At 46.2% G+C, this 57,671-nt stretch carries 42 protein-coding genes and 1 pseudogene (2 of these 43 running past the window's edge); 19 read left to right on the top strand and 24 right to left on the bottom strand.

The window, feature by feature from the left end:
• Positions 1 to 284, top strand: the 3' end of a protein-coding gene (locus tag FBF61_RS20455; RefSeq protein ID WP_138480797.1) for an N-acyl-D-amino-acid deacylase family protein. It extends 1,390 nt beyond the left edge of the window; only the last 284 of its 1,674 coding nucleotides appear in the window; its start codon lies off the left edge, out of view; it ends in the stop codon at positions 282 to 284.
• An 85-nt stretch (positions 285 to 369) separates the two neighbouring features.
• Here FBF61_RS20455 and FBF61_RS20450 read toward each other — a convergent pair whose 3' ends face one another.
• Positions 370 to 1,230, bottom strand: coding sequence for an AraC family transcriptional regulator (locus FBF61_RS20450; RefSeq protein ID WP_138480795.1), 861 nt, complete (start codon positions 1,228 to 1,230; stop codon positions 370 to 372).
• A 258-nt stretch (positions 1,231 to 1,488) separates the two neighbouring features.
• Between FBF61_RS20450 and FBF61_RS20445 the strand changes: the two genes are divergently transcribed.
• The 4 genes from FBF61_RS20445 to FBF61_RS20430 all read left to right on the top strand — a co-directional run bounded on the left by FBF61_RS20445 (position 1,489) and on the right by FBF61_RS20430 (position 3,758).
• Positions 1,489 to 1,917: an META domain-containing protein gene (locus FBF61_RS20445; RefSeq protein WP_138480793.1), complete on the top strand. Its 429-nt coding sequence runs from the start codon at positions 1,489 to 1,491 to the stop codon at positions 1,915 to 1,917.
• A 273-nt stretch (positions 1,918 to 2,190) separates the two neighbouring features.
• Complete coding sequence (locus FBF61_RS20440) at positions 2,191 to 3,003, top strand: sugar phosphate isomerase/epimerase family protein (RefSeq protein ID WP_229215147.1); 813 nt, start codon at positions 2,191 to 2,193, stop codon at positions 3,001 to 3,003.
• 81 nt (positions 3,004 to 3,084) lie between these two features.
• A complete protein-coding gene (locus FBF61_RS20435; RefSeq protein WP_138480789.1) occupies positions 3,085 to 3,378 on the top strand; it encodes a type II toxin-antitoxin system HigB family toxin in 294 nt (97 codons plus the stop codon).
• Entirely contained in the window at positions 3,375 to 3,758 is a 384-nt protein-coding gene (locus tag FBF61_RS20430) for a helix-turn-helix domain-containing protein (RefSeq protein ID WP_138480787.1), read from the top strand. The genes FBF61_RS20435 and FBF61_RS20430 overlap by 4 nt, the downstream gene beginning before the upstream one ends.
• A 6-nt stretch (positions 3,759 to 3,764) precedes the next feature.
• On the opposite strand, the gene FBF61_RS20425 is transcribed toward FBF61_RS20430, so the two are convergent.
• The 5 genes from FBF61_RS20425 to FBF61_RS20410 all read right to left on the bottom strand — a co-directional run bounded on the left by FBF61_RS20425 (position 3,765) and on the right by FBF61_RS20410 (position 7,683).
• Positions 3,765 to 4,241 (bottom strand): YdeI/OmpD-associated family protein, encoded by a 477-nt coding sequence (locus FBF61_RS20425; RefSeq protein WP_138480785.1) that lies wholly within the window; start codon positions 4,239 to 4,241, stop codon positions 3,765 to 3,767.
• A gap of 72 nt (positions 4,242 to 4,313) precedes the next feature.
• Positions 4,314 to 5,741 (bottom strand): glycoside hydrolase family 125 protein, encoded by a 1,428-nt coding sequence (locus FBF61_RS20420; protein ID WP_138480783.1) that lies wholly within the window; start codon positions 5,739 to 5,741, stop codon positions 4,314 to 4,316.
• Positions 5,742 to 5,820: 79 nt separating this feature from the next.
• Positions 5,821 to 6,132, bottom strand: a complete 312-nt coding sequence (locus FBF61_RS35120; RefSeq protein WP_229215146.1) for a hypothetical protein — start codon at positions 6,130 to 6,132, stop codon at positions 5,821 to 5,823.
• Positions 6,116 to 7,102: an acyltransferase family protein gene (locus FBF61_RS20415; protein ID WP_229215145.1), complete on the bottom strand. Its 987-nt coding sequence runs from the start codon at positions 7,100 to 7,102 to the stop codon at positions 6,116 to 6,118. Before FBF61_RS20415 ends, FBF61_RS35120 begins: the two co-directional genes overlap by 17 nt.
• Positions 7,103 to 7,128: 26 nt before the next feature.
• The gene (locus FBF61_RS20410; RefSeq protein ID WP_138480781.1) at positions 7,129 to 7,683 is read right to left on the bottom strand and encodes a GNAT family N-acetyltransferase; all 555 of its coding nucleotides are present in this window, start codon (positions 7,681 to 7,683) and stop codon (positions 7,129 to 7,131) included.
• 220 nt (positions 7,684 to 7,903) lie between these two features.
• On the opposite strand from FBF61_RS20410, the gene FBF61_RS20405 reads away from it, so the two are divergent.
• From FBF61_RS20405 to FBF61_RS20390, 4 genes are all read left to right on the top strand, one after another.
• Positions 7,904 to 9,028, top strand: coding sequence for a Gfo/Idh/MocA family protein (locus FBF61_RS20405; RefSeq protein WP_138480779.1), 1,125 nt, complete (start codon positions 7,904 to 7,906; stop codon positions 9,026 to 9,028).
• Between the two features lie 440 nt (positions 9,029 to 9,468).
• Entirely contained in the window at positions 9,469 to 13,212 is a 3,744-nt protein-coding gene (locus tag FBF61_RS20400; protein ID WP_138480778.1) for a PVC-type heme-binding CxxCH protein, read from the top strand.
• Between the two features lie 408 nt (positions 13,213 to 13,620).
• Positions 13,621 to 17,394, top strand: a complete 3,774-nt coding sequence (locus FBF61_RS20395; RefSeq protein ID WP_229215144.1) for a hydantoinase B/oxoprolinase family protein — start codon at positions 13,621 to 13,623, stop codon at positions 17,392 to 17,394.
• An 80-nt stretch (positions 17,395 to 17,474) separates the two neighbouring features.
• On the top strand, positions 17,475 to 18,629 hold the full coding sequence (locus tag FBF61_RS20390) for an NRAMP family divalent metal transporter (protein ID WP_138480776.1): 1,155 nt from the start codon (positions 17,475 to 17,477) through the stop codon (positions 18,627 to 18,629).
• Positions 18,630 to 18,673: 44 nt separating this feature from the next.
• Here the strand turns inward: FBF61_RS20390 and FBF61_RS20385 are convergent, their stop codons facing one another.
• From FBF61_RS20385 to FBF61_RS20350, 8 genes and pseudogenes are all read right to left on the bottom strand, one after another.
• The gene (locus FBF61_RS20385; protein ID WP_138480774.1) at positions 18,674 to 20,089 is read right to left on the bottom strand and encodes an APC family permease; all 1,416 of its coding nucleotides are present in this window, start codon (positions 20,087 to 20,089) and stop codon (positions 18,674 to 18,676) included.
• 141 nt (positions 20,090 to 20,230) lie between these two features.
• Positions 20,231 to 20,431 (bottom strand): annotated as a pseudogene (locus tag FBF61_RS20380) (IS200/IS605 family transposase); the annotation flags it as partial.
• Between the two features lie 29 nt (positions 20,432 to 20,460).
• On the bottom strand, positions 20,461 to 21,723 hold the full coding sequence (locus tag FBF61_RS20375; RefSeq protein ID WP_229215143.1) for an NAD(P)/FAD-dependent oxidoreductase: 1,263 nt from the start codon (positions 21,721 to 21,723) through the stop codon (positions 20,461 to 20,463).
• 103 nt (positions 21,724 to 21,826) lie between these two features.
• Positions 21,827 to 22,828, bottom strand: coding sequence for a 4-hydroxyproline epimerase (locus FBF61_RS20370; RefSeq protein WP_138480772.1), 1,002 nt, complete (start codon positions 22,826 to 22,828; stop codon positions 21,827 to 21,829).
• A gap of 140 nt (positions 22,829 to 22,968) precedes the next feature.
• Positions 22,969 to 24,441 carry an aldehyde dehydrogenase (NADP(+)) gene (locus tag FBF61_RS20365; protein WP_166444576.1) on the bottom strand — a complete coding sequence of 491 codons (1,473 nt, stop codon included), beginning with the start codon at positions 24,439 to 24,441 and terminating at the stop codon, positions 22,969 to 22,971.
• Positions 24,442 to 24,611: 170 nt separating this feature from the next.
• Positions 24,612 to 25,541: a dihydrodipicolinate synthase family protein gene (locus tag FBF61_RS20360; protein WP_138481304.1), complete on the bottom strand. Its 930-nt coding sequence runs from the start codon at positions 25,539 to 25,541 to the stop codon at positions 24,612 to 24,614.
• A gap of 120 nt (positions 25,542 to 25,661) precedes the next feature.
• Entirely contained in the window at positions 25,662 to 27,602 is a 1,941-nt protein-coding gene (locus tag FBF61_RS20355; RefSeq protein WP_138480770.1) for a DUF3857 domain-containing protein, read from the bottom strand.
• A gap of 15 nt (positions 27,603 to 27,617) precedes the next feature.
• Positions 27,618 to 29,654 (bottom strand): DUF3858 domain-containing protein, encoded by a 2,037-nt coding sequence (locus FBF61_RS20350; RefSeq protein ID WP_138480768.1) that lies wholly within the window; start codon positions 29,652 to 29,654, stop codon positions 27,618 to 27,620.
• A 217-nt stretch (positions 29,655 to 29,871) separates the two neighbouring features.
• Between FBF61_RS20350 and FBF61_RS20345 the strand changes: the two genes are divergently transcribed.
• From FBF61_RS20345 to FBF61_RS20325, 5 genes are all read left to right on the top strand, one after another.
• Complete coding sequence (locus FBF61_RS20345) at positions 29,872 to 30,963, top strand: Gfo/Idh/MocA family protein (protein WP_138480767.1); 1,092 nt, start codon at positions 29,872 to 29,874, stop codon at positions 30,961 to 30,963.
• A gap of 746 nt (positions 30,964 to 31,709) precedes the next feature.
• Positions 31,710 to 34,943 (top strand): SusC/RagA family TonB-linked outer membrane protein, encoded by a 3,234-nt coding sequence (locus FBF61_RS20340; protein ID WP_138480765.1) that lies wholly within the window; start codon positions 31,710 to 31,712, stop codon positions 34,941 to 34,943.
• Between the two features lie 37 nt (positions 34,944 to 34,980).
• Positions 34,981 to 36,555: a RagB/SusD family nutrient uptake outer membrane protein gene (locus tag FBF61_RS20335; RefSeq protein WP_138480763.1), complete on the top strand. Its 1,575-nt coding sequence runs from the start codon at positions 34,981 to 34,983 to the stop codon at positions 36,553 to 36,555.
• Between the two features lie 132 nt (positions 36,556 to 36,687).
• Complete coding sequence (locus tag FBF61_RS20330) at positions 36,688 to 38,751, top strand: sialate O-acetylesterase (RefSeq protein ID WP_138480761.1); 2,064 nt, start codon at positions 36,688 to 36,690, stop codon at positions 38,749 to 38,751.
• 23 nt (positions 38,752 to 38,774) lie between these two features.
• Positions 38,775 to 39,872: a ligand-binding sensor domain-containing protein gene (locus FBF61_RS20325; protein ID WP_138480759.1), complete on the top strand. Its 1,098-nt coding sequence runs from the start codon at positions 38,775 to 38,777 to the stop codon at positions 39,870 to 39,872.
• A gap of 63 nt (positions 39,873 to 39,935) precedes the next feature.
• Here the strand turns inward: FBF61_RS20325 and FBF61_RS20320 are convergent, their stop codons facing one another.
• From FBF61_RS20320 to FBF61_RS20280, 9 genes are all read right to left on the bottom strand, one after another.
• Positions 39,936 to 40,715: a TIGR00266 family protein gene (locus tag FBF61_RS20320; protein WP_138480757.1), complete on the bottom strand. Its 780-nt coding sequence runs from the start codon at positions 40,713 to 40,715 to the stop codon at positions 39,936 to 39,938.
• Positions 40,716 to 40,761: 46 nt separating this feature from the next.
• On the bottom strand, positions 40,762 to 41,016 hold the full coding sequence (locus FBF61_RS20315; RefSeq protein WP_138480755.1) for a hypothetical protein: 255 nt from the start codon (positions 41,014 to 41,016) through the stop codon (positions 40,762 to 40,764).
• A 107-nt stretch (positions 41,017 to 41,123) separates the two neighbouring features.
• Entirely contained in the window at positions 41,124 to 42,674 is a 1,551-nt protein-coding gene (gltX, locus tag FBF61_RS20310) for a glutamate--tRNA ligase (RefSeq protein ID WP_138480753.1), read from the bottom strand.
• A 175-nt stretch (positions 42,675 to 42,849) separates the two neighbouring features.
• The gene (locus FBF61_RS20305; RefSeq protein ID WP_138480751.1) at positions 42,850 to 43,218 is read right to left on the bottom strand and encodes a Rid family detoxifying hydrolase; all 369 of its coding nucleotides are present in this window, start codon (positions 43,216 to 43,218) and stop codon (positions 42,850 to 42,852) included.
• 99 nt (positions 43,219 to 43,317) lie between these two features.
• On the bottom strand, positions 43,318 to 43,836 hold the full coding sequence (locus FBF61_RS20300; RefSeq protein WP_138480749.1) for an acyl-CoA thioesterase: 519 nt from the start codon (positions 43,834 to 43,836) through the stop codon (positions 43,318 to 43,320).
• Positions 43,837 to 43,850: 14 nt separating this feature from the next.
• Entirely contained in the window at positions 43,851 to 44,714 is an 864-nt protein-coding gene (locus FBF61_RS20295) for an outer membrane beta-barrel protein (RefSeq protein WP_138480746.1), read from the bottom strand.
• Between the two features lie 201 nt (positions 44,715 to 44,915).
• Entirely contained in the window at positions 44,916 to 45,611 is a 696-nt protein-coding gene (locus FBF61_RS20290; RefSeq protein ID WP_138480744.1) for a GIN domain-containing protein, read from the bottom strand.
• A gap of 70 nt (positions 45,612 to 45,681) precedes the next feature.
• On the bottom strand, positions 45,682 to 48,219 hold the full coding sequence (locus tag FBF61_RS20285) for a PspC domain-containing protein (protein ID WP_138480742.1): 2,538 nt from the start codon (positions 48,217 to 48,219) through the stop codon (positions 45,682 to 45,684).
• 31 nt (positions 48,220 to 48,250) lie between these two features.
• The gene (locus FBF61_RS20280) at positions 48,251 to 48,616 is read right to left on the bottom strand and encodes a PadR family transcriptional regulator (RefSeq protein WP_138480740.1); all 366 of its coding nucleotides are present in this window, start codon (positions 48,614 to 48,616) and stop codon (positions 48,251 to 48,253) included.
• A gap of 195 nt (positions 48,617 to 48,811) precedes the next feature.
• Between FBF61_RS20280 and FBF61_RS20275 the strand changes: the two genes are divergently transcribed.
• The 4 genes from FBF61_RS20275 to murA all read left to right on the top strand — a co-directional run bounded on the left by FBF61_RS20275 (position 48,812) and on the right by murA (position 55,467).
• On the top strand, positions 48,812 to 49,324 hold the full coding sequence (locus tag FBF61_RS20275) for a dihydrofolate reductase (protein WP_138480738.1): 513 nt from the start codon (positions 48,812 to 48,814) through the stop codon (positions 49,322 to 49,324).
• A gap of 16 nt (positions 49,325 to 49,340) precedes the next feature.
• Positions 49,341 to 53,249, top strand: a complete 3,909-nt coding sequence (gene porU2, locus FBF61_RS20270; RefSeq protein WP_229215142.1) for a putative type IX secretion system sortase PorU2 — start codon at positions 49,341 to 49,343, stop codon at positions 53,247 to 53,249.
• 112 nt (positions 53,250 to 53,361) lie between these two features.
• Positions 53,362 to 54,102 (top strand): DUF4290 domain-containing protein, encoded by a 741-nt coding sequence (locus tag FBF61_RS20265; protein WP_138480736.1) that lies wholly within the window; start codon positions 53,362 to 53,364, stop codon positions 54,100 to 54,102.
• 57 nt (positions 54,103 to 54,159) lie between these two features.
• Positions 54,160 to 55,467: a UDP-N-acetylglucosamine 1-carboxyvinyltransferase gene (murA, locus tag FBF61_RS20260; protein ID WP_138480734.1), complete on the top strand. Its 1,308-nt coding sequence runs from the start codon at positions 54,160 to 54,162 to the stop codon at positions 55,465 to 55,467.
• A gap of 76 nt (positions 55,468 to 55,543) precedes the next feature.
• On the opposite strand, the gene FBF61_RS20255 is transcribed toward murA, so the two are convergent.
• A complete protein-coding gene (locus FBF61_RS20255; protein ID WP_138480732.1) occupies positions 55,544 to 56,401 on the bottom strand; it encodes a 3-keto-disaccharide hydrolase in 858 nt (285 codons plus the stop codon).
• Positions 56,402 to 56,479: 78 nt separating this feature from the next.
• Here FBF61_RS20255 and FBF61_RS20250 point away from each other — a divergent pair, with 78 nt between their 5' ends.
• Positions 56,480 to 57,671: the 5' portion of a cryptochrome/photolyase family protein gene (locus FBF61_RS20250; RefSeq protein ID WP_138480730.1), read on the top strand. Its footprint extends 137 nt past the window's final position; the window shows 1,192 of its 1,329 coding nt (coding positions 1-1,192); the start codon lies at positions 56,480 to 56,482; the stop codon falls past the right edge of the window.

Below are 57,671 nucleotides of genomic sequence, written 5' to 3'. Positions count from 1 at the left end.
ACGAAAAGGCGCTTTCGCTGGAACAGGCCATTTACAAACTGGCAAAGCTACCCGCTACCAACCTGAAACTCAAAAAACGCGGGGAATTAAAAGCCGGCAATTACGCAGACATCGTCATTTTTGATCCGGCAACCGTGACTGACCACGCTACTTTTGACAAGCCCCAGCAGTTCGCCACCGGCGTGTCCGATGTATTTGTAAATGGGGTTCAGGTTTTGAAAAATAATGAACATACTAATGCTAAGCCTGGAAGATTTGTAAAGGGGCCGGGGTATAAGGAATAAACGAGGGCAAAATTTACCTTCGAAATTAGAACAAGGGCGAAAATCGGTGATTTTTGCCCTCGTTTATTAAGATTTAACTAACCCCCTAATAATTCCCTTTGTACTCCCGAGGCGTATGCCCGATGTATTTTTTGAAATTCCTGTTGAAATTGGATAAAGAGTCAAAACCGCTGTCGTAAGCGATTTGAGCGATGGTCCATTTATCATCAAGTAGCAGCTTGCAGGCGTGGCCGATACGGATCTCGTTGACAAAATCGATGAAGGTTTTGTTGGATCTTGCTTTAAAATACCTGCAGAAAGCAGCCTCTGTCATTCCGGCCAGTGACGCCACGTCTCCTAACCTGATTTCCTGTGCAAAATGCTGGAGTACATAATTGTGGACTTTCTGCATGCGTTCCGTCTCCGAAACCTTGAAAGTATTTACATATCCGTAACTGGAAATCGGAGTACCTCCCTGCTCGTGGGCCAGTCGGTGGAGCAGGGTTAACAATTGCAAAATACTCTGAAAACCCTCCGAATGCGTAAGCGACATCAACTCGGCCCTGATGTGTTCCCGGAGCGGGCCCTTGTATTCTATTCCTCGTTTTGAATCCAGCAAAAGCTGGCGCAGCGCCAGCATTTCAGGTTTTTCGAGAAAGTCCTTACCCAAAAAATCTTCCTGAAAATAAAGTACAATACCGTGGGTCGAAAGTGAGGAATCATGTTCGAAATAGGCAGGATCGCTTCGCCATAGATGCGGAACATCCGGCCCTAGAAATACGGTATCTCCCGGTTCAAATGTTTGTATGGAATCCCCGATCAGCCGCTTTCCCGTTCCTTCCAGTACCGTAAAAAGTTGGTAATGCGGATGAAAATGCCAGTTTGGATCAAAATGAGGGTCCCTTAGTTCCTGCACGGTGACAGTGTGGACCTGGCTTTCTATATTTTTGTGAATGGGTGCTTTCATTGATATACCTGAATTTTACCCCGAAACATTACTTCCTGCAATATTAATGTTAAAATATAACTAGTGGACATCCTACTATCTTTTTGCACTAAAATTATCCTTCGGCAAACGATAACTCTCCCGCTAGCGTTGTATTTAGCAGGCTTTACAAACCGTCTGCAGCTAAGTGAAAATGGTATAGTTTTTTATGCATATAATCCACCAAATCACTATCCTGTTTTACATCCTCAAACTTCGTTATTAAAACATTTTACCACTATGAAAAGTCACTTGTTCCTGGCTATGTATACCGTTCTTCCCGCATTGCTCTCCGGCTGTGGAAAGACTACCACGATCAACAGTAACATGGAACTGACGGGAAAATGGAAACTGGAGAGCATTGTGCAGGGGAGTGATACGATCAGCAGGCCTCAGCCGGCAAAGGGAGTCATGGAGATAGGCGTTAATTTTAAAGAAAAAGGAGAACTTGAGGCGACTTCATCAACGAATTACTTGACGGGTTCCTACGAAATAGCTCAGCAAAACACGATTCAGATTGGAGGCGGCGGAACCGAAAGGGCAGAAACGAAATGGGGCAATCTTTTTGTCAACGCATTGCCAAATGTTAACTTGTATGAGCTGAAACCCAACAGATTGATCCTTTATTATGATGATAACAATCAGCTGATATTCAACCGGGCACAGTAACGTCGGGTATACCAATAGCCAATCGCCGGTCATCTAACCAGATGACCGGCGATTTGGTTTATAACGTTTTTTAACTCTTTTTCAGTAAAATGCCTGCATGCATATCAAAATATAGCCGATACTAGTCAAATGAGATTATATGCACCGTCATTTTTTGTCGTAAAATTGTATCAATATTATCCAGATATTTACTTTTTTAAGATAAAGAATTCTATCTAAAATCCGGGCAGCCAAACAGGGTTACCGATCAAAATCGACTTGATGAAGTACAGCATGAATCTTCTCCTTTGGGGAAATCAAATTGACGAGAGCCTTTTTCCTACGCTCGAACTGATAAAAGAAATAGGTTTTGATGGCGTGGAAGTCCCGATATTCAATACCAATCCCGAACACTGGTTTGGCTTCCGCAAAAAGCTCGACGAACTTGGGCTTCTATGCGAAACGGATACGATCTGTGGTCCGGACACACACCTGATCAGCAGTGATCCTGGCATGCGCCGGCATACGATCGAACATCTCAAAAAAGTACTCGACTGCTCACTCGTGCTCGGTGCGTCCAAGCTGATGGGTCCTTACCATTCAGCCCTTGGCGTTTTCAGCGGAAAACCCGCCACTTCCGACGAATGGAAATGGGGCGTAGAAGGCATCTGGGAACTGGCCGAGTATGCCGAATCACTGGATATCATGCTAGGACTTGAATACCTGAACCGGTTTGAATTATACCTTACCAGCTGTGGAGATGAGCTGATCCGTTTTGTGGACGACGTAAACCATTCGAACTGCAAGATCATGTTCGATACTTTTCACGCCAATATCGAGGAGAAAAACATTGGCGATACCATTCGCAAAGCCGGCGACCGGATTTCATTTATCCAGCTTTCTGAAAACGACCGGTCTACACCTGGCAAGGGAAATGTAGATTGGGAAGGTGTTTTTAAGGCAATCAAGGATATCCAATACGACGGCTGGATCAGCATTGAAGCTTTCAGTCCGAAACTACCGGTAGCCAATATCTGGCGAAAAATGTTCGATTCCGAGGAGCAGTTGATGCGGGACGGGCTGGCGTTTATTAAGTCAAATATCTGATAAAAATAATTTTCATAAAATCGCTTAACAAAATTAAGAATTTCTTAATTTTGTTAAGCGATTTTGCATTAACACACACTTGTGATCATCTTCAGCTACAACACTATAAAGTCTTTCGCAGATGCATATCCGGACTCTAGAAATGCTTTGAATAATTGGTATATCATATTTACAAAGGCTGATTTTGCCAATTTTAATGCAGTGCGTGAAATATTTGGGTCTGTCGACGCCGTCAGAAATGACCTTTATGTTTTCAATATCAAAGGAAATCATTACCGGCTTATTGTAAGAATTCATTTCAACGTCAGAACTGTTTATATCAAATTCATTGGAACTCATAAACAATACGACAATCTGGATCTCAACTTATTATGAAAAACAAGTCACTTAAATATAAGGTTACCAACGAAAATGAGCACGCCAGCCTGCTAGCCCGGGTGGACGAGCTGATGCGTAAGGGTGAGAAAAATGTCACAGAAGAAGAGTCTTTGGAAATCCGAGAAATGGGATTGGCTTTACAGGCCTACGAACAGGGAATTTATACTGTTCCCCTGCCCGACACTTTGTCTGATATGATCGAACTTCGTATGTATGAAATGCGGCTTAAACAAAAAGATCTCGCGGAGAACTTGGGAGTGTCTACCGTAAAATTATCTATGATCCTGAACGGCAAACAAAAGCCCGATATTCCTTTTATCAAAGCTCTTCACAAGAAATTGTTGATTCCCGCAGACTTTATACTTGAGCATATATAGTTTCCGCTACACCCCTCCTACCACTTTCAGCCGGTCTATCATTTTTGTAGCCCGGTCGATCCTTGTCTGCACTACGTTGGAGGAGGCTATATAGTGAATAATGCCGCGCTGGTGGCTGGGGGTGAGCTCGTGGAAGAGCCGGTTACCTTCTTCGTCGATGGCCAGAAGTTCAGTCAGCTCTTCTGGCATATCGCGTCCGTAAGTACTTTCGTCCTTCCTTACCTGAACCTGGATTTTATCGCCCAACCTGATTTTCGCCTTTGTCCGGAGGGCAGTAGCTACATTGATATAAAAACCACCGTCCCCTTTTGGCCTGATCGCGCATTGGAATTCCACTTTTTCATTGAGCAAGCAAACCATCCTGACGGGCTTTCTGCCCTCAACAAAAAGCTCTGCAACTTCGTCGGGAACAATAAGGTAATAGAAGCCTCCCTTGCCTGGAAACCTCTCAAGTAATGATTCAAATAGAACAGGGCCAGCCAATTTTCTTATTGGTTTTATAAAAACTGCCGTTGCCGGTAAGTTACAGACAACGGCAGTAGTAATCATTTAATTTCAATAAACCTTCGCCAGCAAGTGAGGACGCTCTTTTTCCAGTTTCAGGATGAGCTCTCCAAAAAGCGTATTGACCCAGGCAAACCATTTCCGGGTAAATTTGGACTGGTCGTCTTTGTCAAACGATTCATGCATAAAACCTGTATTGTTATGCGTGGTTTTCAGCAATTTCAGCTGTGCTTCAATTTCCTTATCATCCGTCGAAGTGATCGCCCGGGCAATAATTCCCATCGGCCAGATCTGATCCACCAAAGTATGCGGGCTTCCCAGACCTTCTCCGGCTTTTCCTTTGAAGAAATATGGATTTGAACCGCTTAAAACAAACTTTCTTGTATTGATGTAAATCGGGTCCTTGACAGACAAGGCCCCCAAGTACGGCAGACTGATCAGACCAGGAATACCGGCGTCGTCCATCAGCAGGTAATTGCCAAAACCATCCACTTCAAAAGCATATATTTTACCGAACTCAGGGTGCGGGTATACTGCATATTTTTTTAAAGCATTCTCAATCTCCGTCGCCAGCGCTTTAAAATCCGCAGCCAGCTTCGCGTCTTTTCCGGTTTTTTCGAGCAGCTCGGCTACTTCCCGGAAGGAAACCACTGCAAAGAAATTGGATGGTATAAAAAACGGATAAATCGCCGCATCATCAGAAGGCCGGAAAGTGCTCGCTATCAAACCGTTTGGTTTTACAGGATTACCATAACCGTTTCCAGGGACAGTATCGGTTGACCAGGACGTAACGCGCCCGAACCTGTAAGATCCGTGACCTTCTTTCCGCTGCTGCACTTTGCAGGTTTCTAACACCAGCTGCATGGCCTTTACCCAATCTGCATCAAACGGGCTCGTATCCCCGGTTGTTTTCCAGTAGTTATAAGCCAGCCTGATCGTGTAACAAAGCGAGTCGAGCTCCCATTTTCTTTCATGCAGCATCGGCTTCATATCCGTTGTATCCTTGCTCCACTCACTTTCTTTCGGACGGTCATAAAACGCGTTCGCATACGGGTCAATGATAATGCATTTCGTCTGGCGGTTGATCAGCCCCGCCACCATTTCTTTCAGTTGTTTGTCTTCTTTCAGCAAAGGCAGGTAAGGCCATACCTGTGCCGTACTATCACGCAGCCACATCGCATCAATATCGCCTGTAATGACGAAAGTGTCAGGTTTGCCGTCAATGGGTTTAAAATGAACGGTGGTATCAATGGTATTGGGAAAGCAGTTTTCAAAAAGCCAGGCCAGTTCAGGATCTTTGATCACTTTTTTCATTCTCACAATCGTAGCCTCAACGGCGGCACTGGTAAAGCTTCGTTTGTCCGCCGCGATACGCACTACGGGAAAGTCTGCGGCGTTTTTGGCAAAAGTCCATTTTGAAGCTGCAACTCCGGCGACGGCCAGTGCACTTGTTTTTATAAAGTCTCTGCGTTGAAACATAGTAACGGGTAAAATTGAATTCTTAAAAAATTTTAAAGAAGCAATTTAGACAAAATTTCTTCACTTTTCTTTAAGAAAGTTAAACCCTGAAGACGAGCTTGTTACGGTAGAGAATAAATAAAATCACAAACCACAAAGCCAGGTACAGCAGCGCATAAGCCAACGAAGCATTCATAGGGTTCACAAACTTCGGCACGATCTGGTACTGATAAAAGTAAGGAACCAGATCCATCGTCTCCTGACCCGCCTCGGCTGGATTATCTACTTTAACAGCATTCAAAACCCGGAATATCATCCCGGAGAAGAAGAAAACAACCATAGGATTAACCCCGAAAATCACGAAAAAGGTTGTCCAGCCGGAGTAGCCTTTCACATCAATGATGTAATACAAAATTCCCAGGCATAGCAGCGCCCAGCCCCCGGCATATAAAACAAAGGAACTCGTCGGAACTCGTCCAGAGTGCCTTGTTGACCGGAAATACAAAATGCCAAAGCCAGCCAATCAGAATACCTGAGATACCTGCGATAAGCAGATAACTTACTTTTTGACTTTTGGAAAAATCCCGTTTGAGCAAAGTCCCCGTCAGCAATCCCGCAATTCCGGTGCCTATTGCTGGTATTGTACTCAAAATTCCTTCCGGATCCCAGGTTTTAGAAGACGCCCACAAATGTCCCGGCAACAACAGATTGTCCAGCCAGGCAGCCAGGTTCGTCCCTTTATCAAGATTGGCCGCTCCTATCCCGGGGACAGGTATCAACGTCATAATCGCCCAGTACCCCATTAACAGCAAAACCGCGACTGCCGCCTGGGTTTTCCAGCTTGTCCGCAGATATAGCAGCGAAACGATAAAATAGACCACAGAAATTCTCTGCAGTACGCCAGGAATCCGAACGTTCTTAAATGCTTCAAAGCCCCCGAAAGCCAGCACCATCATGATGATAAAAATAAAAACAGCTGCTATAAACTGCCTGTTCCGGTCATAATCCGAAAACAATGCGACGACAATGATAGCTGTGATCATCAACCTCACACCTAGCAGCGGCAGACCTTCCAATCCAAAGAACTGGATCTTGTTGAAAAATCCGGAAAAAAGTCCCAGGCAAAAAATTCGCAACGTTCGTGTGACTATTTTTTGCAAAACACCCTTATCCCAGGATTTCTGAGGGGTAGCCAGTACGACCGACACTCCGACAATAAACAGAAAGGTAGGAAAAACGAGGTCGGTCGGGGTGCAGCCGTGCCATTCTGCATGTAACAAAGGTGCATATACGTTACCCCAGTCACCAGGGTTATTGACTATTGTCATCAGGATGATCGTCACTCCGCGCAGAACATCCAGTGAAACAAGGCGGGTTTTCATGAGAGGAAGGCAGTTTGGTTAATTATCTATTGTACTTCCCGGACCATGTGAAAATACCTGTGTCCCAGGAAATCTTTTTCGCCAGCGACATAGAACCCTAGTTTTTCGTAAAGCTTTTTTGCATCCGGGTTCACTTTGTCCACGATCAGCCCTACTCTTTTGAAACCGAGCTGTCTGGCTTTTTCACAAAAAGCCAGAATCAGTTTCTTGCCAATTCCATTTCCCTGATGATCGGTACGCACATTTACACAATCCATATAAAACTCCCCAGCTTCCGTTTCGTCGCCCGGTGTGAAATCCGGATCAGATTCTCTGAGCCGGTCGAGTACTGGCTGCCTGAGTTCCGCGAGCCGCGCGCCGTCATAGCCGGTAACAGAACCGAGAACAGTATTATTCTCCTCGTAAACCAGTGTATGGGCATAACTGTACTGGTTATCGTCTCTTTCGAAAAATGCCTCGAAAAAAGGGACAGCATCTTCATATTGGTCCGATTTTGCAAATATTCCAGCAATGTGCCCCATGGCCAGTACCAGTAGCGGGGCAACCGCTGACGCGTCTTGTGAAGTAGCCGGTCGTATCATAATGGACAAAGTTAAAAAAGACACGCTATCTGCAAGATTATAGCTTTATTTTGCCTGAAAATTTTACATCATTTAAAAAAAGATCAAAATAAAGTCAGTACTAATCAAAAGACGTAAAGTTTTTAGCACTATTTTGTTTTAAAATTGTATTGTCAATAATCTGTCTTTCAGCTAATTCACTCTAGCCCGTTAATCAATCATTATTAATCTTTTATCAGGTATGTCTCAAAAAATCAATGTTGCTATCGTCGGACTGGGCTTCGGAGCCGAATTTATCCCCATTTATCAGCAACATCCCAATGCCAATATGTACGCGATTTGCCAACGTACGGAGTCAAAATTGAACGAAGTGGGCGACCAGTATGGCATTGAAGTCCGCTACTCCAATTACGATGACTTGCTGGCCGATCCCAATGTGGATGCTGTCCATATCAATTCGCCGATCCCAAACCATGCCGAACAGACACTGAAAGCATTGCGCGCAGGCAAGCATGTGGCTTGTACCGTACCGATGGCAACCAGCGTGGAGGATTGTATCGAGATCGTTAAGACTACCAGAGAAACCGGCAAAAAATATATGATGATGGAAACCGTGGTTTACGCCCGTGAATTTCTGTTTGTCAAAGAAATGTATGAAAAAGGAGAGTTGGGCAAAGTTCAGTTTTTGAAAGCGAGCCACCAGCAGGAAATGGAAGGCTGGCCCGATTACTGGCCCGGACTTCCTCCCATGCACTATGCCACACACTGCGTAGGCCCTGTTGCAGGTTTGCTGAAACTGGAAGCTGAGTACGTTTCGTGCTTCGGATCGGGAACTATCGCCGAAGACCTGATCAAAATCCACAATTCTCCTTTTGCGGTTGAGTCGGCACACATCAAGTTCAAAGACAGCGACTTATCCGCATATGTATATCGTTCGCTTTTCGATGTAGCGCGCCAGTACCGCGAAAGTTTTGAAGTTTACGGAAGCAAGAAGTCCTTTGAATGGCCGTTGATCGAAGGCGAGGATCCTGTGATCCATACGGCTAAAAAACCGGAGCACGAAATTCCCGAGAGAGTTAAAACGCCGGATTACGCGCATTTGCTACCAAAAGAAATTCAGCATTTCACAGGTCATGGTGTGTACAACCTGGATGATAACGCACATCTTTCGTTTGTGCAAGGCGGCGGTCATGGAGGTTCACACCCGCATCTGGCCCATGAGTTCATCAGCGCATTGATCGAAGACCGTGATCCTTTCCCGAATGCATGGCAGTCGGCTAACTGGACCAGCGTAGGTATCCTGGCTCACGAAAGCGCCCTGCAAGGCGGCGCATTGATCCAGCTGCCGGATTTCAAAAATGTGTGACCTCCGGGTTGACTATGTTTCGGTGCGCTGCACCTTGTGTTAACACGAACCAGCATTTTTTCTATCCGTATTGTGGTGCCCCGCACCATCGGGGTTGGGTTAAGGTTCTTCATTAAGCTGGGAATTTAAAATAGCCAGTAAAATGCAAGGTGCAGAGCACCGACATATGAATAGACCAGCGGTTTCAATGGCAAAAAGAATAATGGTGCATTTTCTTACAGCAAACCAAACATTGATCCAATAGTAAATTATATAAAGGATCAGGAGATTCATCATCAGACCAAAACGTTCCGAGATGATTACATCAAGATGCTGACTGAGTATAGAATTGATTATAAAGAGAACTATTTATTCGACTTCCAGGAAATTTCCGGCTGGGATAATAGTTAAAGAAGCAATTGACACCGCATTTTCAAGACAACGAAACGTAATATAAAACAATGAAAACCAAAGCGTTATCCTTTTTACTTGGCATTGTCCTGCTGGGCTGTGCCGCACAGCCATCGTCCCAGAACGCTGCGGTCAAAAGTGCGTCTTCCAAAAAAGAATCCGACCGGGCGCGCCGGCTTGAGATACTTTTTCTTGGAGACAATGGTCACCATAAACCCGCCGAACGTGTGCCGCAAATTATGGCAGCGCTGGGACCGAAAGGCTTTAACTTTACCTACACCGACAATCTCGCCGACCTTAATCCCGAAACGCTTAACAAATATGATGCGTTGATGCTTTTTGCAAACTGGGATTCTATACAGCCTCAGCAGGCAAAGGCGTTGCTGGACTTTGTCGCTAGCGGAAAAGGATTTATACCGGTGCACTGCGCTTCCTATTGTTTCAGAAACAATCCGGATGTGGTGAAACTGATCGGCGGCCAATTCTGGCGGCATACCTGGGACACTATTCAGCCAGTTTGGGTTAAACCCGAACATCCCGCTATTGCAGGTGTAAAATCCTTTAAAACGGTTGATGAGACGTATCTGCATACACTTTTACAGCCCGACAACATTGTTTTGACCGAACGGATTGTTCAGAAAGATCAGGAAAAAGACAAACCGGGCCTGGCCAACGAACCCTATACCTGGGTGCGTACGCACGGAAAAGGCAGGGTTTTTTATACTGCATATGGTCACGACGAGCGCACCTGGGGCACCCCGGGATTTCAGGACTTATTAGAAAAAGGGATTCTTTGGGCGGTGAATGATGACGCAAGAAAAGCGCTGGCAGCATTAGCCCCGAAGCCTTTTGAATACCGTGAGGCCAAGCTTCCCAACTATGAGCAGCGTCCTGGCCCGCAATTGCAGCAATTGCCGCTTTCTCCGGAAGAATCTGTCAAACATATCCAGATCCCAGTCGATTTTACGCTGGACGTTTTTGCACACGAGCCTGATGTGATGCACCCTATCGCCATGACCTGGGACGAGCGCGGCAGGCTGTTCGTGTTGATCACTAAAGACTATCCAAATGAAAGGAAAGACACCGGCGGCAGTGATTATATATTGATCTGCGAGGACACCGATAAAGATGGCAAAGCTGATAAATTCACAAAATTCGCCGATGACCTGAGCATCCCGACCGGTCTGGTATTTGCCAATGGCGGGATTATTGTTTCGCAGGCGCCGCACATGCTTTTTTTGCAGGATACCAATGGTGATGACAAAGCCGATGTCAAGAAAATACTCTTTTCGGGCTTTGGAACGGGTGATACCCACGCTGGGCCTTCCAACCTGCACTATGGATTCGATAACTGGATCTACGGATCGGTAGGTTACTCGGGTTTCAAAGGGAAAGTAGGAAAAAGCGATTCACTTAACTTCGGGCAGGCGCTTTTCCGTTTCAAACCGGATGCTACTGATATGGAAATTGTTGCCAAAACCTCCAATAACACCTGGGGACTGGGCTTTAACGAGGCAGGGGACTTGTTTGGCTCTACTGCCAACAATTCACACGGATGGTACAGTGCTATTCCGAACCGGTATTTTGGCGAAAGCAAAGTTGACAATGGCAGCCGCAGCACGGATACGCATAAAGACATGCAGCCCATAACGCCAAAAGTTCGTCAGGTAGATGTTTTCGGCGGTTTCACAGCGGCTGCGGGACATAATTTTTATACGGCAAGAGCATTCCCAAAAAGTTACTGGAACAAGGTTGCCTTCGTTTCCGAACCGACCGGACATATCCTGCACCAGAATATCATGGCTAAAAAAGGAACTGACTTTGAGGACGTACTTGGCTTCAATTTGCTGGCCGGGGCCGACGAATGGGTTTCGCCCGTTTTTGCAGAAGTAGGCCCTGACGGTGCGGTTTGGGTGGCGGACTGGTATAGTTTCATCATCCAGCATAACCCTACTCCGAAAGGATCTGAAAACGGAAAAGGAAATGCTTATGAAACTGATCTCAGAGACTTTACGCACGGGCGTTTGTACCGTATTGCCTGGAAAAATGCGCCAAAATATACACCGGTCAGTTTGAGCAAAGACCGCCCGGATGAATTGGTCGCTACTTTGAAAAACACCAATATGCTATGGCGTCGTCACGCACAAAGATTGCTGGTGGAGAGGGGAAATAAAGATGTCGTAAGTAAGCTCACTGAACTGGTTAAAGACAAAACCGTTGATGAAATCGGGCTGAATACCGCTGCAATCCATGCATTGTGGACTTTGCAAGGTCTTAATGCGATCAGCGATCCTGAGGTTTTGGCCGTTGTGACCGGGGCTTTAAAACATCCTTCCGGGGATGTCCGTAAAACTGCAGTTCAGGTTTTGCCGCGTACTGCGGCGACGGCCCAGTCACTGCTTTCCGTGGATGCTTTGCATGATAAAGACCAGCTGGTGGTGTTGAATACGCTTCTTGCATTTTCCGAAATTGAATTCACGCCGGAGATCGAAAACGCGGTACTTGCCTTGCTCGACTCGTATTCACAGGCGGACGATCGCTGGATGCCCGACGCATTTGCTGCAATATTGAATTCACATAATGGCCAATTGCGTGAAAAATATCTGGCTCAGCGTGTAGCAAAGGCAGGGTCAGCGCCGAAAGCAGAATCGGGACAAGCTGCTTCGGCTGGCACTGGCCACGCCGGAATGAATCATGATAACCACGGTGCAGGAAAAGTAACAGTACAAGGCACTGCCGAGCTCGCGATTACAAATATCAGTATCGAGCCAGCCACACCTTATGTCCGGGAATATGCCAAAGTTGTGGTTGAAATTACAAACCAGGGAAGCGTTGCGGTGCCGAAAGAGCTGGTGCCTGTTGTCAATGTCGGGATCAGAAGCAGGTCATTGAATACCAATTACATCAGCAAGCAGCTTTCAAACGGTATTGCTCCCGGCGAAACGATAAAACTGACCGAGGGAAATAACGGCCCCTGGAAAGCGACCTTTGGTTTTACTTCTGAAGAATCGGGTAAGGTAACGGTTACAGCAACGGTGGACGTAGAGAATGTTGTTCCTGAAAAAGACGAAAACAAGAATAACACATTAAGCAAAACATTCGAAGTACGCCGAATGGAACGTTTATCGGACTTTGCGCTCGAACGTGCTACCCGTGGTTATACTTCCTATGCAAGCGGCGATGAGGTCATCAGTCTTATCCAAACTGCCCAGTCACTTGATCCGCAAGGACGTAATGCAGTGATGAAAGGCATACTAGGCAGCTGGAACCCAAAAAGAAAAGAAACTGCTTCGGATGCAGCCCGTACTTTGCTGGCATCGGTAAAAAGCAGCATATCGGAGGATCTGAGCAGCAAGCTCACACCACTTTTGGAATCTTACGGCATGAAAGAAGATGTAACTTCCGATCCCAATATCCAGGTGGTGCAGATCAAGGCAATTCGTGAAGAAATGAAATTCACCCTGACTGAATTCAAGGCAATAGCAGGTAAAACGATTGAGATTGTATTCGAAAATCCGGATGCGATGCAGCATAATATTGTTGTGGGAAAACCCAAATCCACTGAGGTCATTGGAGCTGCTGCCGATAAAATGATCACTGCGAAGGATGGCGCGGAGAAAAATTACGTACCAAATATCCCTCAGGTAATCGCTGCGACCCCGCTTGTGAACCCCGGCCAGACCTACCGTCTGAGATTTGTGGTGCCTGATCAGCCAGGCGATTACCCGTACGTATGTACTTTCCCAGGCCACTGGCGGTTAATGACCGGTGTGATGAAGGTTGTAAAGGAATAGAGAGCTAATACAATACATTTTTCATCCCGAATGCGGTTTTCGCATTCGGGATTTTTTTTATGAGGGCGTTTTCAGCTCCGTTCCAAGGCGCGGTCGACGAACCCACGCCACGGCCACGGTCCCCAAGCCGCGGTACACGAGCCCTAGCCACGGCCACGGTCGTCAAGCCGCGGTACACGAGCCCTAGCCACGGCCACGGTCCCCGAGCCCCGGCCCCCGGCCCCCGAGCCCCGGTCTCCGAGCCCCCGTCCCCGAGCCCCGGCCCCCGAGCCCCGGACTTAAGTCCGGGGTTGGGGGATCGGGATCGAGGATCGATCCGGAGGACCAGTGGCGACCCGTCAGTAGGTTTTATGTCAAATAGCAGCTATTTTGCTGTTTAAACACATTCCTGGATTACCTTATTCTATTTTGAAAGAAACAATTACTCCCGTCTGGAAAATAAGCATTGATACCGGAGGTACATTTACGGACTGCCTGGCCATTGATCCGGACGGAACAAAAACCCGGATCAAAGTGCTGAGCTCCGGCCGCCTGAGAGGAAGGATCACCGAAAAAATATCGGACCATACATATAGCTACAAAGCTTCCTGGGAATTTGCCAATGAACTGGTGATCGGATATGATTTTCGGACACAGGGCAGCAGTTCCGTCAATAAAATCATTTCACTGGATGGTTTTCAAAAAACGCTGACACTTGAAAACGAACTCTCTCTTTCCCCTGATACCGATTTTGAACTATCAAGCGGCGAAGAGGCTCCGGTACTCGCCGCCCGCCTACTCACAGGCACACCACTAGCCAACACTCTGCCACCCATTGAAATGCGCCTCGGAACTACCCGCGGCACAAATGCACTACTGGAAAGGAAAGGCGCAAAGACACTTTTGGCTGTTACAAAAGGATTTAAAGATCTGCTTTATATCGGCAATCAACAACGCCCCTCCCTCTTTCAGCTGAATATCCCCGAGCCCGAATTGCTTTACTCAGAAGTTGTTGAAATTGACGAACGGCTGGACACAAACGGGAATGTGATAAAAAGCCTGTCGCCCACGGACCTTGGCGAATTAATAAACCCTCAGGACTTTGATTCCGTGGCTGTTTCGCTTCTGCACGCCTACCAGAACAACGATCATGAAGTTGCGGTGGTGACGTTTTTGAGAGAAAACGGCGCCAAATATATTTCTTCATCTTCAGATCTTTTCCCATTTTCACATTACCTGCGAAGGACGCAGACAGCGGTTGTAAATGCATATCTGGACCCAATCCTGGATATTTATTTAAGCAATATCAAAAATGCGCTGGGGCCAGGAAGTCTGAAAATAATGACGAGTACGGGCAGCTTGTCCGAAGTGAGCGGTTTCCGCGCCAAAGACAGTTTGCTCAGCGGCCCGGCAGGTGGCATGGTTGCAGCTGGCAATGTCGCAAAGCGGCTGGGAATTGGTAAAGCAATTACCTTTGACATGGGTGGAACCAGCACCGATACGGCACTGATTGACGGACAGCCCGAGCTGAAATACATTACAGAAATTGACGGAATTGAATTCCATAATCCCACACTTGCGATTGAAACTGTTGCGGCTGGAGGCGGCTCGGTATGCTGGTTTGACGGCTTTTCCCTGCAGGTAGGCCCGGAAAGTGCAGGTGCCTCGCCCGGACCGGCCTGCTACGGTGCGGGTGGTCCGCTGACGATTACGGACGTAAACCTGCTGCTGGGCAAACTGAATGCAGAAAAATTCGGGATACCGGTTCGTCCCGACGCAGCGCTGGCTGCTATTGAAAAGCTGGCGCAGAGCATTGCTGAACAAACCGGAAATTCACTTTCTTACTATGAAATCCTGACCGGTCTGGAGCGTATTGCGAATGAGAAAATGGCAGATGCAATACGTAAAATTTCAGTCGAAAAAGGGATTAGTCCAGCTGACTTCGCACTCATCACATTTGGCGGGGCTGGTGGTCTGCACAGTTGCCAGCTGGCCGGTTTGCTCAATATAAATACCGTTATCATCCCTTTCGACGCCGGGCTTTTCAGTGCGGCGGGCATTGGGGAAGCCTTGATCAGCCGCATTGTTTCCAAACAAATCCTGCTGCCCTGGGACGTAGCTTTGCCGAATATAGAAACCTGGAAAAATGAACTGGCCGAAATGGCCGGGGAAGCAGTTGCCCGGCAAGGTATTGAGCAGTACGAAATTGCGTTTTGTTATGCCTATCTGCGCTTTTCCGGTCAGGAAAATACAACTGAGGTAAGCTTTCAGGGTGAAACGACTTTGGCTGAATTTGAAAAATTATACAAGACCCAATTCGGTTATTTTCCTACCAACCTCAGCGTTGAACTGGAAAGTCTGAAATTGATGATCCGGGAAAAAGCAGATGTAGTTCCCCCGGAATCTATCAGAAACGAGGGAATTGAAATTCAGCCGGAAAGAAGAATTTCAACCTTATTTGAAACTGAACCACAAACAGCCTTTTTACCCGGCTTGTATGAATGGGATCTGCTATCTCCGGGGAATCAAATTTCCGGCCCAGCCATTTTACTGAACAAAACATCTACGTCCTATATTCCACGTGGCTGGAGGCTTGTGATCCAGGATAGCGGCGATGCTGTTGTTTTCAGAACTTTGGTCAACAGTGGTATGGTCGAAGAACATAGCGAAGAGGTGGAATTACAATTGTTTACCAACAGGTTTAAGGCAATTGCCGACGAAATGGGCGTTCAACTCCAAAGGACGGCGTTTTCAGTGAACGTTAAAGAGCGGCTGGACTTTTCCTGCGCCCTTCTGGACGCCGATGGCGAATTGCTTGTCAATGCCCAGCATATCCCGGTGCACCTGGGCAGCATGGGAATTTGCGGTAGACTCGTAAAAGCTGCTATCGATATCGGCCCGGGCGATGTGATCATTACAAATCATCCTAAATATGGGGGGTCACATTTGCCCGATATTACCTTAATGTCGGGGATTTTTACAGAAACCGGCGAATGTGTAGGCTATGCGATCAACCGTGCGCACCATGCTGAAATTGGCGGAAAAACGCCCGGTTCCATGCCTCCCGACGCCACCTGCCTGGCCGAAGAAGGCGTAGCGATCCTGCCTCAGTATCTGGTCAGAAATCATGTATTTCAACGGGAAGCCATTCACAAACTCTTTACCGAAGGGCCTTACCCTACCCGCTCATTTTTATCCAACGAAGCTGATATCGTGGCGGCTTTGTCTGCGTTGCGAAAAGGTACTACCCAATTGTTAAATCTGGTCGAATTGCATGGTTTGGCTAAGGTCAAAAAATACATGACTTTGTTGAAAGAAAGTGCAGTCGTCCAACTGAAACGTGCATTAACCCCTTTTTACGGACAAACTTTTGACGCGACCGAACTTCTTGACGATGGACACCGGATCCAGGTTTCAATAACTGTGTCCGACGAAAAACAGGTCTTTGATTTCACGGGCACATCGAAAGTTCACCCCAATAACCTGAATGCCAATATTTCCATCCTTTACAGTGCCATATTGTATGTACTGCGACTGATCGTCGACAAGGAAATTCCTTTGAATGACGGACTGATGAAAAATGTCGAAATCGTCTTGCCTGACAATAGCTTCCTTCACCCACACTTTTCAGACGATCCTTTGAAATGCCCCGCGGTGGTCGGCGGGAACACGGAAGTGAGCCAGCGGCTGGTGGATACATTGCTGAAAGCATTCGGGCTGGCGGCATGCAGCCAGGGTACGATGAACAATTTTTTGTTCGGGAATTCACAATTCGGATATTACGAAACAATCGGCGGTGGAACGGGGGCAGGACGTGGTTTTGCGGGGCGGTCGGCGGTACACCAGCACATGACCAACACCCGGATCACAGACCCGGAACAGCTGGAACGCAAGTATCCCGTCAGGATGCTGGAATTTGGCATACGTAAAAATTCGGGCGGACTTGGAAAGTCCAAAGGCGGCGATGGCATCAGCAGAAAAGTCGAATTTCTACAGCCTTTGCATGTAACATTACTGGGCCAGCACAGGAAATATGAACCCTACGGACTGGAAGGTGGCAAAAACGGAAAATGCGGTCGGCATACTCTGATTCATTCCGACGGCAGAATTTCTGAACTACCTGGAGTATGCAGCCTGGAAGTGGAAGCTCGCGATATTTTAATTATTGACACGCCGGGAGGTGGGGGATTTGGAGAATTATGATGCCACGGATACACGAATGAACACTAATTGATTTGTGCCTATTTATGCATTTGTGACAAAATCAGCTAAAATCAAACAATATGCCTAAATCCAAAGCATTACTAGGTGCAGCGTTTTTAATGGCGACGTCGGCGGTCGGTCCGGGCTTTCTTACACAAACGACGGTTTTCACACAGCAGCTCACAACCAGTTTCGGGTTTATCATTCTGCTCTCAGTGATCATCGATTTATGCGTTCAGTTTAATATCTGGCAGATCATTACTGTTTCAGGAAAACGGGCCCAAGATCTTGCAAACGAACTTTTTCCCGGGCTGGGGTATTTGCTGGCGTTTTTGATCGTAACCGGCGGCCTGGCTTTTAATATCGGCAATGTTGCCGGCGCAGGTCTTGGCATTGAAGCATTAACGGGCGTTCCCGTTGAAACCGGCGCCATCATCAGCGCAGCGATCGCTATTGGAATATTTTTGTTTAAGGAGGCAGGCAAGGCAATGGATGTTTTCGCAAAAGTGCTGGGCCTGGTCATGATCGGGCTGATTTTGTATGTTGCTTTCACCTCCCATCCACCTCTTGCCGCCGCATTGAACCATACCATTATTCCGGAAAAATTTGACGCTGCTGCAACCCTGACGCTCGTCGGCGGAACGGTCGGAGGGTACATTTCTTTTGCGGGAGCACACCGGTTATTGGACAGCGGTTTCCGCGGAACGGAATCTCTTCCGGAAGTAAACCGAAGCGCTGCTACCGGTATCCTGATCACTTCGCTGATCCGCTACCTCTTGTTTCTGGCAACTTTGGGCGTTGTAATTAATAGCACCAATATCAATCCCGATAACCCTACCGCTTCCGTTTTTGAGCTCGCTTCCGGCCTGATCGGAAAACAGATCTTTGGTCTTGTAATCTGGTGTGCCGCCATTACTTCTGTTGTGGGGGCTGCCTATACTTCCATATCATTTTTGCGATCTTTCCACCCGGCTATCGAAAAACACCATACCTATTTTACCATCGCCTTTATTTTAATCTCAACTTTGGTTTTTCTCATTGTCGGCAAACCGGTGAAGGTGTTGATTTTCGTAGGAATGCTAAACGGATTTGCGCTACCGATTGCTCTCGCTATCCTTCTGGTTGCCAGCAGGAAATCCAGACTGATGGGAAACTATGAACATTCTGTTCTGTTGCAGGCGGCTGGCTGGTTAATGGTTCTGATCATGACAGGCCTGGCTACTCAGATATTTTAACCCCAATGATTTCAGCCGGTCAACCCGACTGCAAATCAAATAAGCTAGGTTGCTATTTCCTTTTTAGCGATCAGATAATAAACCGGTATCCCCAGCAAAACAATGATGAGGCCCGGCCAGGTATACTCAGGTTTATAGATGATCAGCAAAACGCAGAAGGCAACACCCATGATCATGTAGATAATTGGCAAAAACGGGTACCCAAATGCCTTATACGGCCGCTCAGCATCCGGCCGTTTTTTTCTCAGGATAAAAATCCCGACAATCGTCAGCATATAAAACACGACGACCACAAAAGAGATCATATCCAGCAAATTACCATACTTTCCGCTCAGTGCCCATAAGGAAGCAATGATACATTGTATCCATAAACCAAATTCAGGAACCGCATTTTTGTTCAGCTGACCCACTTTTTTAAAAAACAGACCATCTTTCGCCATCGAATAATATACCCGGGCGCCGGACATGATCAGCCCGTTATTACATCCGAATGTCGACACCATGATCATGACAGCGATGATAATGGTACCGGCGCTACCAAAAATCGCATTGGAGGCCGTAACAGCTACTCTGTCCTTGTCCGAAGATGCTATTTCAAGAAGCGACAAAACTCCGGTGTACATGATGTTCGTCAGCAGATAAATAATGGTAACGATGATCGTTCCAAGCGCCAGGCTCAGGCCAATATTCCGTTGCGGATTTTTGATCTCTCCCGCTATAAAAGTTACATTGTTCCAGGAATCACTGCTGAAGATAGAGCCTACCATGGACGCTGCAATTGCTCCGAAAGCTGCGATAGTCGTATAGGATTCTATGCTCCCGTCTATGTTCAATTTATGCAGATCCCACATGGCTTCAGAACTCCAGTTGGCGTTCCATATATCAGATTTCATAAACAGCAGTCCAAAAACAATTAATCCCAGAAGGCTCAGCAGCTTGGTCAGGGTAAAGGTTGTCTGGATTATTTTTCCACTGTTTATTCCACGCGTATTAATAAACGTAAGCAGCACAATGACGACAATCGACAGTAGCTGCGCCGGTGATATTTTGAGAAAACCCAGATCGAGAGCAACAATATCTTCACTGAACTGAGGCAGCAGATAAGCGGTAAATTTGGCGAATGCCACTGCTACCGCGGCTATAGTGGCGGTTTGTATCACTGTGAAAAAACTCCACCCGTAGAGAAAGCTGATCAATGGATTATAGGCCTCTTTCAGATAGATATACTGCCCCCCCGCCTTCGGGAACATGGCACTCAGCTCACCATAACTGATCGCCGCTGTGAGCGTCATAAAACCTGTAATCAGCCAGACGAACATCAGCCAGCCAACGCTCCCGGTATTCCTGGTAATATCCGCGCTGACAATAAAAATGCCCGATCCGATCATACTACCGGCGACGAGCATGGTTGCATCTACAAGACCTAATGAAGGTTTAAAAGAGGTATTTTCCTGAGGCATATAGGGTTTGATTTTTATCAAAAGGCGTTTTATCCCGTAAGCTACAAATTTTAACAATATTTTACCGATATATTGTCCCGGCCGGACAGGCATATGAGCGGCTACGCCAATATCCCGTCAGGGATAACATATTGGAGGAAACGATTGTGTGGGCCGCATTCCAATCAAAATATGGACATGGTCTGGCATGCCATTGATCTGAAGAAGCTTGTGATCATAGCTCCGGATAATACCCGCCATGTATTTGTACAGCTCGTCTTTCCACGACGGATGGATAAGCGACCTGCGGTTCTTAACCGCAAAAACCAATTGTAAATGAACTTGTGTGTAAGTGTTTGACATAATGTATGTGTACAGTAAATTATTGATTTTCAAGAATATCGGTCGGGTATATATTGACTAACATCCGTGGATAACGGTTCCCCATTGGCCAGCTCGGCGACAATTTTACCGGTCGCGGGACCTAAACTGATACCCATCATGCCGTGCCCTCCGGCAACTATCAGGTTCTTCAATTTTTTGCTATAACCCAGATACGGCAGCCCATCGGGGGAACATGGCCTGAAACCATACCAGACCCTCTCTTTTTCAGGTAGTTTTATGTCAAGTCCGGGATAATACCGGGGGATGGAATTGACGATCCCTTCTACCCGTTTCATATTGACCGTATTATTAATTGCCGCCAGTTCCATAGTCCCGCCGAAACGCACTTCTCGGTTCATAGGTGTAACCGCCACCCGCGCTTCTATGAGCAACGCTGGATGACTAATGGTATGCACATCGTTCGGCTCCATAAAAGAATACCCTTTCCCGGGCATTACCGGTATGGATAGTCCCGCCAGCTTTGCCAGACTGGGAAGCCACGAACCGCCTGTCATCACAAAAAGATCTCCTGAAACCTGCTTTTCGCCAGCCTGAACTGACTGTATCTCCCCATTTTTTATATCAAAACCAATTACCTCAGCATTCAGGATAATTTTCGCGCCGTTCGATTCAAGATATTTTACCAATTGAGAAAACAGTGCATAAGGATACAAATGTGCGTCGCAGTGATAATGTATTGCCCCCAGCACATCCAGTTGCACACCGGGCTCGATAGCCTGGACCTGCTCTTTACTCAGCATTTCAATGTAGAGCCCGAGTTTTTTCCCTTCTTCCGCAACCTGGATTTCTTCTTCACCGGCTTTTTCGGTTTTGTAAAGCATCAGTATCCCTTTCTTTTCCAGGCCAAAATCAAAATCCTTTTCACTGGAAAGGTCCTCATACAGCTGTTTACTGAGCAGGTGATAATCCCTCAAAAATGGGGCGGTTCGCTCAACATGGGCTGCGTTGGCACTTTTCATAAATTTTAATCCCCAGGATATCAGAGAAAAATCGAGAGAAGGCTTGACGTAAAACGGACTCCTGCTGTCGAACATCCATTTGATCCCCTTCGAAATCATCCCGGGAGAGGCAAGGGGAATAAAATGACTGGGCACAATCATTCCGGCATTTCCCTGAGAACAATTATCCATCAGGTTACCTTTATCGAACAAAGTAACTTTCCACCCGCTTTTCAATAAATAATAGGCGGAAGCCAATCCGATAATCCCGCCGCCTATCACGACAGCCTCTCCTTTTTTCGTAGTCATCATATTTTTGGCTGCCGGCCATCGGCTTTCAGCTACCGGCTTTTTTGAAAAATATTTTTTAACACCTCAACCCAGGCAGTTGCTCACAAACAAAAAGCCGAAAGTCCTATATCACCTGAAACCCAAATGCATAAGGATCTTCCTCGTCATCGATGAAAATTGTATTATAACCCGTTACCACAGCCCAACCTTCTATACCCGGGACAATGGCAGGTTTATCTCCTATCGACACCTCTTCCTCCACAGTTCCTGTGAACTTGGATCCGATGATGCTTTCATGAATAAACTTATCACCCTTTTTAAGCTTTCCTTTTGCATGCCATTGTGCCATCCTTGCTGATGTTCCCGTTCCGCAAGGGGATCTGTCAATGGCTTTGTCTCCATAAAAAACCGCGTTTCGGGCCGTCGACGTCGTGTCGAGAACCGCGCCTGTCCAAAGGAAATGGCTGAGCCCCCTGATATGCTCGTTTTCAGGGTGTATAAATTGATATTGTTCATTCATACGTTGCCGGCAGGCACGGCTCCAGCTGATCAGCTGGTCGGCAGTATAGTTTTCGATCCCTTTGAAATTCTCCTGAGGGTCTACAATTGCATAAAAATTGCCTCCATAGGACACATCTACCGTTAAAATTCCAAGATCCGGGCATTCGACTGTCAGGTTTTCCGCTGCCAGAAATGATTTGATATTGATCAGCTTTACCGATTTCACCTTCTTACCTTCCTGCACATATTCAACCAGGACAAGCCCGGCTGGCGTCTCGAGCCTTAGTTTACCCGGAACTTTTGGCGTTACCAATCCTTCTTCTATGGCAATCGTGACAGTCCCTATTGTACCATGACCGCACATAGGCAGACAGCCACTGGTCTCAATATAAAGTACTCCGATATCGTTGGCGGGATCAATGGGGGGATACAGTATGCTCCCGCTCATCATATCATGTCCGCGCGGCTCAAACATCAGGCCTTTCCGGATCCAGTCAAATTCTTTCAGGAAGTGGAGGCGGCGTTCCATCATGCTGTTACCATGAAGCAGCGGTCCGCCTCCGGCCACTACGCGTACAGGATTTCCACAGGTATGGGCATCGATGCAAAAAAAAGTCTTACGCATGTTGGGGGCTGTCGGCTTTCGGCCTTTTAAGCCGGTTAATGAAATTGATTCTGTTTAAATAGTCATGAGATGTCTAGGTTGCGGCGCAAGGGCCTTCGTTAATTGCAGACGGCCGAAAGCTGATAACCGCCGGCCCGCAGTTAAACCGCTTCTTTCGTCAACACATTATCCACCGTCCGGCAGATATTCAGCGGGTTGGCATTTTTCAGTTCTTCGGGCAGGAATTCATCGGGCCAGTTCTGAAAGCTCAATGGTCTTACAAAACGTTTGATCGCATCGGACCCAACGGACGTGAACTGGCTATTGCTGGACGACGGAAATGGCCCGCCGTGGTGCATCGATTTGCAAACCTCTACGCCGGTAGGGAAATTATTGAAAATAATCCTGCCGCATTTACTTTGAATTACCTCAATCAGATCTTGATTCCCGGCAACATCATCGACCGTCGCTAGAAGCGTGGCTGTAAGCTGTCCGTGCAACTTTGACGTAACAGCAAATATTTCATCTTCATTTTTGCATTTTACGATCAACGCAAACGGCCCGAAAACTTCTTCCTGCAAAGCATCATTTGTCAGGAATTCGGAGCCTGAAACAATAGCAACCGTAGCTCCTCCCTGCCCTTCTTCCACTTCCTCTACTGCCGCAAGAACTGCAACTCCTGATTGGGAAACCAGTTTTTCACGGTTGCCGGAATAAGCTTTTGCAATGCCCGGATTCAGCATCGATGCTGGTACCACTTTCGCGATTTCGTCCTCCAAAGTTTGAGTAAAAATACTCAGGGCAGGACTGTCCCTTGCAATGATGAGTCCCGGATTGGTGCAAAACTGGCCTACACCCAGCGTGAGCGAACCTACATATTGAGCGGCTACTTCAGAAGCCGATGCATTCAGTTTACCCGAAAATAGAAAAACAGGATTGATACTACCCATTTCCGCAAAAACCGGTATCGGTTCTTTTCGTTTTGCAGCGACCTCTACCAAAGCGATCCCCGCGCGGTTTGAGCCGGTAAAACCGACTGCTTTGATAACCGGGTGACTTACCAGGTACTGGGCATCTTCAATGGACCCAAGTTCAACATGAGAGAACGTACCTTCGGGAAACCCACTTTTTGCTACCGCGGTCATGATCGCGCCGGCCATGATCAGCGAAGTTTCCGGATGCCCGGGGTGGGCTTTCAGTACTACCGGACAGCCTGCGGCAATTGCACTGGCTGTATCCCCTCCCGCCGTTGAAAACGCAAAAGGGAAATTACTCGCACCAAAAACCGCTACCGGCCCCAAAGCGACGTGCGTCTTTCTGATATCAGGTTTCGGAGGCGTGCGTTCTGAATTGGCGGTATCGATACTCGCATCCAGCGGAGAACCATTTTCCAATGCGTCTGCATAGCTTCTCCACTGGAATACAGTCCTTGCTTTTTCTCCCGTCAACCGTCCTTCCGGTAAATTAGATTCCCTTTTTGCAGCCTGTATCAGCTCGGGGCCGAGGGCTTCAATTTCTTCGGCTACCGTTCTCATCAGTGACACTCTTTTCTGAATACTGAACTTGCCAATCGTTAAAAAAGCGTTTTCAGCCTTTTCCAATATGTTATTCAACTCTTCTATCGAAATACTCATGTTTAATTTTTTTTGCTTTTACGCTTAGCTTCTTCATTTTAACAGCATCGGATTCTATTTAATTCTGGTGATGCAGCGATAATAAATGTTTTCTCTTCGCCAGTACCTTGCAAAAAAGGCCCCGTGGGAGCCTTTTTGAAAAGAATATAGCAAAACATAATTTCTCCGGATTATGCCAAAGATGTCAGATTGAGATAATCCGGCAGGGCAGGCTGTGTTTCAATTGCCTGATCGATGATCGTCAGTACCTTTTCCCTTTCCGCACCTTCCAACAATAGTCTGGGTGCACGCACATATTCGGAGCCAATACCTGTTTTTGCCGCAGCCAGTTTGATGTTCTGGACCAATTTGGGGTGAATGTCCAGTTCCAGGAGAGGTAAGTACCAGCGGTAAATACGCAGAGCCTCTTTATAAAATCCTGCTTTTACCAGATTAAAAATGGCCACGGTTTCTTTTGGAAATGCATCAACCAGGCCACCCACGACGCCATCGGCACCCAGCATTACTTCTTCCATGATCAGTGTATCCACGCCACAAAATACCTTGAACCGGTCGCCAAAGCGGTTGAATATGCGGGTAACATTGCTGACGTCGCGGGTGGATTCCTTGATCGCGTGAATGTTTGGAACAGCAGCCAGTTCTTCAAACATATCCAGGGTGACTTCAATTTTATAGTCGACCGGATTGTTATAGATCATCAATGGTAAAGCCGTGTTCTCCGCAATGGTTTTAAAATACATTACAGTTTCGCGGTCATCGGCCTTGTAACGCATCGGCGGCAAAACCATCAATCCGTCGGCTCCGATAGATTCAGCTTCCCGGGCTATACTAACTGCCTCATTGGTAGACTGTTCTGCAATACACAAAACCACAGGGAAATTTTCTGGAACAAAACCTTTTGTGAATTTCACCAGCTCCACTTTCTCGGATCTGGTCAGTGTACTAGCCTCGCCCAATGAACCCGCCACTATGGCACCAGTTACTCCTGCTTCGATCTGAGCTTCCAGGTTGTTACGAAAAAGCTCAAAATCAATGGTGTCATCCGATTTGAAAGGCGTAACCAATGCAGGGAAAATACCCTGCCAAGATTCCTTGTTCATCATGCCGATTATATTTTAGTAAGTGATATCTGATTTTGGTCAAAGATAAATAATCCGCTACCCAACAACAGGTCGCGTTTTGATCGATAGTTTACAGATTTTAACTAAAAAGAATCCCCATCATTTGTTTTCTACAAAAACAACTTGCGCACGGTCTGCCTTTCTTATTTTTTTGAGAAAATCAATCCAGGCAGGGAAATCCTTAGACGGGTAGCGGCCTCCGTTCAGTATTACTTTTCTTGAACATACGAGTTTGCTGTTCTCAAAGCTGGTTTTTGATTCATAGGTACCAAAAACAGAGGTCACTTGATAGGAAGGTAACGAAGTTTCCAGTTTGTAAATAGTCGGTATCACATAGGAAACAGTGTCCAGGTCAGTGAAATTGTAGTCAGAAACCGGCAGATAAAAGTCTGCGGAACGTTCGGTAGCTTCGGGTAACTCAAACGGACGGGAGAGCAGGCTTGGCTTTACAAACAGCCTTGTCCCTGTTTTTGTTGCACAATTGCGGACGTTCAAACTTAGTTTTTCGGTAATGGTCGGTTCCTGCTCCGGTCCTTCCATTAACTCAAAACGCTCCAACTCCAGACTGGGCAGATTGATATGATTCAGCAACCATTTTTTTTGCTCCTCTTTGTTTCCGCTATGCATCAGGTTTTTTCGGGATTCCTGCTGCAAGCCTGTATATAGCACCTGAACTTCCACCTGTCCGTTACCTCCTTCTTCCAGGTTCACATTGGCTCGGCTGTTCCTTATATTTTGCTGAGCCTTGTAGTCGGGTGTCGATACCAGCTTGCCTCCTTCCGGCATCACCAGCAGCGCATAGCGGCCGCCCGTGAAAGTGCCCATAAAATTGGGCCGGGTAATCTGGCTGGTGCATTCAAGCCAGATAGTATCTTTGGCAACTATCGCACAGGCAATTACGTGGTTGAACTGGCTGCTCGGAAAATCAGACTTCATCTTTTCTTCTTCGCCGGCCCTGATCAGCGCCGCGTAAGAGGTGATACCCGCCTGTTTCAATGCAGCCAGCGTAAAGTTTGTCAGCGCCTTGCAGTCTCCATACCCTTTGCTGGCCACCGTAGCTGCATCGATCGTCTGCCAGCCTCCGATGCCGAGCTGGATACTTACGTACCGCGACCGTCCCTGCATCCATTTATATATCAGCTGTACTTTCTCCCGGTCCGATTTCGCATCTTTGATCACGGCATTAACTTCTGCGATAGTAGCCGGGGGAAGCATATCGCGCCCGGCATTCAGAGTATAGTAAAACTTACTCAGGTCTTCCCAGCTCCTGAAATTCCCTTTGTAATCCTGTATCTCGAAATCCGCAGGCGCAGCCATCACCATGGGCGAATGATCTATCAGCGGTAACGGATAAGCATCACTTTTTTTACTTGCCGCATAATTTTCAATGGTCCACTGGTAGAGGTCGGCACCATCTGTGTCTTTTGATTTAGTCACCGGAGACACGCCGTTGTATTCTTTATATCTGAATTCAAAACCTGCCGGAGCCTTAATTTTGTAAACAGAAAGCTCAACCGCCGAATTCTCGTCGGCTACCGGAAGCCATTTTGGATAAAACATCATGTTCCTGCTCCTTACCTCATAGGAATATTCTATGGTATAAGGATAGGCATAACTCTTTTTGCCAAAATCGGCAACTTTTATCCGCGCATCTGTAATTTCATCACCGCCTGAACCATATCCGTAATCTTGTATATCGGCATTTTTCAACTTCTTCACCAGCTTCCCTGTTGCGTCATAGAGATTTCCGCCGATATCCATGATCTTCGTAAACTTATCATAGCTCACCATCAGCCGCCCGTGTTCTTCTTCACCTTTTTCATTGAATACCGTTACCACCGACCGGCTGCGGCGACGCCCTTCACTTTTGGAAGTTATCTCCCAAATGGTTTCGTCCAGCCTCACCACAGCATTGGCATCGGTTAGCAGAGAGGGAGGGATTTTGCCGACATTAAAATCGGCCTGTCCGAAAATAGCTGATGAACCGGTTGTACATAGCAGCAGTAGTAGCCACTGACGGGATAGTCTGATAATTTGCATGATGAAGGAGGTAAATTAATTGTTTTTTTTCTTGATCACGAGCGGCTGGGAATGTCTTTGCACCACACGTTCAAAAAACTCTTTAAGATCCAAATATTCTTCCGGCGTAAACCGGGTTTTGGAGACGAGAATTGAGCTGTTTACCTGGATCGTGTTGCCCGTCTGCCTCACCTGATATGCAAATTTACCGGCTTTGTCAGGCAGCGTCAGAATCTCGGCTTTTGGTATTTCTTCCAAAACATACCCGGTGGGCAGCACAAAACTCCCGATGTAGGAAGCGGAAATACTTGTTGTCAGGTCGAGCGGATAAATCCGGTCTTTGGATTTCAGCGGATTACTTGCCCACCGTCCGGCAAGCACGGGATTGAAATACAAAATGTCGGGAGAAGAGCTTTCACTTTCTATCTCAAATTCACAACTCACGTTTACCGCCGACTGGAGGTCATCCGCTTTGTTTTTGCCAGCAATATTTTTCACCTGCCACTCAGGGACCTGCTTTTTAAGATCAGTGTGAAAGGCACTTTCCGGTTCCCCGGTATATTTATCACGCCAGCGCAGCGCCTCATAACCTCCGTATGAAATGCTGTAGTTACCTTTTACGGTTCCCTCCTCCGGATTGATTTCGGCGTTGATCATTTCCAGCTTGTTTTGCGCATCCTTTGGTACAATTTCCAGAAAACGTCCCGTACCTTTTTTGGGGATCAGCCTTCCATAACCGTTTAGCGTACGTTCCGGCAGCAGTCCCGGCTTGGCATTAGGCTGCGTAGCATCAAGCAGATATTCCTTCTCGCCGATCTGTACCCGTGCTATCACATAGTTGAAACTTTCCAGCATCGGGATTTCCTGAATGATGCGCCCGTTTGATCGGGTACTTAATATGACCGGGTCGCACGTCAGGTCCAGCTCCCGGAGCAAGGTTACCAGCATAATATTGATGTCACTGTCATTCCCTTTTTTATTGTCATAGGCTTTGCGCACGCCTTCCTTTGACCCTATCCCCGTGTAACCGTTCCATTTCATGTGGTTTTGTACAAAAGCATAAGCCTTGTTCATACGTACTTCAGGGTCCTGGGTTTCTGCCGCTATTTTATCACGTACTTCCTTGAGATAGGACTCTTTCCGCAGTTCCCCTCCAAACCAGGGCATTTCATCCAGGGTCCTGTCCACATGCTCCCAGGTTTGAGAGTAGCGCTTAACCATTTCTCCGGACACAGCGATACTGGCCAGTTCAAAGCTGATTTTGGACAAATAATCACTTTTTGTGGTAATAAACGGCTCGTCCATAAACGCCGGGGCATCTTTGACTACAAAACGGTAAGCAAGCGCGGGACCGTTGTATTTGCTGTGTCCCATTGTCACATCAACTTGCTTACGCTCGTTGATATACAGCGGCAGGTATCCGCCCATTGTGATTTTATATTCAAGAAAATACGGAATGGTGATACGGTATTCACTCCATTTGAAGGGAACAGGTCCCTGAAAATTCCAGACATCCGGCTTGTCTTTATAATTGAGCGGAGTAGTTATGGAATAAGCGTATTCAATCACCGACCCTTTTTTAACATTGGGCAGATTGAACTTCTGCGCAAGGTAAAATTCGGAGGTCTTCTCCCGCTTTACAGACTTTTTGTCCAGGGGAGTAGCCACTACCTGACCGCCCTCCATATTATAGGTATAGCCCTTGATATTGTCTATATATTCTTTCTTATCATAGCGCTGGCTGTCGTAAAAGGGCAATGAAACGGATGCACTGCTCAGGGCCGATTCTTTAAGTATTTTGATCCTGACCCAGCTTTCCCTGGTCATGACAATACCCATTTGTGAGTCATAGCTGAACTTCACCTCGGCGAAGTCATAGAGAAACACAGCCTCCGCCGTGCTGTCGGCTGGATACGCGGTCATAGCAACCGATTCTTTGTCAATAACCCCGAATTTGGGTTTGTAATCTTCCTGCGCGAGGATGTTGAAAGAGATAAATAAGGTAAAACTGAGGATAGAAAACTTAGCGCGGCCAGCGCAAAGCAGTTTGCGAAGAAGTAAACAACTGATCATGTAACTGTTAGGTGAGAGTTCAAATGTTCTGCATAAATGGCAGGTATATTTTGATTTTCAAAAATTATCTATCACCAATCCCAGTTTTTTTTTCATTCACATCGGCCTGTCCGCGAAAAAGGATTTTAATCCCTATTTTTGACACGAAATCATTCCTGGCTTTGTTCAGTTATCAGCTGTTCCCGCTAACCTAAGTCATTAACATTATCCATTTATTATGTCATCTTTTGAAAGTAAAAGTCCACTTCGTGTATTGGTAGTAGGTTGTGGCAATATGGGTGCTTCCCATGCATTTGCTTATCAGCTACTTGACGGTTTCGAGATTTGCGGAATCGTGTCGACAGGAAAAAGCAAAGAAGTTCTGAATGAAAAACTGGGAGGAGGATACAGTCTTTTCAACGATTACGAAACGGCACTGAAAGAAACCAAACCCGACGCCGTATGTATTTCGACCTATCCCGACACGCACGAAAATTTTGCAATTCTTGCGTTGGAGCACGGCGCGCATGTGTTTATAGAAAAGCCACTTGCTGATAGTGTCGAGGGGGCAAAACGGGTTGTTGATGCAGCCAATAAGGCCGGTAAAAAAGTGGTGGTGGGATATATTTTGCGGGTGCACCCTTCATGGGAACGTTTCGTAGCCGAAACACAAAATCTTGGCAAGCCGCTGGTCATGCGGATGAACCTCAACCAGCAAAGCCACGGCTATATGTGGGGCGTTCACCGGAACCTGATGAAAAGCCTGAGCCCGATCGTAGACTGCGGTGTTCACTATATTGATGTCATGTGCCAGATGACGCGTTCGAAACCACTTCGCGTCAATGCGATCGGTGCACGTCTTACTGAGGATATCCCTGCCGGAAATTACAATTACGGCCAGCTTCAGATCTGGTTTGAAGATGGTTCTGTAGGCTGGTATGAGGCAGGCTGGGGACCGATGATCAGCGAAACTGCATTTTTTGTAAAAGATGTGATCGGCCCGAAAGGATCCGTTTCTATCGTAGCGAAAGATGCCGGCGGGTCGGGAAAATCTTCGTCTGTTGAAGCTCATACCAAAACCGAGTCCATCCGTGTTCACCATGCTGCACTCAACGAAAACAGCGAGTTCGTACAGGAAGATTCCTGGATCAACCTGGAAGACGAGCCGGATCACCAGGAGCTATGTAACCGGGAGCAGCGTTATTTTCTTAAAGCGGTGACCGAAGATCTGGACCTGACAGATCACCTGCAGGATGCTGTCACCAGTTTGCAGATCGCATTTGCTTGCGATGAGTCGGTGCGCACGGGAAGGACTGTCGACCTGGCATAACTACTTTTCAGATTTAACAATAATTTAACAAAAACGCTTTGGGAAGAACTTACGGATAGTGTGTCCGTTAGTTACTTTTTGAAGCGTTTTTATTTACCTTCCTCCCCATTCATTATTCGATCAAGCTACCCGGTAGAAAGTTGCTAAAACGTCACGTCTTTTCCCAAGAGTTGAGCTTGTCCGGTAAAACTGGCCTTTGTTATACAATCATCTTTTAACCCATTGATTTGCTGAGTATTACAATCTAACTTACCCGATTTTATGCAAACGTTTGCATAAATATTTATGTTTTTTGTAACCCTTTTGGTCAAAAATTATTGTTAATTATTATAATATTGCAAATGTGTTCTTAAAGACTTTTAAAAAAACTAGTTTAAAAACGCATAAAAATTTAGTAATACATATGCCGGTTTGTTATCAAAATGTAAAAGACCAGCTTCGTCAAAGTGCCTCCCGTAATTAGAAAAGTATAGACTACTTTATCTATTTTAATTAAAGTAATTCGTCAGTTTTTCAAGAAGAAATCGTGATTATGTCCTTGAGGAATTGATCAATACGCGCTTACAAGATTTGTACTAATCAAATATATATCATAATTATTCAAATTAAACTTAACTCAATTTTCTCACTTATAACAGAAAGCCTATGATAAAAAACCCTATTACGTGATGTAATCAGCCAAGTAACGAAATATCACCGATACCAAATTTTGAATGAAGAATTTTTAACAGACCTAACTACTTTATATGAAAAATACCAATACTCAAACCCGGCTCCTGATAAGGAGTCTGAGAAATTCGTTGTTCCTCCTACCTACGCTCTTCTGCTTGAATCCGGCCTTCTCCTACACAGCGGCCACCTTACCTGCCGCCAAAGCGGTAACAGCAGATAAAACAATCCAAGGAAAAATCACCGACAAAGAAAACGGCGACGGATTGCCTGGCGTAAACATAGTACTAAGGGGAACAAGCGTTGGAACAACAACAGACGGCGCTGGTAATTACAGCATTTCAGTGCCCGAAAGCGGCGCGGTACTTGTTTTCAGCTTCGTAGGTTACATTGGCCAGGAAATAGAAGTCGGAAACCGGTCTTCCCTGGATGTTTCCCTGGAATCTGACTCCAAAGCACTTAGCGAAGTGGTCGTTATCGGTTACGGTACGGCGAAGAAATCGGATTTAACGGGCTCAGTCGGCTCCGTTAAGGAAGAACAGCTCAAAGAACGCCCTTCACCATCATTGAACCAGGCCCTTCAAGGTAAGGTTTCGGGGGTGCAGGTGAACGTGAACTCAGGACGCCCGGGCGGTAGATCCAATGTGCGTATCCGTGGTTTCAGTTCTATCAACTCTTCCAATAACCCATTGTACGTGGTGGACGGTGTGATGCTTCCGCAAGGAAACCAGAACCAGCAAAGCCAGGCAATTGACTTCATTAACCCGAACGACATCGTGTCCGTTGAGGTATTGAAGGACGCATCTTCGACAGCTATTTATGGTGCAAGAGGTGCGAATGGCGTTATCATGATCACAACCAAAAGAGGAAAGTCCGGGGAAGGCGTTGTTACCTACAACCTGGACATAAGTGTACCGACAGCAGGTCCGAAAAGAGCGAAAGTTCTGAATTCGGAAGAGTATATGAGAGTTGAGGACCTGTCGTACAAGAACATGGAAAAATATGATCCTGCTGGCTGGGCTTCCGGAAAGTACGCTACCCACAATCCTCAGGTACGCCGCGCTCAGTTACAAGCTGCACATCCCGATATTTTCACGGTTCTCCCGAATGGTACATTCAGTCCAAACTATGATACCGACTGGTTCAGGGAATCAACTCAAAACAGAGTTTCTCAAAATCACCAGCTTGGTTTCAGTGGCGGGAACAATAAAACCACTTATTCTCTGTCATTGAACTACCGCGACGACCAGGGATTGATCAAAACCTCGTACCTGAAACGTTATGCTACCCGTTTCAGCATTGACGATCAGGTAAAAAAATGGCTGCGTATTGGCGGAACTCTAAGCTACAACAATCAGGCTGAAAACCTTGTCGATATCAGTGATGCGGTTCCGCGCCAGATGGTGGAAGATTTTCCATTTTTACCTGTCAAATATCCTGACGGAACTTATGCCAATAACCGCGACTATCCCGGTGCCGAAGGTTCTTTCAGTTCTGTACACAGGTTGTACGGACGTAAATTTAACCTCAATACACAAACAACTCTGGGGAGCCTTTATGGCAATATAACCCTTGCCAAAGGGCTGGAATTGCGTTCTGTTCTGGGGGTTAACATCATTACCCAGGAAGCTAACCAGTCGCAAACAAGGACATTGACCCCTAATGAACTGGGTACGGCAAGAAAAGACAACAGGAAAGAAACTTTCTGGTCATGGGAAAACTACCTGACCTATAATAAGACGTTGGGTATCCATTCATTTAACGTGCTTGCGGGGATATCATGGCAGGAAACAAACATTGCCACGACCGGAATCGGTGCGCAAAACTTCTCAACAGATTATTTTGGATTCGAGAATCTTGGTGCGGGTGCGCAATTGCCCTCTAACAACCCTTATGTATCAGGTGCGCAACGCTTTGCATTCAACTCCTACTTTGGCCGTATCAACTACACTTTGCAGGAAAAATACCTCCTGACTGTAACGGGTCGGGCTGATGGATCCTCCAAATTCGGAGAAAACCACAAATTCGCATTCTTCCCGTCTGCTGCTCTTGCATGGAAAGTTTCTGATGAAGAATTCCTGAAAGGAAACACCTTTATTTCCAACCTTAAAGTGCGTACCAGCTACGGATTGACAGGTAACTCGGAAATTCCGCCATATTCCTCGCTTCCACTTCTTAGATCAAACTATGCTACCGTTTACAATGATACAAGAGTTGGTGGAACCGGTATCAACAGGCTGCCAAACAAAGATTTGAGATGGGAGAAAACTGCACAAACCGATGCCGGACTTGAAATCAGCATCCTGAAAGGCAGAATCTCGCTGGAGGCTGATTACTACTACCGGAAAACGACCGATATGTTGCTCGATGCACCCGTTCCACGCACAAGTGGTTATGCTGTAATCAGAAAGAACATCGGTTCGATGGAAAACAAAGGATTTGAGTTTGCTATCAACACTGTGAACATCGAAACAGCTAAGTTTACCTGGAATACCAACTTTAATATCTCTTTTAACAGGAATAAAGTATTGTCCCTGGCAACACCATCTGATATCTTCGGCGTAGGAGGTCCTTCCATTACCAACCAGACAAGTATCATCCGCATCGGCGAACCAGTTGGTGCGTTCTGGGGTCTTACACGCCTGGGTACATGGAGCGAGAACGAAAGAGAGCAGGCTTCGAAATTCACAAGTTATCGTGGTAACCTGACGATGCTTCCAGGGGATATCAAGTACAAAGATGTCAACAACGACAATGCAATCACAGATGCTGACCGCAGCATCATTGGAAACGGAAGTCCCAAAGGATGGGGAACGCTGTCAAACAGCTTACGCTACGGAAACTTCGATCTGACTTTTGACATGCAGTTCTCTTACGGAAACGATTTGATGGATATGAACCTGCATGCCAGTGAGGACCGTGTATCTCTTGCCAACAGCTACGCAACTGTTCTCGACGCATGGACACCTACCAATCAGAATACCATGATTGCTGAATTACGGGATACCAAAGCCGGCTACGTGACAAACGTGGATACCCGCTGGATCTTCGACGGATCCTTCATACGCGGAAGAAACTTGTTACTCGGCTATACATTCCCGTCTGAGCTGGCCAGCAAAATAAAGATGAGCAGGCTGAGAGTATATTTGTCTGCACAAAACTTCTTCCTGATCAGCAAATACCCACATGGCGATCCAGAGGCAACGCCAATTCGCGGAGGTGACGCAGATAACGTGTTTTCACAAGGGATGATCTGGCATGGCTATCCGAGACCAACTACCTACATGGCTGGTTTACAGATCGCGTTTTAGTAACCGGAATCATAGCATCATTAAAATGACATTTAACATGAGACTAAATAATATAAAAGATCTATTTAAGGTGCTTCTCTGTGGAGCGATCTTACTGGGCCCTACAAGCTGCTCCGACTTCCTTGATGAGCAGGACCCATCGAACCTTCAGCCTGACGTGTTCTATACGCTTCCCGATCACGCTGAAGCTGCCGTTGCTGCTACTTATGCGGAATTACGCTTTTATGGAGAAGGCGCAGGCATTTTCTCTGCCAACTGGCAAATGCTGGAAGCTGTCACCGGTACTGCCACAACAGAAACAGGCCAGAATTCCGATTTGAACAACCTTTATTCGCTGACGTACGACGGAAACACCGCGCATATCAACAACTGGTGGAACGGGCTATACCGTATCATTGCAAATGCCAACCTTGCAATTGAAAAAATTCCCGGAATTCCTTTCCCGGCTGCCAATGAAGCGCAAAAGGTGAAGCTTATCGGGGAAGCAAGATTCCTGAGAGCCTGGGCTTATTTCAATGTGGTAAGATTATGGGGAGACGCTCCGCTGATCACAAAACCACAAACTGCTGACTCAGAGGACTTCAGTCCGTCAAGAGCACCCCAGGAGCAAATCTACAACCTTGTCGTAGAAGACCTTGTTGCAGCTGAGGCGGCTGGATTTCCGGTGACTGCAACCTCCGGACGCGCAACGCAAATGGCCGTTAAGTCACTTTTGTCGAAAGTATACCTGACGATGGCGGGTTTTCCTTTAAGCAAGGGAGCTTCCCATTATAAGCTTGCTGCTGACAAAGCGTTTGAAGTGATCACATATTCTAAGGCTAATCCTGCAACGGTTAATCTTTTCCCAACTTACCGGGAGATACATCAGGAAAGTCTGAAAAACAGGGTTGAACACCTGTTCCAAATTCAGTACAACACAGTAGTAGCCGGATTCCCTTTGAACGATTATTTCCCGAACTTCAAAGCCGTTACTTATGCCGGACCAAGCGGAACGGGGAGCACGGTTCCCACCTTGTCGTTCTATAATTCGTTTCAAGAAGGTGACCTTCGGACTAAGGATCAGGATGGATGGTTTTACACAACCTATTTTACCAATGGTACCGGGGCCAGATTTAGCTTAGGAGCACCTTATGTTTTCAAACATTTCAATATCACTGCACTTGGAGGCGAAGGTGTTACCCCAACCCGCCTCAACAACCTGAATGTAAACCTGATCCGTTTCGCGGAGGTACTGCTCATTTATGCAGAAGCACAGAACGAAGTAGGAGGCCCGAACGCTGAAGCTTACGATGCATTCAAACGTATCCGTGACCGCGCCAAACTGGTAACGCCAGCCATTGGAACATATTCACAGGCTACTTTCCGTGAAGCAATATGGAAAGAACGCTGGTATGAGTTCTGCTACGAAGGTATTACCTGGTTTGATATGGTTCGTCTTCGCAAGGTGTTCAACGAAAAAACCAAAGGTTTTGACAATTTCGTAGGCCACCTTAACCTCAACGTTGGTTCCGGCGTTGCCTTAGCGGAAAAACATTTGTTATTCCCGCTTGGAGTTCAGGAAATGAAGAATAACCCAAACTTGAAACCGCAAAATCCTGGTTATCCACAGTAATTAAGCTTGTTTCAGTTTAAAAAGCCGGCCCCTGACTTTTGTCGCAGGGCCGGTTTTTTGTTGTATTTAAGTACACTAATAAATTCAATTCTGCTAAATTCATTGTTAAAGACCTAATTGACTCGGGAAGCTATGACAGGATCGACCTTTAAAACAGGGAGCAGAGTTCTCTTTACCCGTCTTTGCCGACGCATTTCCTTATTGTTATTTGCCTTTTCAGCTTTAAGATCTGAGCCGACAAATGCGCAGATTATAGTCACCAGCCCGGTCAATAATCAGGTATTTCAACGGAATTCCGCTGGTATAGCCACCATTCCACTTACCGCTTACATATATACTCCTTACACTCGCGTCGAAGTTGATCTGATACCGATTGAGGGTAATACGCATATTCCAAAACAATGGGTTTTTGAAGCTTCCGAAACAGAACAGGGATTTTTGACGGCCGCACTGAAAGCCGAAACCGGATGGTACCGGCTAACCTTGCGTGGCTATACGACATACGGAATTGTGGATACTACCATTGTCAACAGAATAGGTATCGGAGAAGTTTTTCTGGTTGCGGGCAATTCCAATGCCATGGGCTTGCCGGGACTCGGTGCTAAAAATGCTTCTGATCAGGTCGTTTCGTATAATGCAGTGAACAAAATCCTGAACCGGGATAATATTACCGTTGCACCCAACGAACCACCCGGATTACCGGTATTCAATCAACTGAACAATGAGAACTCGATCTTTCCCACCGGCGAAACATCCTGGTACTGGGGTGAGTTGGGCGACATGATCAATAAACGGCTCAATACCCCGGTACTGTTTCTGAACGCAGCCTGGGCTGCTGCTAATTCCGAAAATTACCGGGATGCTGCTTCGGGAAAGGATGCATTTAATTTATACGTAGGAAAGCACTGGCCCAATCGTCAACCTTATTCCAATATTGTGAACACGATCCGCTATTTCAATTCCATGCTGGGTATGAGAGCAGTTCTCTGGTCGCATGGTGAAAATGATGCCCAGCTTGGATTTAAGGAAGAAGATTATTTTAACAATATCAGGACGTTGATCGCAAGCAGCAGGAAAGATTCGGGTTATAATATACCCTGGATAATCGCCGGTAATTCTGCAAGCAATACAATAAAAGATCCTTACCTGCCAGTAACACGGGCACAAAAGAGGCTGGCGGAGATCGATAATTTCAATACATTCCATGGTCCTGATCTTGATACCATACAGATACCCCGCCCCTCTTCGGGCCATTTTGAAAACGTAACCGGGGGAATTCAGGGCCTCACGCAGGCAGCCTCCGCGTGGAACAGAAGCCTGTCAGACTCACTGTTCAGGCAAATTACCCCGTCCGTCCCGGCATACGCTGTTCACACCGGCATAGTACCTTCAACTGTTTTTCCAGGCTGTTCTTTCATTTTGCCATATGAAATAACAGGCAAGGCAAGTGATACTATTGCCGTTCATGCCGAGTTGCTGGATCATGAAGGCAAGTTTGCAGGATACGCCGGACCAGGCCGCGAGAAGCTGATGCAGATCAAAGTTCCCAACGATCTGAAAAATGGCCAGTACCGGATCCGCATTACCGGATCGGCACCAATAGTGGCCGGCAGTGTATCGGCGCCTTTTTTTGTGGACAATACTTTCAGAAAAATTGAATATGTACATTCTATTTCCGCCCGGCCTGTTGATGGCAATATTCAGATTTCCTGGGTCGTGGCTGTAAATCCAAAACTGTCCCGTATGGTTTTGCAAAAAACTACCGATGGAGAAAACTATTCAGATGTAGCGCATTTTGATGCCATTGACAATGCCAAACATTCCCGGGTATATGGATTTCAAGATCCGGATACTGGTGAGAACAGTATTTTTTACCGACTGCAAATACATTACACGACTGGTGAGGCTGTTTTTTCTCCTGTGGTCGCAGTTTTCCAGAAAGATGCTCCCCCTGATTTTCTTTTATTCCCTAACCCCGTCACACGGCAGCAATTTTATATGCGAACCGAAAGTCAGGACAATTTTCGCTGTTCGCTGTATGATCTGCGGGGGAAAGAGCATCCAATACAAATTTCCGACCGGGAAGTGATCGGTTTATTTGTTTTGAGACCGGCACTTCCGCTACCAGCCGGGAATTATCTGCTCCGGATCGAGAAAGATTCCGGAATCACGACACAGATGATTTTGTTTGAATAAGGAAATACATATTTAAAATATTGATGATCGACACTACAACGGATTTTTATTCCGAAGTGTCCATGCTTTTGCAGCCTGATCTTCGCAAACAGGTTGGGTCGGCTTATTTACCATTCCCATACAAGGATATTATGAAAAGAACTTTCCTTTTTCTTTTTTTACTGTTTCTTATTTCCTGCAAAAAAGACAACAATCCCGGCCCCTCAATAAGCTCGGTGAACGGCCTGAACAATTTTTTCATAACCTCCATTGCATTTGATCAGACAGGAACGGCCTGGCTTGGAACGCTCAATCAGGGACTTGTAAAGTACGACGGCCAAGCTGTTACTGTTTACGATTCTACCAACTCTCCGATGACCAATGCTTTTATCGGCGACATCGAAATAGATAAAGCCGGGAATATCTGGATCGGGAGCGATGATCTGGTTCGCCTGAGCGGCTCGCAGTTCACAAGATATGATTCCAGACTGTTCGGTTTACCCAAAAACCATGTGCGTTCTATAGAAACCGACGATGCCGGCAATGTATGGTTTTCATGCAGCAGTTTCCGGTCGGGCGGATTGGTGAAATATGATGGGAACAGTTTTACGACTTTTACGCCGGAAAATTCCAGCCTGCCCGGCAACATGGTCCAGAGTATTGCTATTGATAAATCGAACCACGTCTGGCTGGCGATTAATGACGGTGTTAATACGGTTTCCCTGGCCAGAATATCGGGAAGTGCCATCGACACTTTCGGGCAGACGGAGATTGGTTTCAATCCCTATTACCTTGGAGATATTGTGGTTAACAAACAAAACGAAGTACTGGCTTCCATAGACTACAGCTTATCGAGCACCTTTCAGAACGGCCGGCCCCAAATTTTTAAATTCAATGGAGAGAAATCCGAGATATTCAGGCTGCCTGATGAAAATTCTATCGTTTATTACACCCACAAGATTTTTATAGATCAAAACAACAAACTCTGGGCCTCGTTTCGCGGAGACTGGCAATTCGGCGTTTTCGATGGCAGCAACTGGGTTTTTAATAAGACGGATGCAGGGGGTGTTTTTGCACTCGGCCAAAGCCCGAACGGAGAAATCTGGCTCGGGACGGATAAAGGTATTTATATCGCTAAATGACAGAGGCCAATGAAAGCGATTGTGAAACGTTTTCATTGGCCTCTTCCTTAATCAGTTCCAGACTTAATCCTCAAAAAGACGTCCCAGACCTCCAATTACAGACCCGCTTTCTTTGTTTGCATTTGGCCCGCCGACTGACAGGCGTTGTATCAGTTTGGAAATCGGCATGGATTGTATCCAGCATCTTCCGGTTCCTCTTAATGTTGCCAGGAACATTCCTTCTCCACCAAAAACCATAGATTTCAGTCCGCCCGAACGCTGGATATCAAAGCTCAGCGACTGTTCAAAGGCAACCACGCAGCCGGTGTCCACACGCAGGGTTTCATTGTTAAGGCTCCGCTCGATCACTACTCCGCCGGCATGTACGAAAGCCATCCCATCTCCTTTTAGCTTTTGTAAAATAAAACCTTCCCCTCCGAACAATCCGGATCCAAAACGCTGATTAAAATGAATTTTCATACTGGTACCCATCGCAGCGCAGAGAAAACCATCTTTCTGAACGATCAGCTCGTTACCATAGATCTTGGACAGATCAATCGGCATCACAGTTCCCGGGTAAGGAGCCGAAAATGCGACTTTTCTCTTGCCTACCCCGCGATTGGTAAAATGCGTCATAAAGAGAGATTCCCCTGTCAGCATACGCGTTCCTGCCTGGAAAATCTTGCCCATAATACTCTGGTTTGCCTCTGAGCCATCGCCCATTTTGGTCTCGAACTGGATTCCGTCTTCCATAAAAAGCATGGCGCCGGCTTCCGCAATAACGGTTTCATTGGGATCCAATTCAATTTCAACGACCTGGATATCGTCGCCAATGATTTTGTAATCAATTTCGTGTGAGATCATCTTTTCGCAAAAAGTTTAGTTGATTATTAGTATGAATTGCGCATCGCTATTCTTCCTCTTCCTCCTCTTCACTGGTCTTTTTCTTCGACTTCCGGGTTTTTCTGCCGGGAATATCTTCCCTGTCCCGAAGTTTTTTATCATCCACATTTTTGTTCAAAAATTCATTGATACGATCCATGTCAAAGCTGGTGGTAATTTCACCAAAGGAATTGATCTGAATGTCAAAGCCGTCCAGGTCTTTGTGAACGCGCGGTTTTTCCGCAGCAGGTTTGGTCGTGTCCGTAGGTTTCTTTTTAGCCATGTGTCTGATATCGATCGACCGTGGTAACGGTGCGGTTTTCAATTATTACGAAATTATGCAAGGATAATCCAGGTATCAAAGCAATTTGATCAAAGGGTATATTAAGGCTATGCCAGGCGAATTTGTGCCGGTAAACGGTCCAGCGCATTTTCAAGTCTTTTCACAACTTCATCTTTGCCCAGAATTTCCATAATGATCATCAGATCAGGACCTGCTCCTGCGCCGGTAACCGCCAGGCGCAAAGCCTGCATTACCTTTCCCATCTTCACACCGATTGCATCCAAAGCTGCAAAAATGGCTTCTTTGATATTTTGACTTGTAAAATCTCCTGAAAAATCTGCAAAAGCATCTTTCAATGCTGAAATAGCATTCACGGCTTCTTCATTCCATTTTTTAACGGCCACATCCTGATCATAGACTTCCGGCTCATTGAATAAAAAAACAGATTCACTCACAATCTCCTTCACAAAATGTACCCTGTCCTTCAACAAATGAACGATCTGTGCAATCTGGTCATCCTTTACGTCAATACCTTTTGCCTGATACAAAGGCTTTATCTGCGCAACGATTGCCGCATCATCCATTTGTTTCAGATACTGCTGATTGAACCAGTTGGCCTTCTGAATGTCGAACCTCGCCCCCGCTTTATGCACCCGCTCAAAACTGAATGCTTTGATCAGATCCTCCATATCAAAAATTTCCTGCTCGGTGCCGGCATTCCACCCCAGCAGAGCAAGGAAATTAGCGGTAGCCGCAGGTAAATAACCTTCCTCCCTGAAACCTTTCGCTTTATCCCCTGTTACAGGATCGGTCCATTCCAGCGGGAAGATCGGGAAGCCTCCCAGGTCAGCATCACGTTTTGACAATTTGCCGTTTCCGTCTGGTTTTAATAAAAGCGGAAGATGCGCAAACTGCGGCATGGTACTTTCCCAGCCCAGGTAGCGATATAGTAAAACATGCAAAGGAGCCGAAGGAAGCCATTCTTCACCACGGATCACATGCGTAATTCCCATCAAATGATCGTCCACGATATTAGCAAGATGGTAAGTAGGCATACCGTCCGATTTCAAAAGCACTTTATCGTCGATCTGTGACGAATGTACCACTACCCAGTCGCGGATCAGGTCTTTGAAACGAACGTCTTCTTTGGGCATGATCTTCATCCTGATCACATAGGGTTCACCGCTTTCCAGCTTTGCCTGCGTTTGCTCCGGTGTCAGTGTCAATGAGTTTGTCATTTCCATACGGGTGATCGCATTGTACTGGACAGCCGCTACTTTCGCTTCTTCCAGTCGCTTTCTCATCGCATCGAGCTCCTCGGCGGTATCGAACGCATAATATGCTTTTCCGTCCGCGATCAGCTTTTCAGCATATTCCCGGTACATTTCTTTTCTTTCCGACTGGCGGTACGGGGCATGTGGGCCACCTTGCTGCGGACCTTCATCTATTTGCACACCGAGCCAGTCAAGTGCTTCAAGTATGTATTCCTCAGCACCGGGAACGTAGCGGTTTTGATCGGTATCTTCAATACGGAGTAACATTTCGCCTCCCTGCTGACGTGCAAACAAATAGTTATACAAAGCAGTGCGCACACCACCGGCATGCAGCGGCCCGGTTGGGCTGGGGGCAAATCTTACCCGAACACGTTGATTATTCATTTATTTATTCTTTTGATACTAATAAAAAAGGGACGCAAGTAAGAATTGTCTTTTTTGTCCAGTGTTGTCAGGGATTGTCAAGCGTCGTCAAGTTCACGGGCTATTATGTAACTATAAATGACAACCTCATGACTACTTAATGACCATTCATGACAATAAGTGACTCCGCAGCACATCACTCCACTGCAATAACCGATATTTCCACGTTCACATCCTTGGGTAGTCTGGCAACCTGGACGGTTTCACGGGCTGGGGGATTGTCGAAAAAGAAACTGCCGTAAGTTTCGTTCACTGCCGTAAAGTGGTTCATGTCTTTTAGGAAAATGCTTGTCTTGACGATGTTTGAGAATTTTAACCCTGCTGCTTCAAGAATATGGCCGATATGTTGCAGCACTTTACTGGTTTCCGCTTTGATATCTCCGGCAGGAGCCAAATCTGCTGCAATCTGACCGGATACATATACAGTTCCGTTTACTTTAACAGCTTGGCTGTAAGGCCCGATTGGCGCCGGAGCTTTATCTGAAAATATGATTTCTTTTATCATGATAAATAATAAGTGGCTGATAATAAACAGCTTTACCGCATGAAGACACGTACTGTTTCAATGCGGCAAAATTACCAAAAATATGCTACCAAGTGCGATTTAAGCTACCTGAAAAAGTGCTTTGAGTTCTGTTGCCTCTGCGGGGTTCAATCTGCCGGCAAGAACCAACCTTAGCTGACGACGGCGGAGTGCACTTAAATACAGCTCTTTTTCCTCCTCCGTCTCGGGTTCAAGATGAGGGACTTCGATAGGGCGGCCATTTTGATCAACAGCAACAAATGTATAAAACGCCCTGTTGGTGCTCACGCGCAGCCCCGCAGGGATGTCTTCCGCAAAAACTTCCAGAAAAACCTCCATGGAAGAGTTGAATGCGCGGGTCACTTTCGCCCGCATGGTCACGATATTGCCGAGCCTGATCGGTTCGGTAAAAGAAACATTGTCCACAGAAGCCGTCACCACGATCCGGTTGGAGTGCTTTTGAGCTGCAATGGCCGCACAAATATCCATCCAGTGCAAAAGCCTGCCTCCCATCAGATTGTTAAGTGTGTTGGTATCATTAGGCAGTACCATTTCCGTCATCGTAACCTCTGACTGGTGAGGATGCTTGGGCTTCAACATATTTGCTGTGGTATTTAAAATTTGGGGCATCGGGTTTTCTTTCTTTCCTGTGCCTGCGTTCTGTTGCCTATGAGATAGGTGGCGCGGACCTGCAAAAACAAATAGCTGTCTTTGTTTGTGACACTCCCGCGATGCCATCCAGGCTGCCGCGGCTCGAGCCCGATTTCGGGAGCGCGGTCAGATAACCTGCGCGCCAGATCGCTCTGAAGTTGGTCCGCATTGGGATAAACCGAGCTGGCATCGTCCAGATAATCCGAATTCACAAAGTTATTGCAAAGTTCAGCGCCCAGACTCAAACGTTCCGAAGCTTTAACGGAAACACCGATACCAGCCGTAAACACCAGTGGCGTGCGACTGTATTTAACACCCTCAGTTTGTAGGGGGGCAAGACTATACCAGGTTCCGTCCAGCTTGGCTTTGGGGTTTAATAACGTAAAACCCAGTCCACCAAAAAGATACGGGTTTACTTTGGGTTGATTGTTAAAAGAAAAAAGATCGGCTTGAACGCCCAGGTTTATATCCGGGTTGAATGTTTTGAACGAAAGGTTATTCTGAAAATTCTTGGAGTACTTCTGATCCGCGGAAACCTGATAAAATCTCAGTTCACCTCTTGCGCTGACATGCTCGGTCAGCCTGTACAACGCGCCAAGGGAAATCGAGGGGCCCAGGCCGAGATGTTTCATATTGATCCCGTCCCTTAAATCGCCCATATAATATGCGACCCCAATCCCGCCGGTAAGACTCAGCATCCCGAACGGGGAAACGTAGCGGCCGCCAGACTTTGATCTTCCCTGGGCGTTGCCGTCCGACTGTGCTATGAACAGGCTGAAAAAAAGAAAGGACGCAATGATATGCCTGATCAGGTATTTACTACTCATTTCCGTTGCTTGAAGTTTGATGACTTTTAAATTTCCGGCTGATTCCAAAAAATGCGATCATTCACAAAGGGATTAAATGAGAAGGGTAAACATGCGTAAATATATTAATCTTAGCCAAATATGTTGCTTCGGGCACATTTTTGGGCAAAGAAAAAGCCGGTCAATGCCGGCTGATCCCTGTTTTCTATATCTTCAGAAAAGTTACTCACGTTTCACCGAGCTGGCACCCGAGGTGCTCGAATGAATATCTTTGGCCGAGCCACTATATCTCACGCTGCTGGCACCGCTGGCATCCGCATGAACTGCGGAACTGGCAACAACCGATGCACTGCTCGCCCCGGAGGCTTCAATATTGACTACTTTGCTGGAAAAATCGCGGCCTTTGAAAGATGACGCGCCCGAGACTTCGCCGTTCAGAACATCCCCTTGCCCCACTAAAACCAATGTAGAGGCACCGGATAAGTCAAAAGTTGCTTTGGGAGACGATAATTCCATGGTGACATGTGAGGCGCCGGACACTTCAATATCCATGCTTTTTACACCGCTGAACTTCGAAACATTGGCCTTGCTCGCACCCGAAAAATCAACGCCTTCCAAAGCGGGCATGGTGATAAAAACGTTGACGGTCTTCCTGTTCCTGTTCCATCCAGAGCCTCTGTAATCCAGGTGAAACGTCCCGCCCCGTACCGAACCTTCCAGATCATCGAGATCTTCCTGACGGCCCGACGTTGATATGCTGAAATTGCTACCTTGTTTAACCTCGATTTTAAAAGCGCTCCCCATCGACAATTTGTTAAAACCCGATGCCGAAAAATTCCTGGTCCCCTGGGCCATAGCTCCGGAGGATAATGCTGTAAGAAGTAATAATATGAATGGAAATAAGAGCTGTTTTTTCATGGTATTAAATCAGTTAAATTGAATTTCTGAAAAGATGGCGTCCGATTGCAATAAGTTGCATCAGTCTCAATTATTCCTGAGCATTGATTTTGCTGGCACCGTTTGCATTCCGGCTCAAATTAGGTACTCTGCCCAATTCTACCCTCGAGGCCCCCGAAGCCTCGACGTTGGCACTTTGGATATTCATTTCGGTAGCTTCGATCTTGCAGGCGCCATGCGCATCCAGTTCTACTTTCTGCGCCGATCCTTTTAACGTAGCTTTTGAAGCGCCCGAAATCCCAACCGTAAGTTCATTGGTTTCTACATTAATCTCAGTTTTTGAAGCACCGGAAATATCAACATCCAATTTGGCAAGACCTTTAAATCCGGTAACAAGGGTTTTGTTAACTCCCGACAAGGATAACCTTTCAACAGTTGGCATGGTTATGATCAAGCCGACTCTTCTACCTCTATTATTGTCAAAAATGTTGAATTCATTAGAACGTCTTGCCCTTAAAGTGCCATCCTCCACATATATTTTCAGATCATCGATGTCCTCTTCTTCCCCGTCCGCAGAAACATTGTATTCATTTCCCTGGCGAATAATGATAGAATACGCGCCTCCGATATCCACTTTTTTGAAATCGCCTACCGGAAACTGTTTGATGTAAGTACCGCGCTCTCCCAGCTTAAGATCGCTATTGTCGTCATATTGGAACGAATCAGAATTGTTGTCATCCTGGTTTTCTTCGCTGGCGATGAACTTAGCAGGGATGTTGACACATATTAACCCGGAGTCTCTCCGCATTTCCCAACGCAATGCATTCCAGATCACTTCATCATTGTTGATATTGTAGCGTTTCAAGTTTTTATGATTCTCTTCCCAGTGATTGAGCCTGTAATAAAAACTTTTTGTCATGGTAAAGGTCTTGTTGTAGGGAATGCTCAATGTCAAGTCGATGCGCTGATTGCGGAAGGCTCCATCCTTTCCCAGGACCGGCCCTTCTGTAAACACCACGACTGAATCTCCGAAGTCCACATCATACTTTAAATCACTGGCTCTTTTTTCCGCATCTTCCCGTGAGCGGCCTCTTGCAAACAATCGCTTGTCCAGTTTCAGGCTGTCGGATATATTGCTACCGTCGAGTTTGATATTCAAATCCACATTTTCTTCATCGTACGAATCCGAATAATCCAATGTCAGCAGGCCGGCAGGAATTGCATACGACCGCGATTCGAGCACTTCTCCCCGCTTTGCAAAATTTCTCTGAAAAGCTACGCCGCCAATGGTCGCACCGATAATCCCTACGATCCACAATCCCAGCATAGTAAGCCATACCGAGCCGCCTACAACTTTTTTATTGGACAAAAGCGTCAACCCAAGCAGCAGAAAAGTGATCAGCGGAATGGCCGAAACCAGGACTCCCGACAAAATCAGGATATCAGGCATCTCCTGAAAGATCATAAACGGGATCGGCAGATCATCAAAAGGAACTGAATTGGTCAAACCCAACGCCACGCCTCCGCAAACGACCAAAGCCAGCAAGGACATCACCGCAGTAGCGATCAAGGTAACTCCGATCAAAACCCTGACAATCGGGCCGAGACCTTTCAGCAACCTCCCTACGGCACCGAGTACCAGCGCAATAGCACGGAACGGAAAGAGAAGGATTTTTGTCAAAATATGTTCTTCACCGCTTTTTTCATCCAGGTTCAGACTTTGCTTGATATTGGACTCGATATTGGAAAGCGTAATCGGCTCCCCCTGCATTTCCATCTTGTCAGTCAGTGTTTTGGCCACAGGCGCTATCACCCATAAGACTATATACACAACCACACCTGTTCCGAAAACCAATATCGACAACACCCAGAGAAACCTTACGACACCGAGATCAACCCCGAAATAGGATGCAACACCGGCAGCCACACCACCTACCACTTTACGGTCCGGGTCGCGGTAAAACTTTTTGATTTTAGTATCTTCTTCCAGCGTGGAAGATCCCGGAAACGCCACCCACATGGCAATGTAAACGAGAACCATAAAGCCCGAAATCGGCCCAAGCTCATCTTCAATATGCAGGTCCAGCATGCCCGATCCGGCAGGTAACCCCGCCACGGCGAATAAAAATGCCAGCCTCACCCATATCGGGTCTATTGTGAAATAGTTGGCCAGACCGGCGGCCACACCACCCACCAATTTCCGGCGAAGGTCGCGGTAGAGCTTTTTCGGTCCGGCTGCGGGTGGAGTTACGGGCTCGGTTTTAGGAGCAGTATATGCCGATTGAGAGGCTTCTTCTTTGGGAACGGAAGCCTGTGCAGGCGCACTTCCCAGCGGCTCAGCCAAAATGTCCTCTGCCTGCTCAATAGCCTCAAAGTCGGCAACAGTACCCATGGCAGCGATCAGCTCATCCACGTCGGAAAGGGAAATAACCTGCTTGGCTTCTGCTTTTTGTTTGTTAATAAATCTTTCCGCTATCCTTCCTTCGATGTCCGACAGGATCTCTTTACTGTCCGCAAATGAGGAAAAGTATTTCTGGATCGAAGAAAGGTAACTTTTTAGCTTCTCGTACCCGTCCTCCTCTATGTGGAAGATGATACCGCCTATATTTATGCTGATTGTCTTTTTCATGATTTAAAAAAATCGAATGTCTCTAAAATGATCAGTTAGGATTTGATGTTCCTGTTTTGCTCAGTTCCTCACTGCGATGTATAACCGTCTGCACAGATTCTGCCAGTTCAAACCAAGTGGTCTGCATCGCGTCCAGGAATATCTTCCCCTCATTCGTCAAAACATAATATTTTCGCGGCGGTCCCGATGAGGATTCCACCCATTTATAGTCAAGCCAGCCCGAATTCTTCAATCTGGTAAGAAGGGGGTACAACGTCCCCTCCACCACCATAATGTGAGCGGACGTTAGTTCATCCAACATATCCGAGGCGTACACTTCACCTCTGGATATGATGTGCAGGATACAGAATTCCAAAATTCCCTTCCGCATCTGCACTTGGGCATTTTCAATATTCATGTGTTCTCATGTGTTAATTAATGGAATAAGTTCATGGCTAATAGACAGGATTTTTACCTTCTAACAATACAAAGGTATACACAGGTACTTTGTGATGCAAGGTACCATGTTAAAAAAATTTAGTAGTTTGGATGAATGGCAATTTAAGGTAGTTAATTGGTTGCTTTTAATGTATAAGTCTTAAAATATTTTGTCATGCAAGTTCAGACAGAGCTTTACATCATCGCCGCAATGAGCGAAAACCGGGTGATCGGGGTCAACAACCGCCTGCCCTGGCACCTTCCGGACGAGTGGGCACATTTCAGAAAAATCACCGACGGGAAACCATTTTTGATGGGCAGGAAAAGTTTTGAAGCTGCCGATTCCCTGCATTCCGACTACCGCAACGTGATACTGACGTCGCATCTCCCCGATAAAAAAGAACTCCGTACCGAATACGCTAAAGATATTTCCGGGGCGCTTGCGTTACTTTCTGATGAAAAGGAAGTATTTGTGTTAGGCGGAGCGACTGTGTTTCTTCAGATACTTCCGCTCGTTCAGAGGCTTTATTTAACAATTGTTCACGCACAGGTTGAGGGAGATGCCTATTTTCCGGTTGTCAGTCAGGATGATTGGGAATTGGCGAGTTCAGAGTTTCATGGTATTGATGACAAGCATGCATATTCATTTTCTATGAACCTGTACATCAGGAAAAACCCTGGCCCGTGATTTCACACTAAATTGAATGACGCGGTTTTTTACACACACATTTTATTTATTTATTTTCCTGCTACTGCTGGTGCGCCCCGTGAAGGGACAAAGGGTTTATGGAAATGAGTGGGTTAATACTTCTCAGACTTACTTGCGGATACCTGTTGTGGAAACGGGGTTTTACCGGGTTACCAGCCTGGAACTTATCGCTGCCGGCTTTCCGGCCGACAGTGTTTCGTCCTCATCATTACAAATGTTCCGTCGGGGAAAAGAGCTGGCTATCGAAGTCAGTGAAGATTCATCGGGCAGGCTAGTATCCATTGGTTTCTTTGGAGAAAGAAACGACGGCGTGTTAGATTCTTCGCTTTACCTAACACCCGCCGCAATGCCGCATTCCAAATACAGCCTGTATTCCGACACCTCAGCTTATTTTCTTACCGCGAGAACAGATGGCGGAAAGGGCAACAGAATTATCAGATCCAAAACTGCGGATACCCGTAATGTGCTGCATTATCATTTCGAGGAATCTTTACAGCTTTTTACCTCACATTATCTCCCCGGCGCTTTTTATCCTGCCGGAAGCGGTTTTGAAAACGGTTCGGTGCTTACGGATTACGACACTGGTGAAGGCTGGACCGGGCCTCCGATCAATGACCCGCAACATTATATTCTCGAAACCAAAAACGTTGTTCGCGAAAAATTCACGGAAGCAGAACTGGAAATTCTTGTTGCAGGAACATCTGCGGGAGAGCACCCTTTTGAAATACATATTCATGCTTCGGGAATTTGGCGAAAGATTGCCACGGAAAACACCACGGACTACAATCCCCGGCTGGTAAAAACAAAATTGCTCCCCTCAGACCTCGACTCACAGGGAAAAATTACCATACGTGTACTATCAATCAAAGCCGAAAACAGCATCTCAATTTCCTACATCAGGCTGCGATATCCGCAAAGATCCATACTGGAAAAAGAGAGCAGGCAGAAAATTTTCCACTTTAATAATTCGAACGACTCTCCTGCCTGGCAATTGGAAGGTGCGAATGATGTAGGTCTTTATGATTGTAGCGATCCTTATCAACTTCGAAAAATCGAAGAAAACAGTTCCGGAATTCCGATATCCGCAAAGATTATCGGCATTAGAAAACCATTGAAAATACATCCGCCGCGCCTCCTCAGATTTCGTAACATCAATCCGGAAAACACCGATTATTTGATTATTACACATCCTCTGATGCGAAAACCGGTAGAAGGATATGATCCCGTTTCTCAATATGCAAATTACCGGGCTTCGGCAAGGGGAGGCGCATTCAAACCACTTATTATCCATAGCGAGGAGGCTTTCGATCAGTTCAATTATGGAGAAAGTGGGCCTGGCGGTATTAAAAACTTAATAGCCTGGATGTACCAAAGCCGGGCCTTGAAATTTGCACTGCTGATTGGAAGATCCATTGACCCGCAAACTGCCCGGAAACAGTTAAATTCGAAACAAACGGACATGGTCCCGAATGCCGGTTGGCCGGGCTCGGATATCGCATTGGTGATGGGTATTGATTCTGGTAACAATTTTACCCCGGCAGTTCCGGTTGGCAGGATCAATGCATTTACGGCCGAGAATGTGTCGGATTACCTGCAAAAAGTTATTGCGCTGGAATCAGAACAAGCCTCGGCTCCATGGCGAAAAAATGTACTGCACCTGAGCGGCGGCCGGTCAGCGGACGAACGTTCTCTCTTCAGGAACGATGTAAAGTCTTTTGAACAAAAAATCGCCGGTTCATCATTAAATGTTAATATCAAAACGATCTCGAAACAAACTGATGAACCCGTCGAGCAATTTCCCGTTCATGAGCCTGTTAACAATGGCGTTGCTTTGATGACCTTGTTTGGACATTCCAGTCCGGACGTTACTGACTTGGATATAGGTTACGCCAGCGATACCGACAGAAAATATACCAACCGGCCGCATTATCCGGCGATCATTGTCAATGGATGTGCAACCGGAAGCATTTTTTATACACCAAAAACACTCAGCAACGACTGGATTTTCGCCAAAGACAAAGGTGCAGTTCTTTTTCTTGCGCACACTTTCAACGGTTCCTCCACATCGCTGAGGCGCTACACTGGTTCCATTTATGAGGTTCTGGCCGATTCAGCTTTTTCAACCCAGCCTTTTGGTTTGATACAGCAGGAGGCAATCAGGAGAAATTCACGAAGAGACCCCTCGATCATTGACAAAATCACCGCCCAGCAAATGACCCTGCACGGAGACCCAGCCATTCGGATTTTCCCTGCCAAACTTCCCGACTACAGCATTGATTCCAGATCCATCCAGATTTCGGATATCCTAAAAGAACCGTTAAATTCTCATAGCGACAGCATTTTAATACAGCTTATTGTTACAAACAACGGCAGGTACAGGAAAGAGAACTATATGCTGTCAATCCAAAGAATCAACGATTCGACAGTCAATTTTAAGTATGATTACTTACAGGAAGCTCCGAGGTTGGCGGATACTTTATATATCAGAATACCGAACAACGTTTTTACTTCCGGCAAAGAGCGCTGGACATTTGCGATTGATCCTAAAAATGAACTTGCGGAAGAAACCAGGCTGAACAATTATGCTTCGAAAGAAATATTCGTCCAGGAGGGTGGCGCTATGCCTCTCCTTCCCGCTCACGATCATATTACCAACAAAAATCACTTGGAACTGATCGCCCAGGTGCCGTATGAAAATTCCGTCGTCACTTTTGAATGGGATACAATAAGCACTTTTACAAACCCTAAAAATGCTATCGCAATTGCAAAAGGAATTTTGGCAAAATATACAATCGAAATTCCGGCTGTCGAAGGACAAAAAACATTCTGGCGCGTTTATATGCCAAAAGACCGGCTTCGTCCTTCCCATTTTCGATCTGTAACTTATTTGTCTGAGCTATCTGAAACAAAGCGGCTTCCTGAATGTGTCGTTTCTTTCGCGGGTAAAAATGCGGAAACCTTACAAGAAGGAGATGATCATCATGCCAGGTTGGTTTTCAATAATGTCACGGAAATTGATTTTTCAGATTCCATTGAAATTTCTATCCGGGAATTGCATCAGGATACCCTTGGGAAGGTCACCAAAATTCCACCTTTACGAGCACACGAGATCCGCGAATTTGAGTGGAAAACAGAAACAATTGACGCAGTCGGCTCACATCATATCATTTTTGAATTCAACGATTCCCGATTGCCGGAAGAGAACTTTGCTAACAATGTCGCCCGGTTTCGGTATGAAGTCGTGCCCGATGCTACTCCTCCGGTATTGATCGTAAAAACAGATGGGCGGCAATTGGAAAACGACGATATTGTTTCACCCCTGCCGACTATTGCTATACAGCTTTTTGATGAAAACAAATTCCTGATTCGCAAGGATACTTTGGGAATAGAACTGTGGTTGAAAGAAAACTGTTTAAATTGCAGGGAACAAAGGATTTACTTCGGAAATAGCCCCTGGAAGCTGGTTGCCCCTAACAACTTTCTTGCAGAACTGAAGTTATCGAGGCCGCTGAAGAGTGGGGAATACCGGTTAAGGGTAAATGCGAGGGATGTGAAAGGTAATTTTGCACCTGAATATCAGATCAGTTTCAGGGTTAATGATACAAACGGAATACTGACGGCCCATGTTTCGCCCAATCCTTCCGACAGCTGGTTCAAGTTCAATATCGAATTTACAGGCTCAACAATTCCAGGAAATTTGTCGCTGAAAATTTTTGATGCTTCCGGAAAAACTGTTCACAACGCGGTTTTCGACCCGCATCCGGGTAAAAATGAATGGATCTGGCATCCCGAAAATCTGGCTTCCGGAATGTATTTTTACCGGCTCAAAATGATTGGATTGAAAGCTCCTTTAAAACCGGAAGTCCTGAAACCAATAACTGGACGGTTACTATGGCTGCGGTAAGTGTAACAAAATACAGATATTCTATTCCGTTTTAGCTTTTTGTTTAGGGCTGACCACCCTTTTCTTTCGATAAAAACTTCTTATTTTTGCCAATTATATAAATCTCATACCTTTGAAAGAATACGGTAGTAACGTACAAAAACTTGCTGACCACATCGTGAAGATGGAGGACAAGGCAAAACGTAACCTTTACGCACACATCCTGATTGAACTCATGCGCCAGATCCACCCGAACATGAGGGATAACCAGGATTACACGAATAAACTCTGGGACGACCTTTACATTATTTCCGGTTTTCAACTTGATGTAGACAGCCCATTCCCGCCACCTTCCAAAGAAGCATTGGGCAAAAAGCCGCTTAAAGTTGGGTACAATCAGCAAAACTTAATGTACCGCCATTATGGACGTAATATCGACCTGCTTCTCGAAAAGGCCATTCAGACCGAAAACAGTGAAGACAGACTGGCTTTTGTATCCTATATTTTCCGCCTGATGCGCTCCTTTTTTAACACATGGAACAAAGACAATCCCGAAGATCATGTGTTATTAGGGCAGCTCGAACAGCTGAGCAAAGGCAAATTATCGGAAGAAATCGATTACATCCGGCAGAATGGCCCTGTTGATGCTGCGCCCAAAGACCGCAATAACAACAGTAGTCAGGAACGCAATCGTGGAAACCACCAGGGCGGCGGCGGCTTCAAGGCGCAGGCTGGCCATAATCCCGAAAGGCAGGGCAACAATAACCAGGGCAATGCTAATCGCAACAGGCCTAATAACAAGTTTACCGGCCGGAACAACAACGGTAATAACAACAATAACAACCGCAACAACCGTAAAAAACCTGGAAACTAACATCCGGGTTTAATTTTATACGGATTCATTTTCCAGAAAAATTGCCCCAAACTTTATATGGCTTCATTTAAAATAACCGGAGACAGGCGTCTCAAGGGTGAGATTGTACCGCAAGGCGCCAAAAACGAGGCTTTGCAAATCATTTGCGCTGTACTTCTTACCAAAGAACCGGTAACAATCCATAATATTCCCAACATACGTGACGTAAACCAGCTGATCAATCTGCTGGGAGATCTTGGCGTGAGACGAACGCGGCTCAGCGATTCATCTATCCGGTTTGAGGCGAGTGAAATCAATCTCGATTATCTGGAGTCTGACTCTTTTCGTCAGAAAGCAGCTGCACTCCGTGGATCTGTCATGCTGCTTGGCCCTATGCTGGCCAGGTTCCGCAAAGGAAGGATACCCCGTCCAGGCGGCGATAAAATCGGTCGCAGAAGATTGGATACCCACTTTTTAGGTTTTGAAAAACTCGGCGCCGAATTCAGTTATGACGGAGAAGATGGCGGTTTCTACAAAGTCGATGCCAAGAACCTGAAAGGTGCATATATGCTTTTGGATGAAGCATCCGTGACCGGGACAGCGAATGTATTGATGGCGGCCGTAATGGCAGAAGGCACCACAACAATTTACAATGCCGCCTGCGAACCCTACCTTCAGCAACTATGCAAGATGCTGAATCGTATGGGAGCCAAAATTTCCGGGATCGCTTCTAATTTGCTGGTTATAGAAGGCGTGAGCGAATTACAGGGAACAGAACATACCATGCTTCCCGATATGATCGAGATCGGCAGCTTTATTGGCCTCGCGGCCATGACGCAGTCTGAAATAACTATTAAAGATTGCATGATTCAGGAACTGGGAATTATTCCTGATGTTTTTCAAAGGCTCGGGATCAAGATGGAGTTCCGTGGCGACGATATATTTATTCCTGCACAGGAAAAGTACCGGATCGAAAACTACCTTGATGGATCCACGTTATCCGTTGCTGATGCTCCGTGGCCAGGCTTTACGCCCGATTTGCTGAGTATTATTCTTGTAACAGCCACGCAGGCCCAGGGAACCGTTCTGGTTCACCAGAAAATGTTCGAAAGCCGTTTGTTCTTTGTTGATAAGCTGATTGAAATGGGAGCGCAAATTATCCTTTGCGACCCGCACCGTGCAACGGTTATCGGCCATAACCGCGAGACGCAACTTCGCGGAATCCGTATGACTTCACCTGACATCCGTGCAGGGGTGGCACTTCTGATTGCTGCATTGTCTGCAAAAGGAGTCAGTATTATCGATAATATCGAGCAGATTGACCGTGGATACCAAAACATTGACACCCGCCTCAATGCGATTGGTGCGGAGATAGTAAGGTTATAAAATTCATTTGTGATTAATAAAAGAAAGGGAGGCACTCGAAAAATGCCTCCCTTTCTTTTTTAGTGTTTTGTCAATCCTATTTCTTTTTCGAATAACTGCACAGGCTGTTATCCGACTTTACGTAATACGATTTGTAATTGGTAGCTTTTGGGTCCATGCATCCTTTGAGGTCCAGGATTTCCACTTTTCTGAATTCCACAGGATGGCTTTCGCTTTGCAAGGAGATAGACCCATGATCCAATAGCTTGCCGTCAATCATCAAAGCAGGATCGTTACCACTAACTGCCCCGCCACCTAGCTGCGGTTTATTGTACTCCAAAACCATTTCTCCATTCGCAAAGTGCTGGATCAGCGAATCGCCCAGTACCAGTACCTCAGCCCTTACCCATTGATCTCCATTGTACGTTTTTGAGGTTGAATTAACACAGTGCTGGGTAATGAGCTTCCCGTTCATTACCACGTTGGTGCCAGGTGTACATAAATTGCAGGTTGACCTTGTTTTATCATTCCCACCCAGTAATTGCACTTCTATGGATGCCGGAAAATCCTGATCTTTCCCCATCGTCGAAGCAGGTTGTCCGTGTACCATAATGCCGCTATTCCGCCATGCCCAGCCTTCCCCTTTTGGTGCCTGCTCTCCGACAAACCGATATTCCACTGCTACCTTGTAGTACGAGAAATCCCCTTTGTAAAAAATATGGCCATATTTTTGTTTAAAATCATCATACTGATCATAGCGCACCACCATCTTGCCATCTTCTATGCGGAAGGTATTTCCGTAATTCTCGTTCAATGCGTATCCTCTGATTTTGATATCCCATCCATCCAGGTTCTTACCGTTAAAAAGTTGCTTCCACTCTTCCTTTGACTGATTTTTTTGACCAAAAGCGATCAGGCAAAAGAGGCTAAATAGGATTGTTAGTTGTAATTTCATTGATTGATACAGGTTACCGGTATTGAAATTTAAAGTCTTCTCTTCACGAAGGTAAATATACTGCGAGATATATTTTTTATGAGTTTAACAACAAAGGATAAAATAACGATATTCTGGCATCGCCGTGATCTTCGCCTGCACGACAATACCGGACTTTATTATGCATTAAAATCCGGCAACCCGGTTGTTCCACTGTTCATCTTTGATCGTAATATCCTGGATGACCTTGATAACAAAAAAGACAGTCGTGTCAGCTTTATCCACGAGGCTGTCACGGGAATGCGTGAGGAGTTAAAAAAGGCTGGCGCTGACATTCTTGTTGAGTACGGATTTCCCACTGAAATCTGGAAATCACTTTCCGAAAAATATCAGATCGCGGAAGTGATCACCAATACAGACTATGAACCTTACGCTACCGAACGCGACCAGGAAATTTATCGCATTCTTAAAAAAGAGGGAATTCCTTTCAAGGCTTACAAAGATCATGTGATTTTTGAGAAGAAGGAAGTCCTCAGTCTACAAAACACACCCTATACCGTCTTTACGCCTTATAGCAGGGCATGGAGGGAGAAATGCAATGATTTTTATCTTTCTTCCTATCCTACCAGGAAGTATTTTAAAAACCTTCACAAATGGAAGGGACCAAGTATTCCATCCCTGAAAGAAATGGGTTTTGAAAAAACAGACCAGACGTTTCCATCCAGTAAAGTTGAAACAGAGTTACTTGAAAATTACGGAGAGCAACGAAATTTTCCTGGAATAAAAGGTACCTCGCACCTTGGGATCCATTTACGGTTTGGTACGGTGAGCATTCGCGAAATGGCAAGAAAAGGAAATGAGAACAGCAGTACCTGGCTCAACGAGCTGATTTGGCGAGACTTTTACCATCAGATTCTCTGGCATTTTCCGCATGTCGGAAAAGGGAAAGCCTTCCGCGCTGCTTATGACACGATCAAATGGAGAAATAATCAGGGTGAATTCAAAAAATGGTGCGAAGGTAAAACCGGCTATCCGCTTGTGGATGCAGGAATGCGGGAACTAAACGAAACAGGGTTTATGCATAACCGCGTTCGAATGGTAACTGCAAGTTTTCTTGCGAAACATCTGCTTATCGACTGGCGCTGGGGTGAAGCTTACTTTGCAGAAAAACTCCTGGACTATGATTTGGCGGCAAACAACGGTGGCTGGCAGTGGGCGGCCGGTTCCGGAACTGATGCTGCGCCCTACTTCCGGATTTTCAACCCTACCGCCCAAGCCGAGAAGTTTGATC

Source organism: Dyadobacter bucti (genome assembly GCF_005869225.1).
In the GTDB taxonomy this organism is placed as follows: Bacteria; Bacteroidota; Bacteroidia; order Cytophagales; family Spirosomataceae; genus Dyadobacter; species Dyadobacter bucti.
Note: the sequence above shows the minus strand (reverse complement) of the source record. Positions and strands in the feature narration are given on the sequence as shown.

Bases quoted from the DNA above. Each gene is read 5' to 3' on its own strand.
- FBF61_RS20450 (WP_138480795.1), bottom strand. From the start codon at position 1,230: ATGAAAGCACCCATTCACAAAAATATAGAAAGCCAGGTCCACACTGTC.
- FBF61_RS20445 (WP_138480793.1), top strand. From the start codon at position 1,489: ATGAAAAGTCACTTGTTCCTGGCTATGTATACCGTTCTTCCCGCATTG.
- FBF61_RS20440 (WP_229215147.1), top strand. From the start codon at position 2,191: ATGAATCTTCTCCTTTGGGGAAATCAAATTGACGAGAGCCTTTTTCCT.
- FBF61_RS20430 (WP_138480787.1), top strand. From the start codon at position 3,375: ATGAAAAACAAGTCACTTAAATATAAGGTTACCAACGAAAATGAGCAC.
- FBF61_RS20420 (WP_138480783.1), bottom strand. From the start codon at position 5,741: ATGTTTCAACGCAGAGACTTTATAAAAACAAGTGCACTGGCCGTCGCC.
- FBF61_RS20415 (WP_229215145.1), bottom strand. From the start codon at position 7,102: ATGAAAACCCGCCTTGTTTCACTGGATGTTCTGCGCGGAGTGACGATC.
- FBF61_RS20410 (WP_138480781.1), bottom strand. From the start codon at position 7,683: ATGATACGACCGGCTACTTCACAAGACGCGTCAGCGGTTGCCCCGCTA.
- FBF61_RS20405 (WP_138480779.1), top strand. From the start codon at position 7,904: ATGTCTCAAAAAATCAATGTTGCTATCGTCGGACTGGGCTTCGGAGCC.
- FBF61_RS20400 (WP_138480778.1), top strand. From the start codon at position 9,469: ATGAAAACCAAAGCGTTATCCTTTTTACTTGGCATTGTCCTGCTGGGC.
- FBF61_RS20390 (WP_138480776.1), top strand. From the start codon at position 17,475: ATGCCTAAATCCAAAGCATTACTAGGTGCAGCGTTTTTAATGGCGACG.
- FBF61_RS20385 (WP_138480774.1), bottom strand. From the start codon at position 20,089: ATGCCTCAGGAAAATACCTCTTTTAAACCTTCATTAGGTCTTGTAGAT.
- FBF61_RS20375 (WP_229215143.1), bottom strand. From the start codon at position 21,723: ATGATGACTACGAAAAAAGGAGAGGCTGTCGTGATAGGCGGCGGGATT.
- FBF61_RS20370 (WP_138480772.1), bottom strand. From the start codon at position 22,828: ATGCGTAAGACTTTTTTTTGCATCGATGCCCATACCTGTGGAAATCCT.
- FBF61_RS20365 (WP_166444576.1), bottom strand. From the start codon at position 24,441: ATGAGTATTTCGATAGAAGAGTTGAATAACATATTGGAAAAGGCTGAA.
- FBF61_RS20360 (WP_138481304.1), bottom strand. From the start codon at position 25,541: ATGAACAAGGAATCTTGGCAGGGTATTTTCCCTGCATTGGTTACGCCT.
- FBF61_RS20355 (WP_138480770.1), bottom strand. From the start codon at position 27,602: ATGCAAATTATCAGACTATCCCGTCAGTGGCTACTACTGCTGCTATGT.
- FBF61_RS20350 (WP_138480768.1), bottom strand. From the start codon at position 29,654: ATGATCAGTTGTTTACTTCTTCGCAAACTGCTTTGCGCTGGCCGCGCT.
- FBF61_RS20345 (WP_138480767.1), top strand. From the start codon at position 29,872: ATGTCATCTTTTGAAAGTAAAAGTCCACTTCGTGTATTGGTAGTAGGT.
- FBF61_RS20340 (WP_138480765.1), top strand. From the start codon at position 31,710: ATGAAAAATACCAATACTCAAACCCGGCTCCTGATAAGGAGTCTGAGA.
- FBF61_RS20335 (WP_138480763.1), top strand. From the start codon at position 34,981: ATGAGACTAAATAATATAAAAGATCTATTTAAGGTGCTTCTCTGTGGA.
- FBF61_RS20330 (WP_138480761.1), top strand. From the start codon at position 36,688: ATGACAGGATCGACCTTTAAAACAGGGAGCAGAGTTCTCTTTACCCGT.
- FBF61_RS20325 (WP_138480759.1), top strand. From the start codon at position 38,775: ATGATCGACACTACAACGGATTTTTATTCCGAAGTGTCCATGCTTTTG.
- FBF61_RS20320 (WP_138480757.1), bottom strand. From the start codon at position 40,715: ATGATCTCACACGAAATTGATTACAAAATCATTGGCGACGATATCCAG.
- FBF61_RS20315 (WP_138480755.1), bottom strand. From the start codon at position 41,016: ATGGCTAAAAAGAAACCTACGGACACGACCAAACCTGCTGCGGAAAAA.
- gltX (WP_138480753.1), bottom strand. From the start codon at position 42,674: ATGAATAATCAACGTGTTCGGGTAAGATTTGCCCCCAGCCCAACCGGG.
- FBF61_RS20305 (WP_138480751.1), bottom strand. From the start codon at position 43,218: ATGATAAAAGAAATCATATTTTCAGATAAAGCTCCGGCGCCAATCGGG.
- FBF61_RS20300 (WP_138480749.1), bottom strand. From the start codon at position 43,836: ATGTTGAAGCCCAAGCATCCTCACCAGTCAGAGGTTACGATGACGGAA.
- FBF61_RS20295 (WP_138480746.1), bottom strand. From the start codon at position 44,714: ATGAGTAGTAAATACCTGATCAGGCATATCATTGCGTCCTTTCTTTTT.
- FBF61_RS20290 (WP_138480744.1), bottom strand. From the start codon at position 45,611: ATGAAAAAACAGCTCTTATTTCCATTCATATTATTACTTCTTACAGCA.
- FBF61_RS20285 (WP_138480742.1), bottom strand. From the start codon at position 48,219: ATGAAAAAGACAATCAGCATAAATATAGGCGGTATCATCTTCCACATA.
- FBF61_RS20280 (WP_138480740.1), bottom strand. From the start codon at position 48,616: ATGAATATTGAAAATGCCCAAGTGCAGATGCGGAAGGGAATTTTGGAA.
- FBF61_RS20275 (WP_138480738.1), top strand. From the start codon at position 48,812: ATGCAAGTTCAGACAGAGCTTTACATCATCGCCGCAATGAGCGAAAAC.
- porU2 (WP_229215142.1), top strand. From the start codon at position 49,341: ATGACGCGGTTTTTTACACACACATTTTATTTATTTATTTTCCTGCTA.
- murA (WP_138480734.1), top strand. From the start codon at position 54,160: ATGGCTTCATTTAAAATAACCGGAGACAGGCGTCTCAAGGGTGAGATT.
- FBF61_RS20255 (WP_138480732.1), bottom strand. From the start codon at position 56,401: ATGAAATTACAACTAACAATCCTATTTAGCCTCTTTTGCCTGATCGCT.